This is a genomic window from Pseudoalteromonas sp. SR44-8, from assembly GCF_014163635.1.
Taxonomy (GTDB): Bacteria; Pseudomonadota; Gammaproteobacteria; order Enterobacterales; family Alteromonadaceae; genus Pseudoalteromonas; species Pseudoalteromonas rhizosphaerae.
Map to the genome: position 1 here is coordinate 1 of NZ_JACJDS010000010.1, position 57,671 is coordinate 57,671.

Consider the following 57,671-nt stretch of genomic DNA (forward strand, 5'->3'; position numbering starts at 1 on the left):
TGAGGAAAAATGCAGCTAGGGCGCACCCCAAACGCGATCGAAAAACAGGAGTATTTCAGTATGGGGTAGAGCCAAATTTTTAAGGCTGTACTTAATATTTTTCTTAAGTACCTACCTATGACATTGATGTAAGTAAAGGGCGTGAGCAAGACGCCGTAACCTTGCTCGATTTTTACTTATTCTTACATGGATGTAAGCTAGTTGAATAACCTAGGAGCAGTTATCGATCCCGCTCGATTACAAATCTCGCGCCGCGATTAAATTGCCCCTAGATTGAACAAATTTTAATTCTGAAAGTTCTATACGCCCTTAATAATTTAGCTCTATTTTAGTTTTTCTGGTGGAAAACCACTTAAAATTGTTGCAACGGCTTCTTGTACTGCTTTGTTACGCTCTTCAGGTGTTTGTTTCTTCTGAAGGCGACCTTCACGAGCACCACGCCAAACAAGCTGGTTAGAGGCACGGTCAACAACATCAATCACTAAAGTGCCCACATCATATTCATGGGTTGTTGTTTGCGTGTTATAACCCATGCCCCAGTAGTTCCAACGTGCACCGTAACCTACATTAAATGTATCAACGTCAACTTTAGTATCAACAGAGGCATGATAGTTAATTAATACATCTGCTGATGCTTCATCCGCAGGTGTCATACCGTTTGCTTGTAATTGTGCATTTACCGCTTCACGCACACGTTTTTCCATCAATGGACTGATTTGATAGTTACCAGCGTCAGCCAAGGTCGCTTGTGGAAACCAAGCAAATGTTTTGTAGTTACCAAAGTCCACAGATTTGTCGTAGTCAATATCAGGCGTTTTTGCACACGCTGCTAGTAGTAATACAGCAGCTGCAATTAGTATATTTTTCATGGAGTTTGCTCCTTGGCAAATTTAATTACTATTCGTTTGATAACATAACATAGAATTAATTCAAGGAAATGTTATTTTTTACCTGTAATTTGTGTACAAAGTAGATGTTGATCAGTCTAGTCGTCCTTGACTGAATGATGCATTAATTTACACAAACGTGGTTATTGTCTTATTCATGCTCTACTTCTATCCAATCCTTTTCATCTACCCAGTTCTGGGCGCCGTCTTTAACGGAGCGAATTGGCACAATATAATCACAGCTAATTTGTGGTTTCACCGATGCAAATATTGGCACAAAGCCAAAACTCAGGGCGGTTTCTATAATTGCTTTTTGATTTTGCGGATCGATATCGGCCGCTTCATCAATATAAATCGGGATGCGGTATAAGTTTTGCTCTTGGTCGCTTAATAAGTAGCGGATAAACAACATGCCGCATAATAATTTTATGGTGATACGCGTACCGTTTGAGCCAGCCGAATCAATTTTTTCAAAATGCTCGGTTTCGCCTGCACGGTTTACTACTTCAAAGCGAATATCAAATAAGTCAGTAAGGGTTAAACCGGCTTTATCAGAGGCAAGTTTAATTAAGTGATCTTTTGCTTCGTTGACAGCACTTTCACTGTAGGGTTCTTGGCTGAGTAAATCCAGCGTATCACCTTGTTCAAACTGATTTGAGGTACTGATGATGGTATCAATACTATCAACCAACATTTTGCGTGGTATCACGTTAATTTTAAATGCTTGCAAGTTTGAAATACGATGCTGACTAATGCCTTTATTGAAGCTGTTCATTTCACGGCGCAGTCTGTCTAAATCTTCACGCAGTCCCTTAATCGTCGCGGCTACTTCTGTGAGTGCAACCCGGGCTTGGCGTTCAACCGCATCACGTTCGTTATCAATATTATGGAACGCGCCAATCAATTTCTGGTATTTACTAAACTCGTCGTTTTCGTTATCAAATTTGGTAATACCAGCATTGTAAATATGCAAATAGGTATTACGAACGTTGATATCAAAATTACGCAGCTCTTGGCAATCTTTATTAAAGTGATGAACTAAGTCACTGAGATTATCGAAATCAATTTGCACATCAATCATATACGGGGTGACTTTACCGCTATATAAATCCAGCGTGTGGTCAATTCGTTCAGATTTCACTTGGCGTAGGCGCTCGGCTTGGCGTGAAATTAAATCTTTTTTCGATTTAATAATCGAGCGTCGATCACTAATTGAACCGCTGTTATTTTGAATATCTTGTAAGTAGCTATCAACTTGCTCGCGTTCAGCCAATAATTGCTCTTTTAAGAGTGTTTGTGCATCAATAGATTGCAGCATAACCTGGAATTGTTCAAAGCGTTTAAGTGCGCTTTCTGCTGCCATGAGTTCATCGTATAAGGCATCTTTTTCTTTTTGTTTGTCGGCCACATTTGCGGCCACATCACGCTGTTGCTTAAATTCATTGAGTGACTGTTCAAGGGCGTTGAGTTGCGCAGTAAGTTGCTCTTTATTTTCACCGCTTTGCATCTGCACCGGTGAGAGTTTTTTCAGCTTGATGGTCGCGCCTGGCAGGGTGAGCACGCCGCCTTTCACGTTATCTGATAATTGCTCTAAAAATGCACCAAAGGCATCTTCGTCAGTGATATCTATATCACCATTACTGGTGGTGGCAAATGACAGAATGTCAGGGTTTAGAATACGCGAGATCTCTTCAACTTCTTTAAGTGATAAATCCTCGCGCATACGGGTAAATAAATTAAACTCAAGATTTTTAAGCTGTAGCTTTAAGCTTTTGATCTGCTTTTGTGTTTCACTAATACGGTAATCAAGAGTATGCAGGCTTTGCCCTTGTGCACTGTTGATAGAATGCGATAGTGACTCGTAATCTTGCTTTAATTGACCAAGGCTTACTTTTAAGGTTGCCATGTTAACCAATTCAAATTCAGATTTTAGAGCACCAAATTCTAAAAACCATTGCTCTATTTGTGTTTGCCTGCGTTCAATATCGCGCGATTGTTGTACATAAAGTTGTTGTTTTTGTTCAAACTCGTGCTTTTCGTGTTCAATGTCTTCAAGGGCAACATTAAGCTCGCTCAATTGCGCCTCTTGGTAGCTATCAAAATCGATTAATGCTTGGTCAATTTTGGGGGCGTATGCGGCTAATTTACCTTTGAGTACGGTTTGGTTTTCAAGCATAGATTCAAGGGCGCTGATAGGCTCTTGCATCGACTCGAGTGCTTTTAGCTCACGTTTTGCGCGGTTTACTTTATCAAAGGAGCGACGCCATACTTCATAAAAATCGACCTTTGAGTTTGACATGTGGCGTTCAAATACGCGTAACATAAAGCGCTTTACGTCGGCAGCGCCTAATTTATGCAGGTTCAAAATACGGCGGAAAATTTCTTTATAAATTGCCGAATCTTGCACGTTGTTAAGCGGGATCATCTTTAAGTTAATGTCGCCATCAAATGGCGTGGCACCACCCGTTAATAGTGCGTTGAGCTCTTGCGCTTTAAGCTCGATAGGGTTAAAGCCTTGCTCTTTTAAATGATTAAACAGCTTAGTGAACTTAATAATGGTTTTACCTTGAGTATACTGCTCAAGATCAAGCTTGCCTTGGTAACAAAAAAACTGATGTGCGTAACCGGCAATTTTACCAAGCCCAGCTACACCAATCACCACCGGGCCATGGGGCAGGTCGGCTTCGAGTAAAATATAGGATTGATCTGACGAAAAATAAAATTTACGAGTTTCGTCTAAATCATGACCGTCCCATTCTGTTAGGCGTAAATCATTAATAAGCGGAAATTGCAGAGCATTGATCACCGAGCTTTTACCGGTGTTATTTGGTGCACAAATTGAGCTGCTTTTATCAAGCGGGATCACACATTTGGCATAACCGGCGGTGTTTAATAATGCCAGCTTACTGAGGCCGTATAGGTTTTTCATTATTCGTCCTCTCCAATATAGGTTTCTTCGTTTACTTCCATTAAGGCATCAATATAACGGTAGATAGGTGCTTGCAGCATAAAGCCGCCTTCTACTTCACGGGCAAGGCCAAGTCGTATCATGCGTAAGTACACGTCTTTACGTAGGTCTGATCCTGAAAAAATTTCGAGTTGATCAAATAAGTGCTTGTTCATTTGCACTAAAGTTTGCATCAGTTCTAAATCATTCACTTCATCAAATAAGGCACGCATTGGGTCTTTACCTGAGTTTGCATAGTGCTCAATTAAGATATAAATGGTTAAGGCAATCGCGCGGGAAATTTTCCCCATATTGGGTGTACTTTCATCACTGGCAAAGTAATAAAAACCACGGCTGTCATGTTGTAAATCGTGGCCAAGGGCGCTGAATAATGCGCGGTAATGATCAATTTGTTGATCAAGCTCTTGCCACATTACGGTGTCTTGTTCGCTAATGTGATAGCCGGTGACTAATTTTTTATTAATTGCTTGTAGATGACTAAGTTCATCTAAATTTATCTGTGTCATAACGGTTACTCATCCACTGTTGGTGTTCGCTGAGAGTCAACAGGCTTAGAATTAAAAGGGAAAAGAGAAAAATGTTGCCCGGCAATTTTCACGCGCATTTTTTCATCGCTTTGATTGATTTCAATATCGGTGTCACTTACCAGCTTTTGATATAAAAACAGCATTTCATCGGCTTCAAGGTCGGGGTAGCTTTGCTCTAAAAAGGTCAATAATGGTTGTGGCTTTTTACGTTTAGCATTGAAGCGTTTTTTAAAGTTTGCTTTAACATTATTGTAATCTGGAATATTGGGCGTAACAAAAGCAGGCACATCTTGTTGATCAGGAAGTTCGTATTCACTGTGTTCAAACTCAACAAGTGCAGCCATATAAGCGACCATATGGCGCTGTTGCCCCAATGAGAACCGCTGCGTGTCAGAGACAAAATGTGGTTGTACGGCGCTGAGCATATTATCAACGCCATTTTTACGTACTAAACCAAGTACTTTAGCTGCTTGACGAGTGATCATATTATTACGGCGCAACTCTTCACGCAGTGGCATTAGCATATCGGCACTTTTACGCAGGCTTTCGCGACCAACTAAATGCATTTCTAAAATTCGGGTACGTAATCGTTCAAGCATGCGTTTATCTTGATAAGCTTTACCGCTGCGTTCAATATATTCGATTTGCGTACTGATTTTTGTTTCGATGGTATTAAAACAAGCATGAAAATCGCCACGAATATCAACCATTTCAAGCATTGGTTCAATGTATTCATCAAACGCTTCAATCACCGCTTGATAACGCTTTTGTAATGATTGCACCGCATTATTAGCTTTTGCTTGTTCTACAATATTTAAAATGGCATTTTCGTTGTGGGCAAATAATTTCATTATTTTACGCACCCGATCATCCATAATGCGGCTAAAACGGCGCATCTCGTCGTAGTCTTCAATACTACCGGCATTGTCTAAACGGTTACCCAAACGGGCTAAATCTTCAACCAGCACGCTAATTTCTTGCGCCAAGCCTAAATGTTCTTCCTGCAATAAAAAAGTGGCAAAATCTGCAATTGCACGGTTAATTTCAAGTTGTGACGATTTAGCCAAGGGAATAATAATATCTTGGTTTAAAAGGCGGTTGGTTTCTTTGTAAATGCGCTCATTTGACCACGTAGGTTGTTTTTGTTTGATCGCATTTTGCACGTCTTTTAGGCTGAAATCAGCCATTTTAAAACGTTTAAATAGCAGCTCTAACATTCCCCAGTGCTCTGTTAGGGTATTTAGCAACTTTTTAGCTGGGATCATAAAACTCCAAAAATCCTAATTTATCTTGTAAAGCCGGCTTGTTAGGCCTCAGCGATTAGTCGTAGAAAAGCAAATTGACAATAGTTTTACACATTCTTTGGTGCTAGACTGCGCGCCGTGTCGTCCTGCGGCTCATAACATACAATTTTTACATTTTTATAAAGGTTGTTCAAACACCATGGTAACTGCAATTATCCTAACCCTGATAACGCTAGCATTCGTGCTCATCGTTATAGAGGATATTATCCATGTAAACAAGGCCAAAACCACGCTTTTCTTTGGTACTTTATGCTGGATTATCTTATTTATCTCGCCGCTTCACGGGCAAAGCCCCGAAAACGTACAACATCAACTTGACCACAATATTTTAGAGATTGCCACACTCTGGTTGTTTTTAATGGCTGCAATGACCTTTGTAGCCTATTTGAACTCCAAAGGTTTTATCCAAAATATTGTGCATAAGATAATGCCCAGTGCTATTAGCGAACGCAAACTGATGTTTTTGATTGGCGGGTTCTCCTTCTTATTTTCGTCGATTTCAGACAATATCACAGCCACATTAATTTCCCTTGCGGTGGTGATGTCGTTAAAACTCGATCCGAAAAAGCTAATTAAATACGCTACGCTTATCATCTTTAGTGTGAACTCGGGCGGAGTGTCGTTAATTACCGGTGATGTTACTACCTTGATGATTTTCCTTGATGACAAAGTTACCATTGGTCACTTGCTATTGTTGGTTGTGCCTGCGTTATTTAGCGTGGCGCTATTGGCCATTATGCTGTCATTTGGACTCAACGGCCAAGTTGAGTTTACCAAACAAGAGGACCGTCGCATTGAGAAAACAGATATCACTATTGCAGTGATTTTCTTATCAACGATTGTCGGGACATTAACGTTAAGCGTGCTTTATCATGTGCCGCCTTTGTTAACTTTCTTATTTGGTTTGTCGTTGATGTTTTTAGTAGCGCAATTTTTAATGCGCAAAAAAGATGTGAATAAAAAAATCATCGATTATATTCGCGAAATAGAATACGACACCTTACTGTTCTTCGTTGGCGTATTATTACTTGTAGGCGCTCTGAAAGAAGTCGGTATGCTCAGTAAGTTCACTCATCTTTACGAGTTAATGCCAGCACAATACGCTAATTATTTAATGGGTATATTATCAGCTGCGGTTGACAACGTACCACTAACGGCTGCGTTACTTAAAGCTGAAATAGTGATGAGTCCACAACAATGGTTGTCGTTTACGTATGCAACTGGAGTGGGTGGGTCCATGCTTATTATTGGCTCGGCTGCCGGTATTATCGCTATGAGTAAAGTAAAAGCGCTTACCTTCATGAGTTATTTACGTATGTCGGTGTATTTATTAATCGCTTATACAATTGGTTATATGGGATCGTATTTAGCAGGTAGTTTTATTTAATTGCTTTTATTATTTAAAACAACTTGACAGCTAGACGTCTAAACGATAACTTTCAAAGCCCGCTTAATAGCGGGTTTTGTTATTTAATTGCTAATAATTTACGTAATTAATCTAACATTCAGAAGAGGTGCGGTACTTAGGTACTTAATGTTAGGCGACGTATGCCTGTAATCATTAAGGAGGGAAGTACTCGCCGAGGAAAGCAACTGGACGTCACAGTGGTTTTTCGGTTTATGGGGCTGAATCCTCAAAACTGTCACCAATTAGGTGGAGAGCTTCTGGCAGTGGACTTTTCTTATCGAGCACCCCCTTGCCAAGTTCTTCTTGTTTTATCGTGGTATGAATGCCACAAAAGGAGACGACATGAATACCCAATTAGCTGCAACTAACTTGCAACAGTCAGCACAAAATCAAAAATCAGACTACGTAGTCGCAAAGTTCGGTGGCACCAGTGTGGCTAACTTTGAAGCGATGAGCCGTTGCAGTGAAATTATTGTAGCCGATAACAACGTACGAGTAGTGGCCGTCAGTGCCAGCGCAGGAGTGACTAATCACCTTGTGACCTTATGTAAAAAAGATTTATCAGCAGATGAGCGCAATGAGAACATTGCTGGCGTTATTGCTATTCAAGAAGCTATTTTAAATGAGCTGTCATTGGATGCTGATTTAGCTCATGGCTTTGATGAAACCATTAAAGCTTTTAAGTCACTTGCCAGTGAGCCACTAAAATCAAAGCAACAACATGATGAGTTATTGAGCTTTGGTGAGCGTTTATCATCCTATTTATTTACTCAGGTACTGCGTTTAAATGGCTTAAATGCGGTGCGTTTTGATGTGCGACAGGTATTAAAAACCGACAGCCAGTTTTCTAAAGCAACCCCAGATGTAGCTGCAACAGCAATGGCCGCAAAAGAGCATTTAATTCCGTTATTAGCTGAACAGGTTATTGTAACTCAAGGCTTTATAGGCAGCGACGCACATGGTCAAACTACCACACTTGGTCGTGGTGGTTCAGATTACAGTGCGGCATTACTGGCCGAAGCTATAAACGCTAAGAGCGTGCACATTTGGACTGATGTCGTGGGCATTTTTAGCACTGATCCGCGCTTATGTGCTAAGGCTACGCCGATTGCGCGTTTAAGTTTTGATGAAGCGGCCGAAATGGCTACCTTTGGGGCGAAAGTATTACATCCGGCAACTATCTTACCTGCGAGCCGCAGCCATATTAGTGTGTTTGTTGGTTCTAGCCGTGAGCCTGAACGTGGTGGTACCTGGATCGAACGTGAGAAATCACAAATCCCCGGAATTCGTGCTGTCACGCAGCGTAAAAATCAAATATTGTTAACCTTAAAAAGCCCCGAAATGCTTTTGGCTAGTGGCTTTTTAGCTCACGTGTTTACAATTTTAAGTGAGTTTAATATCTCGGTTGATTTGGTAACTACCTCTGAGATAAGTGTTGCAATTACTTTAGATAATGCGCCAAATGCCTCGCGTCCTGAGCTTGATCAAGAATGCCTTGATAAGTTAGCGGAGTTTTGCCACGTGTCGGTTGAGAACAACTTAACCTTAGTGGCATTAATTGGTTCACAAATTCAATTACGTCAGCAAGAAATTAACTTAATGAATGTATTAAGCGATTTTAATATTCGCTTAATTTGTCATGGCGCAAGTAAACATAACCTGTGCTTTTTAGTGGAGCAGAGCGAGTCAGACTTTGTTGTGCAAGCGATCCACAGCCGTTTATTAGAAGTTCAAAACGCCGCGTAATTTGGCGGTAGAATTTACCACAGAGCACTGCCAGTCAGTGCTCTTGTCACTTACCACACTGATATCAAACTCATGATATTGACAACTCAGCGCTGTTAAATTTGCTCGCTCAAGTTCAGTAAATACATTGGGGCTGAGTAATTTTGCAATTGGTTGGCTGGTGGCTTTGGCAAGTGCTTCTTTTAAGGTCCATATTCTAAAAAATCGTTCTGCACTTTGCTGATCTTGCGTTATTAAATTTACCTCATCAAGATGATAAAAATGCTTAGCGAGCTTTGCAAATGGACGCTTCAGGTTTATTTTTTCAATATCAAAACCAAATTCAATTCGTTCTACATTTAATGCAGCACCCACAAAACCATTAGAGTGGGATAAACAACTACGCAATACAGTGTCACTGTCCGTTATATGTAGCAGTAATTTACTGCTTTGCTGGTCAAATTCAGAGCTAATATGGTTATTTGCTAGCTCACGAAATTGTGGCATCGTTTGTTTTACTAAATACTTAAGCAGTAGCCGAGTGGCTAAATATTCTTGCTTGGCTTTGTAACTTTTTCTACGGGTGATCACCGTCAGTTCAAATGGGCTTAATAGTGCGTTTAAATCGAATTTATCGACATTTAACTGCTGGGCATCAAATAATAAAATAGTTTTCGCATTAAACGGCTGCACGCTGTGTTTGGTGATAACGAGTTGCTGTTGAAAAAATAACGCAGGCATAAAATCCACAATTAAAGTGATAAAAGAACAAACATGTTTATATTTTGTGCGGTTGTGCGCTGGTTAATTAAGCCAAGGCAAATTTATTACTCTGTGAGAGTTAAATATGGTTTAATTCACAATAATGAAAAATAATAACAGATTTGTAGATGTATGGCACAATTGCGTGATGGTTTTCAAAGCCGCCTTGGCTTTGTTTTAGCAGCTTCTGGCGCTGCAGTTGGATTAGGTAATATTTGGGGATTTCCCACGCAAGCGGCAAATCATGGCGGCGGCGCGTTTTTACTAGTCTATTTTATAGTTATCTTTTTTTTAGCCTTGCCAGCTTTATACACTGAGTTGTATTTAGGCCATAAAGCGCAAGCTAATCCGGTTAAAGCACTTAGACAAGCATGGCAAGAGCAAGCACCGCAAGTAGGCGCTGCTGCTGGTTATTTAGGTTTAGCCGGTGCGATTGTGATGCTGAGCTTTTACTCAATTGTTGCAGGTTGGATGCTTGCTTATGCCCTTGAACCCATTGCTAGCTTTTTTGGATTTACCACCGTCAGTACGTTTTTACACACGGATTCGATGGCGCGTAATTTTGTATTTACACCACTGATGCTGATCCTCACTGCGAGTATTATTCTCAAAGGTGTTAAATCTGGCATAGAAACATGGTCGCGACGGTTAATGCCGATGCTATTGGTGTTACTCGTTGTGCTAATTGCTTATATAGCCACGCTTGATGGCGCAAGTGAAGGCTTTGCTGCGTATTTAGTGCCAGACTTTAGCCAAATACTCGACCCAGGTTTAATTATTGCGGCAATGGGGCAGGCGTTCTTTTCACTGTCACTGGGTGTCGGTTGTATGATGATTTATGGCTCGTACTTGCAGCCTGATGCTAATTTGCCGCGGTTAACCGCGTCGGTAGCGTTACTTGATACAGGGGTTGCCTTTTTAGCAGGTTTATTAATTATTCCTGCAATTTACGTGGCGCAGCACAATGGCGTGCAAGTATTTAGTGATGGAAAATTAGTGGGAGAAGGGCAACTAATTTTCGCAATTCTACCGCAGTTATTTAATACTATGGGCGAAATTGGCTTATTGGTTGGTTTACTGTTTTTTGTACTTATGTCGATTGCATCACTCACATCGACTATTTCATCAACTGAAATTCCAGTGGCTTTTTTAGTTGAAAACCATCAAGTAGAGCGTAAAAAAGCGACGTTTTTAGTGAGCTTAACGGTTTTAGCCGCGTCATCGTTGATTATTTTCAATTTTGATTGGTTATTTGGTTTAGTGATCATGGTACTGACTCAGTATCAATTACCGCTTATGGGCTTATTTTACTTTATCACTGTAGGGTGGTTGTGGCGCCGTGGTAATCAATTAAATGAGGCTGCAAGTGGCATGCGTTATTGGTTTGCTCAGTACATACGTTATGTGTGTCCGATACTGATGACCGCCGTGTTCGCTAATGTCGCGTTTGGTTGATAATTTAGCTGTCAGTTTTTTAGTTTTAATTGTTAATACATAGTGTTATACCAATCGTTTTAAGCTACTGACCATTTAGCTCGCTAGAATGGTTAAATATTTAAGTCGATTGGTATTATATCCAAGGAGGAATTATGAACATAGATGTTAAAGTACCCACGCTTCCAGACTCAATACACACAGCAGATATCGCTAAACTTTATGTTAGTGAAGGCCAACTCGTTTATGCCGGTGATGTGTTATTTGATGTTGAAACTGAAAAAGTCGTTTTAGAAGTCATGGCCGACTGCAGTGGCATTATTGAGAATATAACGATTGCAAATGGCGACCATGTTAATCCTGAACAGGTTGTAATGACTTTGCAGCAGCTTGCAGACAGCGAACTGCCAGCAAGACCAACAGCTCAACAGCCTCAACCACGAGTAAGCGACTCAGAAAATGACGTTATTGTTTCTCCTTGGTTGAGTAAACTAAATAAAAGTTTAATTATTGCTCTAGCAGTCTGCGCTTTAGCCATCCTTTTTGTGCTGGGTAAATAGCTAAAATGACCAATTATGTAAACCACCCAAGATATGGCAGCGAGCCAATCCTCTCTGGAAATAGTTACCCAAAACAAGAAATCGAGAATGCCTTTTGGCGATATTCAAGTGTTCGCTACTTTTCTGAGACGGCAATCCCCGCAGTTATCGAAAAACAATGTGACAGTTTATATCCAAGGCAACTGTATGTTGATATAGAAGAGCAATGTGTCGATTGTCATAGAGCGTTTATATTTTTTGCTAAAGAGCAGCAATACTGGTTTGAAGAATTAAAGTTTTGGATTGATGCACATGCGATCAAGTGCTTTGAATGCAGAAAGAAAACCCGTGCAATAAACCGGCTGCAAATTACCTATGCAAACTTAATCATTAAAGAGCATATAACGTTTGAGGAAACTCAATTGCTCAAGTCCAGCACGCAGCAACTTTTTGAGTCAGGAGTGATCAAAAAGATTAATAAAATAAATGCTATCCGTAAAATGTAAGTGCCAGTGTTTAAGATACTTATATGTATAAGCTTGTTTGTCAGATTCGATTAACAGGACTCAACCAAGTCTGACTGTCACAGATGTGCTATGAGCGTTAAGGCAGTAAGTCTGAAGTCAAGATGTTACTCCTCAGCCTTTAAGGTTACTCCTATACACTTCTTATCCACACCCTGATTTACTTTTGGCAAAGTTCATTAGTATTAATAGCAAACGTTCATGTTTTATTAAATCTCCCCATGACATTTAGAGAAGGCTCTTCCACTACCGCAATAGCAATCATCAAAAGATTCTTTTAATCCATGTTTTTTAATAAGCTCTAATTGGCGTGATTTAATATGATCTTTTTGTTTTTTTTCAATAAACGATGCAATTTTTTCGTCTAGATATACTTCTGGAGTCCAGTTATCTAGAAGCTTGGGTATAAAAAAAGAATCAATAGCAGAGGCTGTTATACCTAATGGAGTGTTAAATAAGCCGATAACAGTAGGGTATAAAAACCTTACAGCACTTGCTTTTATAGATTTATTCTTCTTTTTCAATAAAGCGGAAACTAACTTGTCTTTATCAAAGTCATTTGATTTTAACCACTTTCTAAAGATACTAGCTTGGCCTGAATCTCTGATCTTTATCAGATCGTCAACACTTAAAATATTTCGTTTAAACAAATAAAAAAGGTCTGGAATCCCTTTTTTTTGCAATAAGTATTCAAATCCTTCAGTTTTTGTTACTAAATTTGAATTTAAAATAATTTTTTGTTTTAAATAAGATTCTGAAATAGAGTCTTGTATTATTGATTCAGCATTACACTTATTTTGTAAAACAAAACCTTGAGCTACCTCACAAACCCTAAGTTTAATTGATTTTTCAACAAAGTTAGGAGTATTATCTTCAACACCAAGAGCAGTTCGAAATTTTTTAGAATTAAAATCTCTTATAGTTTCACTAATTATTTTTTCTTCATCTGAGTATTCCGCATCTTGATCTATCAGAATCTTTTTTGAGTCAACTAATTGCCTTAGTTTTGACTGATCTTTACTGCTTTTGCATTTTATATTGGTATATCCATAAAAAATGTCTTTAATTGGCTTTAACTTTCCTAGTACACTTAACTTTAAATCGCCATCTCTCTCTAAATATGCAAAGTCACGCTGATCATATAAGACTGTTAAAGCATCTTCTTGCATCAAAGTCATAATATTTCGAGAGCCTAATAGCTCAATACATCTAATAAAATCATCGTATCTTAAAATCACCTTATCATGCATTAGCAAACCAAGAAATAATTGCTTAAGAGAATTATCAAGCGCAGCATCATATTCCATTTTGCTAAATGCGAACCCAGAAAATCCTTTGGGTATCTCTTCGAAACTTTGTTTATCGTTACTATATATTGAAAAACTACCTAAAGCTTTGGGAAATGAATTAATTAATACATTTGACAAGTTGATCCCTTCTTATGACTGATATTTAAAGTGTTTGCTCACTATAAAACAAATATATATGTGAATACTATCTATACAGAATTATCTTCAAAATCGTAATAAAAACACAGCTGCATATTAATTACTTAGTTAAGATGTGAGCAATGTAATAAAAAATCGTTTGGAATAATCCTAATCACTGTGTAGTGGCCACCCATTAATAAACAAATATATACTTTTTGATATACCAGTGAACGCTTGTAACGCTAAGCTAACAGGCAAAATTAAAGTAGCTAAAATTGATCGACGGGACAAGATTATTTAAATTTGCCTAGTTTAGCTTTTTGTTAGTTATCTAATTTTCCTCTGTTATGTAGAGGTACTCTATATTGATATTTTTTATATCTTCATATTTGAGTATAAGCCTATCACCCTTTATTTCATAGAAGCGCTGGGAACCAGAATTCTGCAAATCATCAGTTGACATTTCATCTGACTCAATTGGTCGTCTCATTGCGTCTACTAAAACAACCCTGTCTAATTGTCCATTAGAATCAAGGTAAAAATCCTCTAATAATCCATAATATAGAAATGCTGTATTTTTAGACTCAACTAAGCAAGACAGCTTTATGATTTGAGCATCTTGTGTGTCTGAAAGCTTACCTTTAAGTTCATAATACCATGGAGTATCAAACGATAATTTAGACGATTTATATGGGTTAAGCTTAAAAATCCCCCATTGAACAAACTTACCAAAGATGTAAGCAAGTAAAAAAGATAAAGCAAAATATATTAAGACGCGAGGGATACTGCGGTTAATAACCCCAAGCTCTGTCTCACTCAAAGTTTTAGAGCCAGTTAATAGTTTGATACAAAGCTCGAAATTAACTTCACTGCCCGATAAAGGAACTAATACGTAGATTAAGAAACAATGTAAAATTAATGCATAAAAAAAAGCCAACGATGAGGAAACATCAAATGGCTTTTTTTCTATACTGGTATTTTCAACTTTTTCGTAAGAGTTTTGGAAAATAAAACCTGGAATAATCAGTATTAAAATAAAAAAAGCAGGAAAAGCTATATTCATGTCACGACATTATCTTTAGGAGAATGCGTAGAGATTCTATATTTTTTACCATTTGATAATGTTATTACTGTAGATTCTTTTGAGCTGCTTGAAATGAACTCCCTTAGTTGTCTATTTCCGGAAGGATCTCCTTTAACTATTTTTGCTAAATTGCCTAATAATGCTTTCATAAAAACTCCCAAGAAAATTAATTGGAACGATTATAGCTTACCTTAACCATAAAATGTACACCACTAATGTTTAGGGCCACTCCAGCTTATGCAACTAAACAGGCTTAAGCCAAGCTAACTTGGTTGATTTTTTGTACCTTGATTTTTAAACTTTGACCTAGCACCTAGCACCTAGCACCTAGCACCTAAAGCAACCCCTTATTTAACTTCATTACTTAGTGGTTGGTTATTGGCGAACTCAAGTGCATTATTTACGGTGATTTGCGCAATTTCACTTAATGCTTCTTTGGTAAAAAAGCCTTGGTGGCCGGTGACCAGTACGTTTGGAAAACTTACCAAACGCGAAAACACATCGTCTTGCATAATTTCATCACTGCGGTCTTTAAAGAATAGTTCTGACTCTTGTTCGTACACATCTAGCCCTAAATAACCCAATTTTTTAGTTTTAAGTGCGCCAATACAGGCTTTGCTATCAACTAATGCGCCGCGGGAAGTGTTTATAAGCATCACCCCTTGCTTCATTTTGGCAAAAGCGTGTTCGTTGATCATATGATGAGTTTGCTCGGTTAACGGGCAGTGTAAAGAGATCACATCGCTTTGACTTAATAAAGTGTCTAGATCACAAATTGTATAATTGCCTGGTACTGCATAAGGGTCGCAAACCAATACATTTGCACCAAAGCCATTGAGTATATTTACTAAAGCCAAGCCAATTTTTCCACAGCCAATGATACCAATGGTTTTCTTGAATAAGTTAAAGCCAAGCAAGCCATTTAAATCAAAATTATCTTCACGGATACGGTTATAGGCTTTGTGAGTTTTGCGATTGAGGGTAAGCATTAATGCTACACAGTGCTCTGCAACTGCCTCAGGGCTGTAAGCGGGTACTCGGCATACTTCGATGTTATGGGCATGTGCCGCAGCTAGGTCAACGTTATTAAAGCCAGCACAGCGTAATAAAATACATTTCACGCCGAATTGAGCAAGCTGATCAATAACCGTTTTATCAACGATATCGTTTACAAATACGCATACAGCATCAAAGCCTTGGCTAAGTATGGCACTTTTCGCATCAAGAGATTGTTCAAAACGGGTTAATTTGATGCGTGTTTGATTGTTTAAACAGGCATCAAAAGATGCATGTTCATATTTTTGCGAACTGAAAAGCGCTACCGTTAGTTGCATCATTAATATTACTCTCTATGACCTGTTTCAAGGTGTCGGGTTTAGTGCGCGGTGCATAACGTACCGCCAATTGTCCCTCAGAGTTTATTAGAAACTTGGTGAAATTCCATTTTATAGCACGATTTTGTGCAATTCCTCGGGTATGTGCTTTTAAATAGTTAAATAACGGATGAGCATCAGGGCCGTTGACCATTACTTTACTAAACACAGGAAAACTAACATTAAACTGTTGTTGATAAAAGTCTTTAATATCAATGTTGTCTATTGGCTCATTGTAGTCAAATTGATTACACGGAAATGCTAACACAATAAACCCTTGTGCTTTATATTGCTGATATAGTTTTTCGAGTGCGCTTAACTGCACCGAAAAGTTACACTTACTGGCGGTATTGACGATTAAAATCGTTTTGCCTTTTAACTGACTTAAGGCAAAATTTTCGCCGTTATAAAGCGGGGCACTGAATTGATATATGCTATCCATAGGTTACCTATTTTGTCTCGTCCATGAAGAAATTTAATGAAGACTTTTTCATTCGCTTTTTTACTGTTCGGTTGAGATAATCAAATTATCTTTTTAAGTTACCACTGAAATAGGTCAATTTTATGTCAATGAAAGTCGCATTTATCGGTTTAGGTGTAATGGGTTATCCAATGGCGGGTCATTTAGCAACTGCCGGTCATCAAGTAACCGTGTATAACCGTACCACAGCAAAAGCACAGCAATGGGCAGAAAAATACGCAGGTCAGGTGGCATTAACGCCAGCAAAAGCCGCAGAACATGCAGATATCGTATTTATGTGTGTAGGTAACGATGATGATTTACGCTCAGTCGTTTATGGTGCTGACGGGGTGATTAAAGGTATGCAAGCAGGCACTATTTTAGTCGATCACACTACGACTTCAGCCGAAGTTGCGCGCGAAGTATCCGCTAATGCGGCACTAAAAGATATTGCGTTTATTGATGCGCCAGTATCGGGTGGTCAAGCTGGTGCTGAAAATGGTGTATTAACAGTCATGGCTGGTGGCGACGCAGCAGTGTTTGCAAAAGTACAACCAGTTATGGCGGCATTTAGCCGTTTTAGCCAGTTACTTGGCGAAGTTGGCTCTGGGCAGTTGTGTAAGATGGTTAATCAAATTTGTATCGCGGGCGTTGTACAAGGCTTGGCCGAGGGCTTACATTTTGCCAAACAAGCAGGCCTTGATGGCGAAAAAGTCATTGAGACGATTGCAAAAGGTGCGGCTGGTTCATGGCAAATGGAAAACCGTTACAAAACCATGTGGGCAGGTGAGTACGAATTTGGTTTTGCTGTTGATTGGATGCGTAAAGATTTAGGTATTGCGTTAGATGAAGCAAAAAATAATGGTGCCACTTTACCAATGACCGCGACGGTCGATCAGTACTACGCTGACGTACAAGCACTTGGTGGTGGGCGTTTTGACACATCAAGCTTATTGGCGCGCATCGAAGCGTTACATAAAAAATAGATAATCAGAGCGTCGGATAATAAGTCTATCTCCAGCAAGTAAATTAAACGCTAACTGTCTTAAATTTACTTGCATAAGCCCGCAATTAGCGGGTAGATGTGGCTTATTATTCCTGAAATCTCCAGTTACGTAATCACTGACCCAAACATTGTTTGGGTTTTTTTATAAAAATTAATTTTTCTTAAGGTTTATTTAAGTTTTGCTCGTTAGATTTTACCCATAGTCTAAAAAGAGCGAACACTATGCAATCACTTCAAGTTACTAACTTGCCTGTTACCAACACACATGATTATGTGTGTGCAAATGCAAACATGCCATTTCGTGTGCAATTAGAGCAAGTCGTTAAAGCGAGTTTTGCCAGAGCTTACGGCGCCAATATTAAGCAGTTTATGCCGGTGTTATGCCAATTAAGTATTGCCGCTGATTCTTGCACGCTGGGACTTAGAGCTGCTACTCAATCACTTTTTATCGAGCAATACTTACCAGAGCCGATTGAATACTTTGTTGATGTACCGAGGGAAGATATTTATGAGCTTGGTAATTTATGCTCAACAAATCGCAAAGCGACTCTCGCTCATTTTGTACTAATGAATGAAGCACTTTATCAAATTGGCGCAAAACGTTTGGTATTTTGTGCCACTGCAAAGGTTAGAGCATTATTAAAAATGCTCGGAGTTAATTGCACTGAAATAGCATTAGCCAATAGTCAGGCACTTGATAACCCAGCAGATTGGGGGACTTATTATGAAAATAAACCAACACTGTGTGTGGTTGATTTAGCGGCTGCTCATGATTGCGTAATAAACACACCTCATTTGTTTAATATTAAACAGCACTATCATCAAGCGAGTTGCCAATTAGCATCGCAATTGGAGGCATAATGGGGTTTTTATCGCAACTACCACACGCAGCGCTTGATACTGTGATTGTTGATCATCATGACCAACAAATGCAGCCGATCAGTAAACAGACGCTGATGCAAGAAGTGGCCGAGTTAATTATCGACTTTAAAGCGCTTGATATGTCAGCCGTGGCGTTTGTAATGGACAATACGCCTGCTTGGTTAATTGTTGACTTTGCATTGATTGAGTTACAACAAGTAAGCATTCCGCTGCCGACCTTTTTTAGCCCACAACAGCTAACTAATAGCGTGAATAAAAGCGGCGTTTCGCATTTTATCAGCGACACCCCCTGTGAACTTGACGGGTTAGAATGTATTGCGACCTTGAGCGTGTTAACCCGCTACCCGCTTTATATCTATAAAGTAAGCGCTTCGAGCCCTACAACATTTTTTACAGATACCCAAAAAGTGACGTTTACTTCAGGCTCTACCGGTGAGCCAAAGGGAGTGTGCTTATCTTTACAAAGTCAATTACAAGTGGCGACCTCATTGCATAAAAAAATAGCGATAAAACAGCCAAAACATCTGTGTTTATTACCTTTGCCAGTATTACTTGAAAACATTGCAGGGGTTTTTGCACCGTTATTAGCCGCAGGTGAAGTGCATGTTATGACACTACCAGAATTAGGCTTCTCTGGGGCAAAATTAAATGATGCCAGTCAACTGATCAATGCCATTGATCGTGTGCAACCGAATACGCTTATTTTGGTGCCGGAATTATTGACCTGTTTAGTCTGGTTTGCCAAGCAGGGATGGACAGTACCAAAGAGCCTGAAATTTATTGCCGTTGGTGGCGCTGTGGTCAGCAGTGAATTGATCACTGTGGCGCGTAGTTTAGGGTTACCAGTTTATCAAGGTTATGGCTTATCTGAAGCTTCATCAGTGGTGAGCTTAAACACGCCAAATGATGATGACATAGAGTGTGCAGGGCGGGTGTTAAATCACTTGCAAAGCAAACTGGTAGACGGGCAGCTATTTATTAAAGGACCCTTATTTTTAGGCTATTTAGGTCAACAACCCCATGATCAAACGAGTTGGTATGCAACCGGTGATTTGGTTGATCAACAACAAGGTCGGTTAACTATTAAGGGGCGTTTAAAAAACCAAATTATTACTAGTTTTGGGCGCAACATCAGCGCTGAGTGGCCTGAATCTTTGCTACTCAGTAACAGTGAAGTACAACAAGCTGTTGTCTTTGGTGAAGGTAAAGCGCATTTAGTAGCACTTATTTATGCATCAGTAAATATGACTGATGAGGTATTAGTCGAGCATTGTAGAGGTATTAACGCACAATTACCTGAATATGCCCAAATTAAAACATTTCATCGCTTAGCTGAACCACTTACTGCAGAGCGGGGATTATTAACCAGTAATAACCGCCCTAAACGCCAAGCAATAGCAAACTATTATCATGCACAACTAACAGCACTGTACAGTGAGGCAATATTATGAGCAATTTTTTCGAGACATTAAAATCACAAACCCAAGCAGAACGCGAGTATTTACTGGCTGCACCGATCATTGCTCGAGTATTCAAGGGGCAAGTAAGCACAACTGAGTATGCTTCATTTTTAGCTCAAGCCTATCATCACGTTAAACATACGGTGCCATTAATGATGGCCGTGGGCGCGAAATTATCGACTGAACAAGAGTGGATCCGCGAGGCTGTTGCGGAATATATAGAAGAAGAAATAGGTCATCAAGAGTGGGTGCTCAATGATATTGCAGCCTGTAGTTTTGATAAACAACAAGTACGTCAAAGTGCTCCCAAATTTGCCACCGAGTTAATGGTTGCTTATGCCTACGATACAATTAATCGTGGTAATCCATTGGCATTTTTTGGCATGGTGCATGTACTCGAAGGTACTTCAATTGCGTTAGCCGATAATGCGGCAAGTAATATAGCCAATATGACCGGATTACCTAAAAAGGCATTTAGTTATTTAACATCTCATGGGGCTTTGGATATTGAGCATGTGAAGTTTTTTGAAGATCTGATGAATAAAATAGAGTCTCCTGCAGATCAACAAGCGATTGTGCATGCCGCTAAATGTTTTTATAAGTTATATGGCAATATTTTTCGTGAATTAGATACAGATCCACAGTTTGCAAGTAGCGACTTGGAGCAAACTGCATGAACCGTCCACTTTGCGTGTTAACAGGTGCGACAGGCGGAATTGGTCAAGCCGTGGCATTAAAGTTGATTCAGCATGGCTGGCGTTTACTGTTAGTTGGTCGTCAACAAGCACAACTAGAGGCATTACAGGTTAAGTGTGGCCAAGACTGTGAGATATTTATTGGTGATTTAACATCAGCACAGACTCGCCAAAAATTACTTGAACATGCTAAATCACTTGGCGGTGCAACAATGCTTATCAATAACGCTGGCATTAATGTGATGCAAGGTTTTAGTGAAATGACGGAGCAGCAAATAGATGACTTACTGATAGTTAATCTGTCGGTGCCAATTAAGTTATGCCAACTATTTTTACCACAAATTTTAGCTAAAAAAGGCTCAATTGTTAATGTGGGATCATCGTTTGGTAGTATTGGTTACCCTTATCAAACCTTATATTGCGCAAGTAAATTTGGATTACGAGGAATGACCGAAGCGCTGGCCCGCGAACTCAGTCACTGTGATGTAAAAATATTATATTTAGCACCTAGAGCAACTGATACAAATATCAATTCAGTGCAAGTACGCGCGATGAATAAAGCTTTAGGCAATACAATGGATCCACCTGATAAAGTGGCAGATGCGCTTATTTCATTATTGAAATCTGGAAATTCACGCAGTTACATTGGCTTTCCAGAACGCTTATTTGTCAAACTAAATGGTGCTTTTCCATCCTTAGTAGATAACGCAATTGCAAAACAACTTCCTAAAATTAAAAGTTTTTTTGCAGATAAAATTGATAAAGGTGAATGACTATGACTAAACTACTTTATACTAGCTGCTTGTTAACTGGGATTTTTTTAACCAGCGCAGCGCATGCCGATCTTGCTAGCGAATTAACTCAGGTGCAAACAAGTTGGGCAACTGTGAATTATGAATTAGTAGATAAAGCGCAGCTCAATGCATTTGAAAAGTTATCAGAGCAGGCCGCTGGGTTTGCAAAGACCTATGATGATCAGGCACAAAGCCATATTTGGTATGGTATTGTGCTATCAAGTTATGCTGGGGCAAAAGGCGGCTTAGGTGCGTTAGGGTTAGCAAAAGATGCTAAAGCACAGTTAGAGCAAGCCATAGAAATTGATGGCAATGCGTTATCAGGCTCTGCTTACACCAGTTTAGCGACCCTTTACAGTAAAGTACCGGGTTGGCCAATTGGATTTGGTGATGATGACAAAGCGAATGCATTATTTAACCAAGCGCTTGCTATTAATCCAAACGGTATCGATAGTAATTACTTATACGCGGCATTTTTGTACGACGAAAGGGAATACAAAAAGGCAAAAACACATTTACTTGCCGCTCAACAGGCACCGGCACGCCCTGATAGACCAAAAGCGGATTTATACCGCCAGCAAGAGATCACCCAGTTGTTGGCAAAAGTAGATAAAAAACTTAAGAGATAATATGCATTTACTACTGGTTGAAGATGATAAGTTAGTGGCTGAAGGATTATGTCGTTCACTTCGCCAACAAGGTTACAGTGTAGAGCACTGTGCTAGTATAAAATCAGCCATGCAATGGCTCGAAAATGACGAGATCGAATTACTTGTGCTTGATTTAGGACTACCTGATGGCGATGGCATTGATGTATTAAAACACGTCAAAAAGCATCGCCCTAACTTACCTGTAGTGATCTTAACGGCACGCGGTAGTATTGATGATAAAGTACAAGGGCTAGATTTAGGTGCTGATGATTATTTAGCTAAGCCATTTGATCCTGCTGAATTATTTGCCCGTTTAAGAGTCGCTAGTCGGCGCGTAACTCATGCGCAATCAAGTACTATTAATGTAGCAAATGTAGAAATGGATACCTCCGCTTTTACAGTCACACTTGATCAGCAACCAGTAAACCTGCCGCGTAAAGAGTTTATGTTGCTAAAGGCTTTTTTTGAAAACCAAGGGCGCGTATTGTCCAAACAACAATTAGAAAGCAAACTATATGAATGGGGCGAAGAAGTCGGTTCAAATACCATTGAGGTGCATATCCATCATTTGCGCAAAAAGCTCCCTAAAGATCTAATTAAAACCTTACGAGGTATAGGTTATGTGGTAGGTAAACGTTAGTGTCAATTAAACGCAGACTAACGCTGATTATTTTATCAACGGTGATCCTGACTTGCTTTTTGGCATTCAGCAAAGGCTACCGCGAAAGTATGAGCCAGGCCCAGCTGCTACTTGATAACGAATTGCAAACCATTGCTCATGTACTGATCGAGCAACCTATACACAGCGACAAGCCAGTGTTAAGAAGTGATCTAAATCGATTACTTTTTCAAATTTGGCAAGATAACAATTTACTCAGCGCGTCTAAATCATTAGCTGAGCTGGCGCAAAACCCAAGGGTTAACGGATTTAGTGTCGAAAACTTAGCCGGACAGCGAATGCGCGTATTTCATTTAACCGAAGGCACTAAACAAGTGCTGGTGGCAGAGCCGCTGAGTAAACGTTATGAACTTAGCGAGACCATGATTTTGTCAGCAATGACACCTTTGCTTTGGAGTGTGCCACTGCTTGCGGTGTTGATCAGTCTATTTGTCAAACAAGGATTGAGGCCATTAACACGCCTTTCAACATTATTAAAAACGCGACAAGCCAATGACTTTACTGCCATTAATTGGCAAGTGAATGAATACGAAATTAAACCGGTGATCTCACGTTTAAATGATCTGTTTAAACGTGTAGAAAGTGCCTACTTAAGAGAGCGCTTTTTTGCCTCAGATGCTGCCCATGAATTACGCACCCCGCTAAGTAGCCTAAAAATAAATGTTCATAATCTACGCGCACAAGGTGATGGTTGCTTGGAGCTTGATGCAATGGCGCAAGGTATCGATAAACTAAGTAATATTGTTGAGCAAATGTTGATTTTGGGACGCACCTATCCAGAGCAATGGCAGGCACAATTTAGCTCAATTTCAGTGCTAGAGGTCAGTCAACAAGTGGTTGCACAGCTATACGAACGACTTGATGAAAAACAACATATGATCAGTATTGAAGGCGATGATTATGTTATTAATGGTGACCAATTTACCTTGGCAACTTTATTTAGTAATTTATTAAGTAATGCCATAAAGTACACGCCCAGTGGTGGTAACATAGTGATCCGCTTAAACAATCAACAAGGTGCGTATGGTTGGCAGATTGATGACTCAGGTCCTGGCATTGATGATGCCCATAAAGCACGAATTTTTAATCGCTTTTACCGTGTTGGAGGTGATAAACATCCTTCCGGAGAGCAAGGTGCCGGATTAGGTATGGCGATAGTTGAACATATAGTAACAATTTATGGTGCAAGTATTTCTTTAGCCGACAGTGAATTAGGCGGCTTACGAGTGCGAGTTGAATTTATGCAAGGAGCAGAGAGTGAATAACTGGTTAGGGTTTATCAGCCTGCTGCTATTTAGCGTATTACCGTTTTCGTGTTTTGCTAAAGAATATAAATTAATTTTAAAAGATCACCTTTTTTATCCAGCGGAGATCATCGTTCCGGCCAATACTAAACTAAAACTTTTAATTGAAAATCAAGATAGTACGCCAGAAGAGTTTGACAGCTTTGATTTAAATCGAGAGAAAGTGCTGTATCCAAATCGTAGTAGTGTGATTTATATCGGGCCACTGAGCCCTGGGCGTTATGAGTTTTTTGGTGAGTTTTCACCTAACACAGCCCGTGGTGCAGTATTAGTAGAAGGAAAGACTGATGCTGATAACTAGTTTATTGATGAGTATAAATCAGCTGTTACCGGTTGTAATTTTGCTCGTGCTGCTACAGTCATTGCTAAAACTAAACCAGCGCGTGCTGATAGTGACCGCCTTTGTTGGGCTACTTTGTAGTATTATTTATGTACAAAGTGCCGCTTGGTTGAGCCAGTTATTTGATCATCGCGGTCTAGAGTTTAGTCAAATGTTGTTGTGCGTCATTGTGTATGTTGCGTCACTAGTAAGTTGTAAACAGCGGCGTTTATTCGCATTGCTTGCAATAGTTGCGGTTATGGCGCTGTATTTGAGTCACTATTTTATTTATCTGGTTGGTTTTTGGCATAACACCGACACATCAAAACCCTTGCTTATAGGGACATCCTTGGGAATAGGGATCTGTGGTAGTTTTGGTGTGTTGCTATTATTTTTACTGCACAGTGTTAGAGCACGATTTGGTGTGTATCCGCTGATGTTGTTATTGGCTTTTAATGTCTCGGCAAAACTACTCATAGTGTTAGATCTGGCCAGCCAAATTGACTTGATCAATATTACGTCCAACTACTTTGATTGGCGTGCAGTGTTAGTCGAAAACTCAGAGTTAGGCCGTGTCCTCAAAGCCTTAGTCGGCTATGAGGCAACGCCAAGCAAAACTGCATTATGGCTATATCTAGTTGCGGTTTTAGCCTTTATTGGCACCAGCATAGTATTTACTCGGCAATTTTCTCAAAAGGAGCCATCATGAGATTTATTCTCGCGTGGTGCTTAACTTCGATTTTGTTCATGGCATCGTTTAATGTGCGTGCCGATGGAATAGTTGTAGATAAAGTTTACCACCCTTATGTATTACCATTTGAGCGCGAATTTGAATGGCGTCTGATCTCTCATCAAACAGATAAGGGCAATATTTTAGCCCAACGAGTTGGCTTAGGTGGCTCGTTTAACGATACCATGAGTTTGGAAGGTTATGCGGTTGGAGAACGCGATGACAACGGTAATTTTGGCTTCTCAGCCTACGAATTAGAATTACGTTGGCAGTTGGTTGAGCAAGGGCGGCTGTGGGCTGACTGGGGCGCCTTATTTGAACTTGAAATGCAAGAAGGCAAAGATAGTTATGAAGCCACAACTGGCTTTTTATGGGAAAAAGAATTTGGCCGGACTAGTCTCACCATGAATGCATTTTTAGTCTACGAGTGGGGCGGTGATATTAAAAACGAATGGGAAACTGAGTTTCGCGCACAGTATCGCTATCGCCTTCGCTCTGAGTTTCAGCCTGCATTAGAGCTATACGCCGGAGAAGACTTCTTTGGTATTGGTCCAGGTTTTATTGGGCTACATCGATTTTCAGCGAAGCGACAACTAAAGTGGGAAGCAGGATTTGTGACAGAGCTGAGCCAACAAGGTAAAGATCACAGTTTTCGCCTTGCCCTAGAGTTTGAATTTTAAAGTAAAAAGCCGCGAATAACTCTGCTCGCGGCTTTAAATCTCTGCAAACTACATACTTTGCGCGTAGTTATAAAGCGCTTTTAGAATAGTCAGATTTTTTTCATTATCGTCATGTTCATGGGCGAGATTTTCTAGCGTAACCATAAAATCTTGTGCGCTGATCGATGGTTGATCTTCACCATGCATTAATTTGTTTTGGCAATATTGACGCCACTGATCAAGTTCATCTTGATTAAGCGATTGCGGCCAATTACGGGCACGGTATTTAAACAATAAGTTATCAAACTTTTTATCTTCAAAATCCAACTTCATACCCGCTAATTGCTCTGGGCTGGCATCACGGATAATGGCAAATTTAGCTTTATCTGCATGGCTAGTAAAGCCGTCGTATAACATGTAATCAGTATTGGTGGTTTTACCGTAATCGGGCTTATCGTTAAATACTTCAGTGACTTTATCGCGAAGACTTGGGTTGGCTTTTAAAATCGCAAGATTTTTTAAACACTGCTCGCGGTCAATGCCTAAGCGGGCGGCGTTTTCAGGTAATAAGGTTTTAGCAGGCGCTAAAATAGGGCATTTATTTAAATGTACCAGTTTTAAACCAACAGGCAGTTCATCATCGGCAAGCTCACTGCGCTTGGTATAAAGGCGGGTGCGCAATTCTTCGATTGATAAATCGAGTAATACCTGTGGGTCTTCGGTTAAGTTAAAACACACTACTGCATTTTTATTAGTCGGATGAAAGCTCATTGGGGCAATCCAACTGGTACAGCCTTGGGTAGCAGGAATACGTGATGAAGTATGCACCAGCGGCGTCATATTAAATACATCAACTAACTCAGCTAAGGCTTTTTTACCGCGCAAACTAAAAAAGAAGTTATACAGTTTTGGCTGTTTTTCTTTTATTAGTTTAGCCAAAGCAATCGTCGCGGTTACATCGCTTAGTGCATCATGTGCCGCAGCGTGTTCAATGCCATTGGCAACAGTTAAATGTTCCAACTTAAAGCTTGGGCTGCCATCTTCTTTTAACGGCCATTCAATACCTTCAGGGCGCAGTGCATAACAAGCACGCACTAAATCTATAATATCCCAGCGGCTGTTATTGTTTTTGTATTCGCGTTCGTAAGGGTCGTAAAAGTTACGGTAAAAGCTATAACGGCTTACTTCATCATCAAAACGAATGCTGTTATAACCGGCCACGCAGGTATTCGGCACACTAAATTCAGCATGAATTTTGGCAATAAAGTCAGCCTCAACTAAACCTTTTTGCATCGCCACTTGCGGAGTAATACCGGTGATCAAACATGCCTCAGGATGCGGTAAATAATCAGCTACAGGTTTGCAATATTCAATCAGCGGCTCACCAATAATGTTTAAATCAAGATCAGTACGAACACCCGCGAACTGGCTCGGCTTATCCTTTTGCGGACTCGCCCCCCAGGTCTCATAATCGTGCCAGTAGATTGTTGCTTGATTTTGCTCTTGATAAGCCATTTAAAAACCCTTTAAGTTAGCTTGAAGCGGTTGCAATACCGCCAAGTTACTAAATTCATGAATTATTTAGATTATGGCATACAGGCGAGGGAGTTTATAGGTTTGGATGATGAAATGATGGTAATCATACTTTCGCAGGTAGCTTAGCTAGAGTGTTGCGAAACTTAATCATTCATTAAAAGAAAAGCCTGCTTAAAAACTCATAACTATGAATGCATTCAATTGTAGGTTGAGTTTTAGCCCGAAAAAATTTTACTGCGAGCTACAAGAGCATTATCGTAGGCGTTAAGCTTGCTGGCGCGTTTTTTAGTCGAGAAAACAAGGGCGAGTATCAGCGTTAAAGTTTTTATAAATCAGTGATCTAAATTAAAAGCAATATTTAAATTGTTGTTGAGCTTTTTGGCCCTATAAGTAGGTGTGCGCTTTAGCCATGAATGTTTTTTACCTTTTCATCATGTTCTACACTTTAAAGCTTTCCTATTGCTCAGATGGAATTCATCATCAATTGCTTATTTTCAGGTTGTTACGACGAGAAAGAGCTTAAAAGCATATTTGCAGCTAATTTATATAATTAAGTTGCTGAAACTAATTATAAAGTTCACAACTAGTATTGTATTCAATACTAATAGCGATTACGTACAAATCCAGTAATATTTCATTGTCAGGCGTATATGAACAATTTAATGCCGTTAATAAATAGAATATCAGTTCGTTTATTAGACTAAAGTCTATAAGTTAATTTTCTTCACCTATCGGATTTAGTTTTATCGTTTGTCGAAATTGAGCCAACACTCTAAAGTTCAGTTGTCGGCAACAGATACGACTCAAACCAAATAGGAATATAATCATGAAACGTTCACTAATCAAAACCATCGCACTTGGCTCATTATTTACTTGCTCAGCGGCTGTTATGGCTGATCAAAGTGATTACAAATTAATGATTATTGATAATGCGGCAGCGTCTCAGCCAGTTGAACAATCATTTAATAACTGCGCATTAAATGTGAAATCAAAAAATTATGCACAAGCAGATGAAATTTGTACCAAAGCAATTGCATTACTAAAGCAAAGTAATGGTCCACGTATGAAAGTTCGCGAGCTAACGTCATTTGCATTAAGCAACCGTGGTGTGTCACGTATGATGGCAAACAATGATACGGCTGGTCTTTCTGATTTATACGAAGCGGCACAAATCGCTGATAGCGAAATGGTTTCTCATAACCTGACGCGCGCTAAAGAGTACCTTTCTCTATAATAGTTTTTATAAACGATTAAAGACAAAACCACGTTAGGCTAAGCCAACGTGGTTTTTTGTTTTTTTAAAGTGTTTCTCTTCTGAGCCAACCGTAAAATTCACTTATTTATTTACGTATTTACTGGCCTCAGTTTAGCTGTACTAAATATATTAAATTTTAAGTTGTAGAGTAGGGCTTTATCTAAACTAGTAAAAAATAAAAACACTTCAGAGGGCGCTGAAGTGCTTTGTACAAGGGGAGTAATGTTATTTTACTGTGCAGTAGCGACTAGTTTAACCCAGTCATAACTGACTATCCCTAGTAACCCGATTTGTAACGATTGACCAGCGTTAACAGCTAAAGTACAGCTTTCGTTGCTGCCGGGATTTTTTGACTGGCAATCATACTTTGTTTGCGTGACTGCACCATCTGCATTTACATATAGGCTTATATCTCCTTGGCTGCCTGCTGTACTTATTGTTACAGATGTTTTTCCTGTAGGAACCAGATAGCTGTATCGTTGCCAAAAACCGGGAAATCCATAGGCGCGAGAGGTAATAATTGTGCTATCTCCCGTCGGTGGTGTACTGTTTTTATAATCAGCCATGATAGTGACATTATTGTAGCTGCTATAGGCTTTGAGCATAATATAATAGCGACCCTCTCCTAGGTTAACTGTACAGATTTCCTCGTTACCATTTTTAAAGGGCCGACAGTCATAGTCTGAAGTGGTGGGCTTAGCGCCTTTCTTAACGTATAGGTCTGCATCGCCGTTACCACCTGATATGCTCATCATAATATTATTGGCATCAGCTGGCACATCAATAAAATAGATACTTTCTTGGTTTCTTGTTGCATTAAGACCTGGTAATGCTTGGCCTTTATTTAACTCAATGTCAGATGACGTACCATCAGAAACACTGACTAGCTGAGCTAGTGTGTTGGTGTTGTTATTGCTATCTTGAACGGTTACAGAAACGTTGTAGTTTCCAGTAGAAGTGAAGGTGTGCTGTACAGTTGCGCCACTGTCTATTTGATTATCGCCAAAATCCCAGCTGTAATTAGTTATTGTGCCCGAAGAGCTGGAACCAGTAGCATCAAAGTTACATTGCAATTGATCACAATTGTATTCAAAACGGGCCGTAGGCGCAGGAGGGGTATTACCATCATTATCGCCAATGGGCACAGTACCGTTAAAATAGCTGGCTACTTGAGGCCAAATTTTACTTATTTTAGCTCCTTTGTTGTAGCAGCCACCTAGATGATGCAATGCAATAACACGATTGCTTGATGCAGCTACAACAGGCGAACCAGATGAGCCACCAATGGTATCGCAATAATATCCTATATCTGTGTTGTTGCCACGGCCATTTGTTGAAGGAGCATTAACTTGGCATAAACCATCATTGTCTTGATCTGACTCTATTGCAAGTTCTTTGGGGTTACCGGATCCATGTTGTGGAATATATATGCGTTCACTTTGTTGCGCGTTTCGTACATCTAGCCCTAAATAACCAAATTGCTCGATAGTGCTAAAATCATTAACACTGAACAAAGTATAATCGAGCGTGTAATCGGTTTTAAAAAACTCATTCCCCGTGACTTTTACGACAGTTTCTTTAGTTGAGCCATTACAGCTTTTATTTTGATAATTAAACCATACTTCCGTTGAGGCAAGTTCTGATGCGGTCTCAATACAATGATTATTAGTAAATAATTTATTATCACTCCCAACGCGCCAGCCCGTGCATAAACTGCGCCCACCGATCACTAAGCGCGCAATAGGTCGGCTTCGGTCAAACTCTATTGGATGGGAATCAGCCCAGCATTGCACATCTTTTCGTTCATTAACGCCACAGGTTGATAATAGCGCTGGTTCATTGCCATTATTTAACTCTGTATTCGTATTTATATCACTTTCGGTGCCATAAAAATAACTATCAATAATGCCAAACTGGGTTTGTTGTTTACTGAGTGTAGGGTCGGGGTAATATTCAATGATAACGCTGTCATTAGAGACCGACATAGCTGAAAACGAATGCACCCCGTCATCACCTTTAACATCATCAATTGTTGCAGCATTCATGTTGTCACTACTATATTCGTATCGTTCAGTGTTATCTTGGTTTCTGACGACTAGTTTTGCATTACCACTGAGTTGCACCCGACTAAAATGTACTTTTATATAATCAGCACCGGGATGACTGATTGTATGGCTGATTACTTGGCTTTGAATATTTACAAATTGCTTAGAGAGTTTTAAATGAGTATCGGCTTGTGCACCGATTGTCGTTTTTTTTGCTGCTTGATTGGTATGTTGCATAATAGTCAGTTCATCGACTTCAGCAATACTGTGTTGGCCATAGATGGCAATGGCAATTAATGCTGCATATTTACATTTTTTCATCTTTATTTCCTACCATAGGTAATTTACCGACTGTTTGATGTAAAACTAATGATTAATTGCATGTTTGATTCATAAAAATCTTGGCAAATAATCAGTACCCAATTGCTAAAGCAAAATCTAGAGTGAATTTTAATCAATGCCAATAAATTGCGTGAAATATTTAGAACCCCCAATAAGTGCAATAAAGTCAATAAAAAAACTTGTTTGTTATCCAGTTGAAAACAAAAATGTGATGGTTAACAACAAATGAGCTGGTTACACGTGCATGTTTAATATTTTTATTTTGTAAATTTAATGTAAATATAAGTGTGCGTTTTTATGTTTTTAAACACGTTTAGTGAGCTAAATATAACTAAACGTGTTTTTTACTGAAGGTTTTTTAACGATTAATAGTCCAGCCAAAGAGTTTCACCTCAAGGTAATAAAAGTTATTAGAAGTCTATTTGGTCGTCGTAATGATATTTTTAGTGAGTACTATTTATATAGTGTTGGTTGTGATTAATCTTAATTAACATAGGCTAATGTATTGATTTAATATTTAAAACTTTGGACATAAAGCGTGATCAAAGCCTTTTTCAGTTAATAAAAAAGTCGCGCTTGGGGTAGCAAAAATATAGCCTTCGTAGTTAAGAAACGCAATTGTGCCTTTAACTGATTCGATTTGCTCTGCTGATGCACTTTCTATAATAGCTTTCGGATCTAAATTGACTGGTGTTGGAAACTGCTGATAAAGCTGCTTAAAAATTAAGGTGGCGATAGTTTTAAAGGTGTCGTTATTTTTCATTTTTTTGCTCCTTGGTGTTTATGTGTGCTGCGAATGCATTATTGTAACTCTTTCTATTTAAAGAGTAACTGCCACACTTACCTGTTGATCCTAAAATAATACGCGGTTAAATAGCGATAGAGTTGCAGGTAACCCATCGCTATATCATGAGCTGGTGCTGTATTACTTGTTATTTACAAGGTTCAGGAATGCGTTTTGGGGTAACAATTCGTGGCATTAATAAGCCGATGATCACAACAATAATGCCAATTAATTGTAGTTCTGTAATTGGTTGGCCCATCAAAAATGCTGTTAACATGGCAAATACCGGAACGAAGTTAAAAAATAACGACGCATTCGCTGAGCCAAGTTGGCGTATGCCATTAAGCCACAGAAGATAGCCGGCAACAGTTCCAAATAAGCCAATATAAATAACATCGATAATACCTACCATTGAGCTATTACTGAGTTCGCTAAGCGGGTGTACATTGGCGGTCACTAAACACATTAAGCCAATGATTGTTGCACCACTTAGCATACTAACAAAAGTATAAGGCAATACAGGCATGTACTGATTGATACCTTGGCTAAAGTAAGTGTATGAACTCCAAGCTAACATACCTAAAAAGATCATTTTGTCGCCGGCATTGATTTGCATATTCAAAAGCACGGCTAAGTCGCCATTGGTGATAACTAATAATACACCTGATAGGCTAACGATTAAGCTAAAACATTGTGCTGCAGTAGGCATTGAGCGCTTTGCAACTGAGCTTATTAACGAGGTTGCAAGTGGGCTCAGCGCCATTATTAACGAGCCGTTTGCGGCACTGGTATGTTCCAGCCCGGTAAATAAACCGAGGTTTAAGCCACCTACGCCAACAGCACTAACAATAATCACCCAAGCCCATTGGTTGAACGTTAAACTTGGTTTTGTACTGTTAATTATTTTTAAGTAGATAGCCAAGCAGATTGCGGCAATACTAAAGCGCCAAAATACTAAAGTCAGTGCGTGTACTTGATTTAATGCATGTTTACCAATAGGAAAACAACTTCCCCAAAAAAATGCACATAATAACAGGAGTAAAATAGCTTTTGTGTTGGCTGAGAAGTTCATCAGCAATCCAGAGATGTTGAAAAGTTGCGGCAAGTGTATTACTTTCCATAATGTGGATAAACAAGCAAAAATAAGAGAGTAGATTCCAAAAATGAAATATAGATATTCACTAGACGATTTACGCTATTTTTGTATTGTTGCTCATTTAAAAAGTTTTAAAGATGCTGCACTGGCTTTATCAGTGCCTTTATCAACATTGAGCCGTCGTATTCGACAACTTGAAGATGATTTACAGCTTAGATTGTTAAACCGTGATGCTCATCGCGTATCGCTGACCCATATGGGGGAGCTGTATTACCAACGTTCGAGTGCATTGTTTGCTGAGTTAGATGGAATTAATGATGATCTTCATATCGAGAAGAATCAACCGAAAGGTAAGATCATAATCAGTGCACCTATTAATGCCGGCTCGCAATTTTTAAGGGATATTTTTTATGATTTTTTACTGCAATATCCTGAGATCCAACTAGATATTAGGCTCTCGAATACTTTAATTGATATTGAAGCGCAAGCAATGGATGTGGTGTTTAGGGTGGGTAATACGGTGGTTGATAATTGGATTGCGAGGCCACTTAAAGATATTCACTTTATTTTGTGCAGTAATTCGCAGACGGTGGCCGACAGTGTTAAGCATCCCACTGATTTATGTGCAAAAAGCGCTGTGATTTGCCAGCCGATGTCTATTTGGCAATTAGTAAATAAACAAAATGATGACGCTTATGATTTTCAACCCAGTAAGGGCATTCGTTTAGAGCTTGATGAAATTCAAATGCTCACACACGCGGTTAAAAAAGGCTTGGGGATTGGTTATATTCCTGACTATTATGCATTACCAATGATAGCTCAAGGTGAGCTTCAGCATGTTTTGCCTGATTGGCAAAGCAAGGCACGCACTTTATTTATGTTATATCGGGATCGTGACCATTTACCATTGCGCGTCAGATTATTCATCGAATATGTGCTAGCTAGATTTGAGCAAGGTTAGTATGCTTTTTTATTATTTTTCTGAACTGTTGGGCAAGTGAAATACAGCCTGTTTAGTTATTAATAGCGCCGGACTACAAATTTTAGTGCCTGTATATTAAAAGGAGATATTAAATATGCAAACCAATCTAGTGGTTGAACGGTTTAAGCAGCAGGGTTTTGTACAAATTAAACAAGTACTTAAACCAAGTGTAATCTCAAAACTGCAGCACCTTTGTGATGAGTTGGTTGCTCAAGCACAGTCACGCTATGTAGCCGGTTTACCATTTGATAATATTGCTGTTATGCAAACTGCAGATGAGCCTTTTGTTTATCGCGTTAATGAGCTTTTTCAATTTCAGCCACAATTTGCTCAACTGCTAGCGCAAACCGAACTAATGAGTTACGTTGAAGCGATTATCGGCGAAGCTGTTTTACCTAGCTATGAGTCACTTGTGATAAAAAATTCATTAGATGCACGCGGATTTGATTGGCACCGCGATATGGCGGTGAGAACTCAAGAGCCTATTTTTACCGTGGGGGTGTATTTAGATGATGCAATAGCGCAGCAAGGGGCGTTAACAGTGATCCCGCAGTCTCATTGTAGCCAAGCAAGTGTGTGTGATTTAAAGCGCCAGCTATCCATTGCACAATTACAAAGTGTGGATATTACGGCCAATGCAGGTGATGTGGTAATTCACCATGTAAACACGGTTCATGCATCAGGAAGACAGAAAGGTTCAGCTATACGTAGAACGATCTATTTTGAGTTCAGAGCAGTATCACATTTTATTGATAATCCGTGCTTTCCTAGTGAGTGGGTCGAAAAGCGGCAAGCGTTAATGGCTAACCTCAACGCGCTTAATTCAGCTGATATGCCTAATAATGTGCAGCTACCCAATGATTTGTATGTAACTCAAGTACGAATAGAGCCGGCGGAATATTGTATTGAGTTTGCCAGTTAACAGTATCAACATAGATATTTACATGTGTGTAAAGCCAGCCTAAATATATAAATTTGCTCTGAACTAATACAGCCAATACAAGTTAAGCGACTACGATACAATTACGACCTTGTGCTTTTGCCTCATAGAGTGCTTTATCTGCGCGATTAAAAATAACTGAACTCGAGTCATCTGCCTGATAACATGTTACCCCAAAGCTTGCGGTCACTTTAGGTAAGCTCACTTCATCTAATTCGCTAATATACACTCGTAATCGCTCTGCAAGTTGGTGGGCGTGTTGCTTATCTTGAATAGGAGAGATAATAGCAAACTCTTCGCCACCGATACGAAACAGCATATCCATGGCATGTATTTGTTGCTGTAATTGTGTAGCTAGATGTTTTAATAACTTATCACCTATTTGGTGGCCATATTGGTCATTAACTTGTTTAAAGTGATCAATATCCAATATTATTAAAGCAAATAGATATTCGCTTCGTGCTGCCATATTGATCTGGTTTTCTATTTGTTCTTCCCACTTGTGTCGGTTAAATACACCTGTTAAGCGATCTTGGGTTGCTAATATTATTAATTGTTTTTCAATTTCCTCACGGCTAGTCATTTCCTGATTCAAACGAGATATAACAATTTTTATATCGTGTTCTAATGCTGCAAGCTCATCTTTAGTTTTGATCTTTTTCTGAAGTTCCAAAGGTAACTCATGGTGTTCAACAGAAGAGTTTAATGTTTCGATATTAGATTGGATGCGTTGAATACGACGTAAAATAATTTGAATAATAAAGGTCGTTAACAGCAAGCCGAGGATGATGGCGCATATACCGAGTAAGCTGCTGACAAATAGAAAGTCTTTTTCGTGCTGATCTGTGTAATACGCATCATCAGAGGTTAATTTATTTAATTGCGCTATTATTTGTTTTTCTGCACTTTCTAGCTCAGTTGCCATTGTTTCGACTTGCAACCGCGCTTGCTCAGTAAGTTGATTCTGTTGGTAAACATTTTCTAAATAGTTTTCGAACTCGTCACTTTTTTGCGTATAGTTTTCAATTGTGGTGGCCACTTTTTGATGTGCTTCAGGCTGTAATATGACTTCTTTTAATGCTAATGAGTGATTAATCATTGCTACCGCTTTATCGAGCAATTGTTTTATTTTTTGTTTTTCAAAAGCAAATTGTTGATGTGGGTTGAGCGGCTTATCACCCATTTGGTTTTTTAGTTGAAATTGCTCAAATTGCAGGTGTTGTTCAAGCTCTATGAACTCCACTTGTTGCATTAACTGACTTAACGGAATATCCAGAAAAGCCACTACACGCATTTCACGTTCTATTTGATTTACTTTATAGGCCGAAAAAACAATAACACAAAACAAAAACGTTAATAAAAAAACAAATAATCCACCAATTTTTTGCTTTATTGACGCATTGTACCAGTTGAATACCGACATAAAGTTCCTCACTGCTTAATAGTCCCTCAAGTATAGTTTAAAAAGTGCGTAATCTAGCTTATTAAGTCTGACCACAGCAAGCATTAATTGACTAACCTTAGGACAGATTAATCAAAGTTATTAGATACTTTATTTAATAGAGATGATGTGCAGTTGATCAACCGTGTACTTACTTGACGATTGAGTTCGTAATATTGCAGGCGTGCCTTGTGAGGGAATACTAGCACTAAATGAGTAGAACGTTTGTCAGTAGCTAAAGTCGGTCATCTTTGCATCACATTTAGCTTTTGTGTATTTAGTCACGTAACTTGAAGACCCCGATAAGACTCATACAGGAAATGCTGAAAATAGCTCAAGTAGGTAAAGTGAATTTACTAATAAAGCTAATTATTGCCTTAAATCAATCATCGCTTTTTGGTTAATTATTTTTTAACAAAACGTAATGTTTTGTAATATTTCTATAGGGTTTGATCAAGTAACATGAGCCTTAGCATAGAGGTTAATTAATAAATACGCCTTTAGGATGGTTTTTGGTATTAACTTGTAAATTATTAGCTTTATTAATGTTGGTCTAGTTTTTTTGTACTACTCTCATGGTCGCAATATTAATTATTTTTATCACAGTAACTTTATTTATTGGTATTTATATACCAAATTTTAAATGAAAGTTATTGCAAAATTAAGGTGCAGTTGATTAGCGCAGCTGGTGGTTTTAGCGGTTAGTTTACCTTTAAGTTTCAATACGTTATTTATATTGTGCGGATTACAATATGTGCAATCGTTAAATAATGTTATGAATCTATGTAATTGATTATATTTCAATTTTAGTGGTTCATACACTGAGGCAACCAAGCTGTAGAAGTGCAGAGCTTTATTTTGGCTTTGGTGTTGCAGTGAGCCGCAAACCAAAATAGGTCATGGAATGAATATAAATTTAGCGGCTAGGTTAGTTAAATTAGCTAACACGCGTGGTAGTGATACTGCATATCAATATTTTTATGACGATCAGCAACCTTGTAAAACACTCACTTATGCACAGTTAGATGAACGTGCTAAGCAAATTGCTCGGCACTTGCAGGAGCATTTTTCGCAAGGGGATAGGGCGCTATTGCTATTTAATTCTGGTTTTGAATTTGTGGAGGCATTTTTTGCGTGTCTGTACGCTGGCATTGTTGCTGTTCCTGTCTATCCTCCCAAAAAGAATCAAAATATTGACCGTTTAAGAACTATTGTTGTTGATGCTGGTGCTAAAGGTGCACTGACCACAGAAAAAATTAATGAAATAGCACGTCCATTATTTGAAGCTGAACCTTTATTGGCTGATTTAGCTATTTTTACCACTGACGCTGAACCCACTTATCAAATTGACACTATAGATTTTCAGCACTGCGAAGTAGCAGCTGACGAATTAGCCTTTCTACAATATACATCTGGCTCAACGGGTGAGCCAAAAGGGGTAATGGTTAGCCAAGCCAATATTCTCGATAATCAAGAAATGATGAAGCAAGCCTTTGGTCATGATCACAGCACCGGTATTGTCAGCTGGTTACCGCACTTTCATGATATGGGTCTTATTTTTGGTATTTTGCATCCGATCTATATTGGTGCACCAGCGGCTTTGATGAATCCGACTTACTTTTTACAAAAGCCGTATCGCTGGCTCAAACTGTTAAGTGATACTAAAGCTGTAACCTCTAGTGCGCCTAACTTTGCTTATGATTTATGTGTCGATACGGTTAAAGATACTGATTTAAAAAACCTCGATTTATCACATTGGCGCTCTGCATTAAATGGTGCGGAGCCCGTTCGAGCGACGACGTTGGAGCGCTTTGTAGAGAAATTTAAAGGGTGTGGTTTTCGCCGTGACAGTATTTCTCCTTGTTATGGTATGGCGGAAACAACTTTATTTGCAAGCGGTGGTAAATTATCACACTCGCCAACTGTGTTACGTCTTATCACTGCAGAATTACAGACAGGTAAAGTAACAAACGTAACGCATGGCGATGATGATTCATTTTGTGATTTACACACATCATCCGATAACTCGCCTTATTATGCGGTGTCGTGTGGCATTACGTGGCACAACCATACAATGGCCATTGTTAATACTGACACTAATAAACGCTGTGCTGATGGCGAAACCGGCGAAATTTGGATCAAAGGTGCAAGTGTTGCACAAGGTTATTGGGGAAAAGCCGCATTAACAAAAGAAATATTTCAGGCCTATGTTGATGATAACGATGGCCCATACTTACGCACTGGCGACTTAGGCTTTGTATATCGCGATGAGTTGTTCGTCACTGGGCGCTCTAAAGATGTATTAATTTTTCGCGGTAAAAATTATTACCCACAAGATATTGAATTGACGGTAAGTAACGCAAATGCTGCACTTGATAATAACGGTGGTGCGGCATTTTCAATAATGTGCGAACAGCAAGAGCGACTTGTCATTGTGCAACAAGTAAAACGTACTGCGGTTCGTAAACTTGATCCTGAAGCGATATGTAAAGATGTGATCCAAGCGATTACAGAGCAGCATGGTATTACGCCCTATGATGTTGTACTGATAAAACCTGGGCGAGTATTAAAAACATCTAGCGGAAAAATTCAACGTCAAGAAAACAAACGTCATTACTTAGCGCAGCAGCTAACGCCACTTTATCAATTGCGTGGTTCTTTTGAGAGCGAAACGTTTGAGCCACAATCAGCAGATATATTCAGTAGCCACTGTGCACTTGAAGATGAACAACATGCAAATTTACTTAGCTTGTTGCAAAGCGTCGTTGCACAGGAAGTTGATGTGGACCCGCAATCACTTGCTGTTGATGCTTCATTTCAATCTTTAGGGGTTGATTCAATGAAGGCGGTGCGTATTTCGGGTGAGTTAATGGAATTGCATGATATTGAGTTAGAGCCGACAGTTTTATATGACTATCCATCTATTTCAAAGCTTGCTAATTATTTATGGCAATTTGCTGCGATCCGAACCGCTGCTATATCATCAAATACAGTCACTATGCCCGCGGCTATACCCACACTAAATGAAGCTGCTCAATCTCTAAGGGACTGCACGGACAAAGACATTGCCATTATAGGGATGGCATGTCGTTACCCTGAAGCTGAAAGTATAGAGGCGTTTTGGCAGCTATTATGTAACCAACAAGATGCAATTGGACTGCCAAACGAAAGTCGCGGCATGTTATGCCCACATTTGGATAATACCCGTTTAGGTGGTTACATCAGTGGCATTGAACAATTTGATGCAAATTTATTTGGTATTTCTCCAACCGAAGCTAAGCATATAGATCCTCAGCATCGATTGTTGCTAGAAACCAGTTACCATGCCATTGAAGCCGCAGGTTATGCGCCGCTGCAATTATCGGGTGCAAAAGTAGGGGTTTATATTGGTATCTCGCAAAATGATTACTTCTTACTTTCTCAGCAATATGAAAAGCAAAATGCTTATTTAGGTACTGGTACTGCGCTGAGTATTGCGGCTAATCGGTTATCGTATTATTACAACTTCAGCGGGCCAAGTGTTGCAGTTGATACAGCATGCTCATCTTCGTTAGTTGCATTGCATTTAGCCATGCAAAGTATTCACAGTGGTGAAATAGCCCAAGCTCTGGTGGGCGGGGTGAATTTGATCCTCAGTGATGAGGTAACGAACGCCTGTGAAAACGCGCAAATGCTTGCAAAAGATGGCCGTTGTAAAACGTTTTCAGACTCTGCAGATGGCTATGTACGAAGTGAAGGGGTGGGATGTTTATTATTAAAGTCGTTAGCGCAGGCAGTACAGGATAACGACCCTATTTACGGGGTACTAAAAGGCAGTGCAGTCAATCAAGATGGCCGCAGTAATGGCATTACAGCACCTAATGGCTTGTCACAGCAAAGTGTTATTAAGTCGGCGTTAGTTAATGCACAAATTGCAGCAGATGACGTGCAATATGTTGAAGCCCATGGCACTGGTACAGAGCTTGGTGATCCAATAGAAGTATCGGCGCTGAGTAAAGTCTATAGGCCACAAACAAGCTTAGCTGAGCCACTTACTGTGGGCGCTGTGAAAGCGAATATTGGCCATTTGGAATCGGGTGCAGGCATTGCTGGTGTGATCAAAACCATGTTATGCATGCAGCATAAAAAAATACCCGGCCAAGCTCATGCTAAAGAGCTTAACAAACACATTGCTTGGCATAAAATTGCGTTAAAAATTAATCGTGATTTACAGCCGTGGCCTGTTGGTTCAGACAATGGTTGTATTGCTGGTGTTAGCTCGTTTGGTTTTGGTGGCACCAATGCACATATTATCTGTGCGAGTGCACCTCAACGTGCGGTCGATACCATTGATTTAGCCTCGCAAACGGGATTTTATCTGTTACCGTTATCAGCTAAAACTCCAGATGCGTTAGCCAATTTACTGACGCGTTATGAAACGAGATTAAAGAGTTTATCTGATAATGAATTTGATGCGCTGATCTACACAGCAGCACATCTGACTAAGTTTAAAGAAGCAAAACGTGCCGTATGCGGCGAAGATCGTGCAGGTTTATTACGTGCGATGCGTGGCTTAAATACAACCTCGCATTTAAGTGCGGCTGAAAATGATAAAGCTGCGACAAATTATGAGTTAGTAATGCTATTTACTGGTCAGGGCTCGCAATATCCTGCAATGGCAAAACAATTGTATGATACGCAAATTGTATTTAAAAACGCGATTGATGAATGTGCTCATTTACTTGGCGATAGACTCGGCGAGTCATTGCTAACGGTTCTGTATCAGCAAAGCCATAAACAGTTTTTAGAACAAACTAACTGGACTCAAGTCGGCTTATTTGCGGTTGAGTATGCTACGGCCAAATTAATGATCCACTTTGGCGCCACTCCTAAGCTGTTATTAGGTCACAGTGTTGGGGAGTATGCAGCCGCATGCATTGCTCAGGTGTTTTCGTTAGCTGATGCTATTTTATTGATAGCTGCGCGTGGCCAACTCATGCATGAACTTGCTGATAATGGGGGCATGTTTGCAGTGCGTTGTAGTGAGCAAGTTGCCCAGCAAGTCATTACAAAATGCCATGATAATGGCAAGACTCAAATTGCAATTTCAGCCTATCATGGTGCTTCTGGCGTGGTGTTCTCGGGCGAAAACTCAGCGCTTGAGATTGCCATTGAGTTATTAAAAGAACAAAATCTGACGATTAAACAGCTCAACACAGCACGTGCTTTTCATTCACCACTTATGGATCCGATGCTTGATGATTTTGCTGCTATAGCAGCGCAAGTAAACTATAGAAAACCTTGTTATCCCTTGTTGTCGTCGGTGACTGGCCAGCTAGAAACTGACGCCTTAGCAACACCTCAATACTGGATCGAGCAGATCACTAAACCTGTTCGCATTGATTTATGCGTGAGCGAGTTAGATAAACGTGAGCATTTGTGCGCGGTAGAAGTTGGACCAAAACCTGTTTTGATGGTGTTATTGCAAGAAAACTTGCCCCATTTAGATGCTGAATATTTACCTATATTGCACAGTCAAGGTGCTGATAAAGCACGTTTAGCAACCAGTTTAGGGCGTATTTTTGAACTAGGCATTGAGCTAAATTGGGCGCATATTTATCCACAAATAAATATTCAAAAACAGCCGTTACCCGCTTATCCGTTTGCAAAAAATGCACATTGGATAGTGCCAACAGCAAAGCAACCAGCGCTAAAAAGTATTGCAATGCAGGAAAATATGCAGGCCAATAAATCGATAACAAACATAAACCAAGTTGTTGCACGAACTGAGCTTATTCGTGACATCGTACTCTCTAATCTTGCAAATTTATTATCATTACCAGTTGATGCTATAAAAACGAATGTTCCTTTACTTGAAATGGGGGTTGATTCATTAATGATAATGCAAGCCGTACGCACCTATGAAAGAGAATTTGGCTTAGAGTTTAGCGTACGCCAGTTTTACGAAGAACTAAGCACAGTGGATAGTTTATTGGATTTTATTGCGCAACATAGTGACTTTTACCCACACACTGAAGATGCCCAGTTAACCTCGGATATTGCAATTGTAGAGCAGAATACCCCTTCGTACTCTGATACAACAACTTCTTCAGCCAATATAGGGTTTGATCAACAGACTATCATGACAATTTGCCAGCAGCAGCTGCAAGCTGCCGCGAGTGTAACTAATGATTTTGGCCGTCAAAGCATTGCCGCGGTGACAGCGCAACAATTACGTTTTCTACAGGGCAGTGCTATAACCTCCACGGCAAGTGTAACGCCAGACAATATGCCTCAGCAGCAAGTAAAAACAGTTGCAATGCCCGTAAATAAACGCGCCACAGAACTTCCTGCATCGCAAAGTAGACAATTACACATGCAGCATCAGTCACCCGCTATGCAGCAGCATTTTGAACAACTAAAAGCTGATTATTGCGCAAAAACCAGCGCATCGAAAAAGCTGGTTGCTCAACATCGTGGCAACTTAGCTGATTGCAGAGCCTCAGCGGGGTTTAGGTTATCAAGCAAGGAAATGCTTTATCCGATTTATGCAGACCACTGCGAGCAAGCCAGATTATGGGATATAGACGGCAATGAATACATTGATATTACAATGGATTTTGGAGTTAATTTATTTGGCCATAAAGCCGAATTTGTGACTGATGCCTTAGCGCAACAAGTAGATCAAGGTATTCAATTAGGCTTAGCCAGTCCTTTAGCGTGTGAAGTGGCTGCTTTGATCAGCGAATTAACTGGTTTGGCGCGTGTGACGTTTTGTAATTCAGGCACCGAGGCGGTCATGACCGCACTGCGCTTAGCACGCAATTATACAAAACGTGACAAAATTGTGCAGTTTAGTGGGGCATACCATGGTCATTATGATGGTACTTTGGCGCACTCTGTGGGCCAAGGAGACATCGAGCCTATGTGCGCAGGTGTTCGCCAAGGCGCAGTTAATGACAACTTAGTATTAGATTACGGTAGCGCGCAGGCGCTGGAAATTATTCGTGCAAATGCACATACAATTGCTGCGGTATTGGTTGAACCGGTTCAAAGCAGATACCCAGAAATACAACCGTGGGAATTTTTAAAAGAGCTCAGAGCAATAACCGCAGAGCATGGAATAGCACTGATTTTTGATGAGATGATCACCGGCTTTCGTGCTCACCCAGGCGGCGTACAGGGATTAGTGGGGATCCAAGCTGATATGGCAACCTATGGCAAAATTGTTGGTGGAGGGTTACCAATCGGGGTTGTTGCCGGCAGTGCCGATTACTTAGACGGTATTGATGGTGGTGTATGGCAATATGGTGATCAGTCTTATCCACAAGCAGATACGACTTTTTTTGCTGGAACATTTTGTAAACACCCAATGGCAATGGCCAGTGCAAAAGCGGTTTTAAGCGAAATTAAACGCCAAGGGCCACAGTTACAACAAAGGCTAAGTGATAAAACCAGTTATCTGAAAACAACCCTTAATCGCTTTTTCGCTGATGCAATGATCCCAATTCAAATTGAAGCTTTTAGCTCTTTATTTCGTTTTAGATTTAGCCAAAATCTAGATATGTTTTTTTATGAAATGCTTAATCGTGGCATCTTTATTTGGGAAGGACGTAACTGCTTTTTATCAGCAGCACATACAGATGCAGATATAGAGATCATTATTACCGCAGTTAAAGACAGTGCCTTGAGCTTAAAGGCGGCAGGTTATTTTGGTAGTGAGCGTGATGATAAGATGAGCTTGGCCACCTTAGCGGCGACATTTCCATTGACCGAGGCGCAGCAGCAATTACTTGCCTTAGCGTCAAAGTCACCTGAGGGGGCTTTTGCGTATCACTTACAAGCCGTACTTAAATTAACAGGTCAGTTAGATATAAGTCGCTTAGTTACCGCAGTTGATAAAACAGTACGCGAGTGCACTATTTTACAGTATGCAATTGATAGCGATACGTTTTGCCATAGGTTAGTGGCTGAGCATCGTCCTCAATTGTTAGTTATTAATCTACAACACTCAGATAATAATATCGCTGTAGCAACTCAGTTGCAGGAGTTACGTTACCATGCTTTTGATTTTAATAATGAAGTTGCATGTCGCTTTGCGCTACTAAGAGAAAATGATAATACTGCTTACTTAAGTGTGGTTACGCATCATTTACTCTGTGATGGCGTATCGTTGCAGATTATTTTGAGTAAAGTTGCCCAACACTATAACAACACCACAACAGAGGCGTTGGCAGCACCGGTAGACTTTAGTGCATATGTTAAAGCACTTGACCACTATAAAGAGTCTGCTAATTACCAGCAAGATAAGGCATTTTGGTTGGCACAACTAGCGCCAAGTATGCCGTTGCAACTACCAACAAACACTGCGATTGCAACGACAACGAACTATGCAGTATCGGTATTGACTGTTGAGCTTAATGAGCACACCAAAGGAAATATTGCTGATCTGGCTAAACAGCAGGGCTGCGGTCAATTTGCCACTTTATTGGGGTTATATATAGCGTGGTTAAGTAAGCTTAGCCAGCAGTCAATGATCACCGTTGGGATCCCTTGCTCTGATCGACAATTACTCCCTCAAGCTGATAGCGCAGAATCTTCCGATAGCGAATTAGTCGGGTATTGCACGAATATTTTACCAATTTGCATTGATGTTACAAACATCAGCAGTGTTCGAGAGTTAATCAAAACAGTGCAATCTGAATTATTAACTGCATTTGAACATCAACATTTCCCTTATTCAGCGTTAGCAAATGAATCGCTTAATTTACCTAATACTTTATTTAATTTAGATAAAGTTACTGCCTTACCGGCATTTACTGAATTGCAATTAAATACCATGCCAAGCAACACCTGTTATAGCCAATTCCAATTAAGTTGTAACTTAACTCAGTTTGCTAACAGTTGGTCACTCACCCTTGAATATCAACAAGATAAATTTACATATGAACAGGTAAATCATTGGTTATCTGGGTTGATAGGGTTGTTTAGCAACGTTGTTGGGACAGACGAACTAAACAGTGCGAACTGTTCATTGTTAGATGATTTACAAATAGCGACACTGGTTACTGAACAATGTGAGCGAGTTGATAAACAACTTTGTGTCGATTCTTGTATCGTTTCATTTGAATATGCTGCGACTCAATACCCTGACAATATTGCTATTACCTGTGATGGCCAAAGCCTTAACTATTCACAGTTAAATCAACGAGTAAATACCTTTGCCCATTATCTTATTGAGCAAGGTATTGGGGTCGGCAGCTTAGTCGCAATTGCACTACCAAGGCGTGCGGAGCTGATTATTAGCTTATTAGCGGTATTAAAAACGGGGGCTGCATTTTTGCCACTCGATATTACTTTTCCGCAAGCACGCATTGAATATATTCTGGCTGATGCACAAGCTGATTTACTGTTGTGTGACAGTTTTAGTGATAGTAGCCCAATTATTGCGAGCAACAAATTGCCCGTATTAGATATTGATACTGTGGTACTTACAGGCTTGCAAAGCAGTAATCCAGATCGCGTTATTGCTCCTTTATCAAGCGCTTATGTTATATATACATCGGGCTCAACGGGGCAACCTAAAGGTGTGGAAATTAATCACCAAGGGCTACAAAACCTGTTGGTCGCTATGACGGTACAGCCAGGAATAGAGCCAACCGATTGCTTGTTAGCAGTTACCACTATTGCATTTGATATCGCGATGTTAGAGCTGTTTTCGCCCTTAATTGTTGGGGCTAATGTACTGCTTGCGAGTGAGCAAACATGCAGTGACCCATATGCAATTACCGATCTAATAGCACATTTCCCAGTGTCTATTATGCAAGCGACTCCGACGTTATGGCGATTAATAATAAATGCAGCACCTGATTGTTTAGCTGGTATCAAGGTCTTGTGTGGTGGCGAACCGCTTGATCCAGCACTTGCTCAGGCGGTGCTGTCGCAGCAGGGGGATTTATGGAATATGTATGGTCCAACCGAAACCACCATTTGGTCTGCAATTAGCCATATTCAGCACAGTGATGATATTACGATAGGTTCAGCAATTGCTAATACGAGCTTGTATGTTATGGCTGAGGATGCACAAAGTCCATGTTTACCTCTACCTATTGGCGTGTGGGGGGAGTTATGGATCGGTGGTTTAGGATTAGCGACTGGCTACTTACAGCAACCAGCACTCACAGCTGAACGTTTTGTTAGTCATGTTTTTAATGGTCAATCGCATCAGCGTTTGTATAAAACTGGCGACCGTGCAAGGCGTTTACTCGATGGCCGTATTGAACTACAAGGGCGGTTAGATCAACAAGTTAAACTAAACGGGCATCGTATTGAATTAAGTGAAATTGAACACCACCTGCGCTTGTTATTTGCGAACCAAGATGTACGTGTTTTTATCAAACCAAACAATCACGACCAGCCGAGTTTATGTGCTTATAGCCTTGAGGACGACAGTTTGGAAAGTGTTTGGAGTGTGAGTGAATTACGTCGTGTGCTATTACAATCATTGCCAAGTTATATGGTGCCAGAATCAATCTGTTGGTTAACGCAGTGGCCAACCACACCAAATGGAAAATTAGACACGAAAGCATTACCGCTTCCGACTGCGGCTATGCAATCGGCAATAGTACGTATTGCCCCCAGCTGCGCGACTGAAACGAGCTTACTGCAACATTATTTAGCATTACTTAAGGTTGCAGTGTTAGGTACCCAAGAAAGTTTCTTTGATTGTGGTGGTAACTCTGTACTCGCTATGCAGCTTGTGTCACGAATTAATCTGCAATTTAAAGTACGGGTGACGGTAGGCGATATTTTTGACTACCCTAGCGTGGCGCAATTAGCGCTACGAATTGACGATTTATTATCAGCGCGAGCAGCAAGTACCGAGCAAAGTCAGCCTCAGGTTACTGTTGTGAGCGATATAGTGAGCGGCCGTGATATTAGTAAAGCCCTTGATGATAGCAGCATGACTGAAATGGACTTGTAACATGGATAATGTAGCAATTAAAACTTTACTGGCCGAATTGGACGCACAAGGTATCTTCGTTTATTTGCAAGATGGGCGGTTAAAGTTACGAAGTAAGTTAACGACAGTCCCAGCACCAGAACTGGCAAAGATCAAAGCATGTAAGGATGAGCTGATTGCCTATATGCAACGTCATCATCTGCAACAAGGGGATTTATCAAGTGCGCAACAACGTATTTGGTTTATTGATCAATATGAACAGCAGTCAACTGCATACAATATGTGTGGTCTGTTGCAGCTGTCAGATTCATTGACAATAAATGAACTACAGCGGGCATTTGACACATTGTTGGCTCGCCATCAAATATTAACAACGCAATTTTTTAACACTGATCAAGGTGTTGTGCAGCGAGTTAATAGCCAGTTGCGCTTAGCATTGAATGCACTTGAGATAGCACGGCATGAAACACCCACACAAATAGTTGAAAAATTACACGATGAATTAAGTTACCGCTTTGATCTGGAAAATGATTTACTGATACGTGCAACGTTAATTGGCCACTCAGGTGAGGGTAAATGGTTATACATTGCGATGCATCATATTATTGCCGATGGTTGGTCTGTACGGCTTTTGGTGCAAGAATTATTGGCGATACTGACAAATAATAATAATACCGTTAATAATGCGGCTGCATATAAACCTTTACAGTATTTAGATTATGTACATTGGCAAGGTCAGTTTAAACAATCACCTATATATCAACAGCAGCTAAGTTATTGGCAACAAGCGCTAACAGGGATGGAGTTATTTGAGCTGCCAACGAGTTATCCTCGTGATAAACAAAAAACCTATCAAGGCAAGAGCCAGCACAGTGTTATCGAGACACGGCTGGTTACCGAATTTGACAGTTGCTGTCAGCAATTAAGTGCTACTCGGTTTGTCGGGTTGTTAAGTGTGTTTTATGTACTATTACAGCGCTATAGCCAAAAACAGGATATTACGGTGGCGGTGCCTGTATTGAATCGTGAACAGCCCGAATTTGAGAATGTTATAGGGTGTTTTATCAATACCTTACCTATGCGACAAATGGTGTCACCGCAGAGCTCTTTTGCACAATTAATAGCGCAAACTAAAGTGTTAGTGGCGCAAGGGCTAGCAAATCAAAGTGTGGCAGTTGAAGATATTATCGAAACACTTGGCTTAGCTAAATCGTCAGCACATTCAGCATTGTTTCAAATACTGTTTAATTATAACGGTGTAGATACCGGTACTGTGGAAACCGCAACATTGTCGGCTAAATTATTGCCATTAGATAACGGTACTGCAAAATTTGATTTAACCTTGAATGTAAGTGAATCAGAGCAGGGCTTAGATATTAGTTTTGATTATTGCAGTGCGCTATTTGATGACCATGTTATTCAGCAAATGAGCAATGATTTTAATGAATTAGTTATATCTCTTGGCAATAACGCAGCACAAACTATTGCAACCGTTGAGTTACCCTCTGCGTGTTATGCCAGCCAGTTGTTAGGGCGTAAAAAAGATCATGAAAAAGTCAGCAGTGATGTGATTGCATTACCTGTACAGGTGATAAAGCAGGCTGAGCTTAGTGCTGAAAAAACAGCTTGTATTGAAGCTGACCAACATGGAAAAACCGCACGAAGTTTGAGTTATCAACAATTAGTGCAACAAAGCGCAGCACTCGCCAGCCATATTTTAGCTTTGCAAACTCATCATCAACAAACAACTGCAGCACCCATTGCATTATTGGTATCTCGCTCAATCGATGCCTTATTAACGATGTTTGCACTATTGCAAACAGGCCGTGCTTACTTACCGATTGAGCAAGGCACTCCAGTGGCGCGTATTGCGGAAATTTTACAGCAGGCAGGCTGTGAATATTTAGTAACATTTGATGATACAGCGCTCGAAAAGCAAGCAGTTACGGTATTAAATGAGCAACACATTACATTATGGCCTTTTGCGCAGCTGTCAAAAGCGGCGGTTAATTTAACTGGCTTACCCAATTTAAACCTTAATGACAGCGCGTACGTGATATTTACCTCCGGTTCAACAGGCGCGCCAAAAGGGGTTGAAATTAATCATGCTGCATTAGCGCACTATGTTCAAAGTATTACTAAGCGACTTGAATTGAATAATGATACCAAGTCAGCTGTGGTTACAGGGCTTGCGACCGATCTTTGTTTAACTGGGATATATCCGGTATGGGCGAGTGGCGGCACTGTGGTATTAATTTCACCACATGTAAAAAGTGATCCTGTTGCGATTGTCGATACGTTCAGTGAGCAAGCAATTAACTTTTTAAAGATCACTCCCAGCTTTGCTGCTGAACTATTAGCCACTATTGCTGCGAGTCAAGTACCTCGCGCACCTCTTCAACAGTGGGTGTTAGGGGGGGAATCATTAACAGCGCAATTAGTAGCGCAAATTCGGGCGCTCTATCCAAGCGCTAAATTAATCAATCATTATGGGCCGACAGAAACCTGCATTGGGGTGGCTACCTATGAAATTGAGGATCATCAAACTGCTGAGCAGATGAGTTATCCTATTGGTAGTGCGCTTGCGCATGTTGAACTTGCCATACTAGATGCACACCACGAACCCGTTGCCATGGGCATGCCTGGACAGCTTTATATTGGTGGTGAGAGTTTAGCAACAGGCTATATTCGTGCAACGGATCAGACTGCGAAAAGTTTTGTTGTGATTAACACGACCAAGGGACAACAACGCTATTATTGCTCTGGTGATAATGTTCGTTTGCGCAAAGACGGTGCGCTGGAATATTTAGGGCGTTTAGATAAGCAACCTAAGATCAGAGGCTTTAGAGTTGACTTACTTGATATCGAGGCAAAGTTAACGGCTTTATCAGTGGTTAAAAATAGTGCTGTGATTTGTCGCGAAATTGCTTCTGCAGATACTTTAGTTGCGTACTATGTGGCATCTAATGAAGGCCAGCAATTAACTGCTGAGGCCTTACAACAACGGATCAAAACGGACTTAAAGTGTGTATTACCAGAGCCTATGATCCCCAGTTTCTTTGTGCTGAAAGAGCAATTACCTTATCTTGAAAATGGCAAAGTTGATCGTAAATTCTTACAACAACAAATGGTACGCAGCAGCGATACTTTTGTAGCGCCAAAAACGCTAATGCAGCAGCAAGTAGCGGCGTTATTTGCACAGTTAACAGGCTTTGCTAGGGTTGGTCTAGAAGATGACTTTTTTGCAATCGGTGGGCATTCCTTACTAGCAATTAGATTACTTAACCAAATTCGTCAGCAGTTTGGCGTTTCATTGTCACTTAAAGACATCTTCAATCATGCAACCGTTGAGGAGTTAGCCCAGTATTTAACCTGTAGTGAACAAGCTAGCTCAAAGGTGCAATTAACACATATTGATTTAGCTGGGGAACACCCGTTGTCATTTTCTCAGCGGCGTATTTGGTTTGTTGATCAGCTGCAAGGACACAGCCGTCAATATAATTTACAGGGCGTGTTTACGCTGCGCGGTGATGTTGATGTGGCGGCATTGCAGCAGGCATTTAAAGATATCATTAAGCGCCATACGATCCTAAGTTATAACTATAAAAGTACAGCTGATGCGCAGCCATGCCAATATTTTAACGGCCATTTAGCTTTTTCATTGCAACAGATAGACCTTTGCACACAAGCAGATCAACAGCAGCTGTTACAGAAGATGATAGTGGAAGATTATAATCAGTCATTTGATTTAACCTCACAGCTGATGTTACGGGCAAGCTTGATTAAAATAGCCGATCACCATTATCAGTTACTTGTTACTGTTCATCATATTGTTGCCGATGGCTGGTCTATTGGCTTGATATGCCGTGAACTCGCTAGCAATTATAATCAGCATATTGGTATGACAAACGCCACTGATTTGCAAACTCTAGAGCATAATTATATTGATTTTGTACATTGGCAGCATCGTATGCAAGCTGATCCTCAGTGGCAAATAAGTATTGACTACTGGCGTCAACAGTTAGCGCAATTACCTACAGTGCATGAGTTACCTACACAGTACGAGCGAGGTAACGATGTGCTCAGCGGCGGCGGTTTATATAAAACCGTGTTGTCGCCTGCATTAACTGAACAATTAAGATTGTTTATTGCAAACCAAGGTGACACTTTGTTTGTAACCTTACAAACTGTATTTACTTTGTGGTTTAGTCGAGTTTCTGGGCAATCAGATTGTGTGCTAGGTACGCCAGTTGCAGGGCGAGTTGCCGCAGAGCTTGAACCTATTATTGGCAACTTTGTTAACACGCTGGTGTTACGTAATACGGTGTCAGCGGATACATGCTTTAACCAAGCATTAGCTGATGTAAAAGCAACGTTGAGTGAAGCACTGCTTCATCAACAGGTCCCATTTGATCTCTTAGTGGATGAATTAGCCACCGAACGCAGTTTAGCAATTCCGCCATTAGTACAAGTCATCTTTAGAGTAAACAATACGATAAATGAAAATTTACAGCTAGCAGGGCTATCAATTAAAGCCTCACAGAGCAAGGTGCGTAGCGCTAAACTTGACTTAGAAGTCTCAGTTATAGATACCGGTGACGTGCTAGAAATTGAGTGGTTATACGATACCGCACTATGGCATCAAGCGAATATAGAGACATTCTTTGCTCAATTTAGTTATGTGTTGCAGCAATGCTTGGCTGATCAAAGCGTCAAGCTCGCAGAGTTAATGCTGTGGAGCCCGAGCCAGCACGTAGCGGCATTATCTCATAGTGACTCAATTGATATACAAAATACCCAACCATCGCCTTTACATGTGTGTTTTTCGCATTTTGCAAAGCAGCACCCGCAACACCCCGCAGTAAGATGTAATGGCCAAACCTATAGTTACCTCGCGCTTGAACAACGTGCTAATCAGCTTGCGCATTGTTTACTCGAAATGGATTTTGCTGCGCAAAGTCGAATTGCCATTTTGCTGCCATCAGGTGCCGCTATGGTGGTGGCGATACTCGCTATTTTAAAGGCACGTCATGTATACGTGCCGATACACCAAGATACACCAATAAAAACGTTAAGTTATATTGTTGAAGATGCTGAGTTGATGATGATTTTAGCATTGAGTGAGAATGCCGACACGCTGATCAACAGTGGCGCAGATTTTTTGCTCGTTGATGATCTTCTTGATGACGATTCTAACTTCGACGGCTACCCGGTGGAGCAGCCAGATGAACAACTCAGCCTCAATGTCAAAGATGATGATTTGAGTTACATTATTTATACTTCTGGTTCGACCGGACGGCCGAAAGGGGTGATGATAAATCATGCTAATTTAGCGGCTTATTTACAGCATGCGGTTGCGCATTATATGCCCGATAATTCAGCCCTTTGTAGCAGCGTATTGAGTACGCCTTTGGCGTTTGATGCAACGGTCACGGCTTTATATCCAGCCTTGATGCAAGGTGGCGTGGTGGAAATTATTGCGCAAGGGGGTGAACAGTTAACCCAGCTGACGGAACTACTCTTTACAGCAAGAGACGCTAAACTGTTTAAGCTCACGCCAGCTCATTTACGTGCCATTTTGGCATTATCGCAGCACTATTGTGTAAGCAATGTTACCCATACATTGGTGATCGGTGGTGAAGCACTCACAACTGAATTGTTGTTGGCGATCCGTGCAAAGTTACCACTGTGTCGTTGGATTAACGAATATGGACCAACAGAAACTACAGTCGGTTCAAGTACTTTTGTAATTGATCACAGTACCAGTGATGAGGTTTTACTGCGTCATAATGATGTCCCAATTGGTTTAGCTAACGATAATGTAACGCTGTTAGTGGTTGACCAATTTGATCAGCCAGCAGCAGTGAATATGCGTGGTGAATTACTTATTGCAGGACCTGTTGTCAGCCCAGGTTACATTAATCAGACTGAGCTTAATAATACCAGCTTTATTACTTTGCAGCTGCCTAGCCAACAGGGTGGAAAAGTGACCAAGCGTTTTTATAGAACAGGCGACATAGCGTTATGGCAAGCTGATGAAACAGGTGCTGCTTGTTATTTAAGATACTGTGGACGTAAGGATCAACAGATCAAGCTGCGCGGTTTTCGAGTTGATTTAGCCGCGATTGAGCAGCTGATCCTGGAACTCCCTGAAGTGGCTGATTGTGCGGTGACGGTTGATAGCAAGCAGCAAACGTTAGCGGCACATATTGTTTACCATCAACATGAAAAGCCATTAGCCGTTAACACCATTAAATCGCATTTATCGCATTACTTAGCGCCGTATATGATCCCCGCACACTGTTATGCTATTACTGTGATGCCACTGACGAAAAACGGCAAGATTGATAAAGCCACATTGATAGCTGACGCACTTAATTGTTTACAGCCAACTAGCACAACACACAGCAAGCACGCGCAAACACCATTACAGCAATATTTGTTACAGCTGTTTAGTGAGATTTTACTCACTACACATATTGGTTTAGACGATAACTTTTTTGATTTAGGGGGGCACTCGTTATTAGCAATCCGCTTGATTGGTAAGATTCGTGAAGGTAAGCAGCTCGACATAACATTACCGCAATTATTTAAAACTCCAACGATTGCAGCGTTAGCGCAAGCATTACAAAACTGTGAAAAAATTCAGCCACACCAAGAGATTGTGAAAATATCTCGCCAGCAAGCGCTACCTCTTTCCTATGCACAGCAACGATTATGGCTTATTGATCAAGTACATAATGAAAGTGTGCAATATCATATGCCAGCTAGCTTTGTGTTTTCGGGGAAGTTGGAGCTGACTGCATTGTCGGGCGCGTTATATGCACTTATTGAACGCCATGAAGTGCTGCGTACCGTTATTATTACACGCGACCAAGGCTCAGCGCCTGAGCAATGTATTAATGAACACTTTGAGATCCCACTTGAGCTGCACGATTTAAGTATGCTTAATCGTGAACAGCAAGATCACCAATGGCAATCACTGTCGTCTCATGCAAGTAGTAAAGCGTTTGATTTGGCAAGCGACGTTTTACTGCGTGTGGTGGTTGCTAAAATTAGCAATGAGCAAAGTTTTGTACATTTTAATATGCATCATATTGCAAGCGATGGCTGGTCAATGGCAATTTTAGTTCGCGAGTTTATTGCTTTTTACCGAGCTGCAAGTGCTGAACCGCGATTTGTTTTACCTGCATTATTACAGCAACCATTAGCTATCCAATATGCCGATTTCGCTTATTGGCAGCGTTTAGTATGCAGTGAAAGTGCCTTGCATGAATCACTTTCTTATTGGCGTACTCAGTTAACAGGTGCCCCTTTTGTTCATCAATTACCAATAGAGCAGCCTCGAGCAATCCAACAGCAGTTGCAAGGGCAATGTTTTAACCAGCATTTGTCCGCTGCAACGACTAAAGCTATCCACCAACAATGTGCCACACACGGTGTTACTTTATATATGTGGTTACACACAACCTTTTCCTTGTTAATGATGCGATTGAGTGAAGCGACGGATATTTTAGTTGGCTCTCCAGTTGCTGGTCGTGAACAGCCACAAATAGCTAATCTAATTGGTTTTTTTGTTAATACCTTAGTGATCCGCACCCGCAGTGAAGGACAGCAAAACTTCACGCAGTTATTAATGCAGCAAAAACAGGTGATTTTAGATGCTTTTAAACATCAACAAGTGCCATTTGAACAATTAGTTGAAGTACTGCAGCCTGAGCGAAACTTAGCACATCATCCTTTATTTCAAATTTTATTTGCACTGCAAAACAATGAAACGAGTGATTTTTCACTGCCAGGTTTACATATTGAAATGCAGCCACACGCAGCACCAAAAATGAAATTTGATTTAGAGGTCAATGCAATTGAGCAAGGCGATGGCATTGAGCTGCAGTGGAATTTTAGTGAGATATTATTTAATGCCAGTAGTATTACTGAATATGCAGCAGCATTCGAGGTATTGATTGATGCGATACTAAGTGACCCTCTTATGAAGTTGCAGCTATTACCTGTAGTGTCAGCAACCAAAGAAAATGTGCTGCTTAATTTATCTTCGCCACCCTATGCAAGGCAAACTCAGCCACTTAACCTTGTCACGCAAATCGCACGTCAAGCTGAACAATATCCAACACGTAATGCGGTCGTTGGCCCTGATGGTGAAGTGTTGAGTTATGTTGAATTACAGACTCAGTCACAGCTGTTAGCCAATTATTTACAAGAACAAGGGATAACCGCCGGAAGTAAAGTTGCTTTATGTGTTAGCGCAACGGCACAAATGCTGGTCGCCATGTTAGCGATTTTAAAAACCGGCAGTGCCTATGTGCCGATTGATCCAAAATTACCAGTATCCAGAGTGCAATTTATTATCGATGACAGTAAAGCACAGTGTTTGATCACACAGTCAGCGTTTGCTAAACAGCATCTAACGGATGAGCTCGGGAGTCTTATTGCGCCATTATGTGTATTGCTTGATGAGCCAAACAGTTGGCAGTATGGCTCACTCAATGGTTCGAAAAGTGCACTGCCTGCGTCATATTCGGCGGATGATCTTGCATATATTATTTATACATCAGGAACCACAGGCACCCCAAAAGGGGTGATGATCAGCCATGGTAATTTAGCTTGTTACTTAGCACATGCGCAGTGTGAGTATCTATCAGCTGCGTTAACAACCAGTGTGGTGAGTACGCCATTGGCATTTGATGCTACGGTCACTTCGTTGTGGGCACCATTACTAATGGGTATCAATATTACACTACTTGCTGATGATGAGCAGATGCTTGAGCAGCTTGCAAAGCAGATATTCAGCTCTCAAGCCTGCTTATTTAAAGTTACTCCTGCCCATTTACAAGGCTTACTTGCGTTTGCTCCAGCTGCTGCAGTAGCAACTGCACATGTGGTTGTCATTGGTGGTGAAGCATTACCCACTCAGTTGCTCAAATCGTTAACTCAGTATTTGCCTAATTGCCAGTGGGTGAATGAGTACGGCCCAACTGAAGCGACGGTAGGTTGCAGTGTTTATCATTGCGAGCTTAAGCAAATTAGCGAGCTTGAACGGCGTAAAATGGCCCAAGTGCCAATTGGTCGGGCGATTGCAGATAGTCAGTTGGTGATATTAGATGAACATCAGCAATTAACCGCAATGGGTGCCATTGGCGAGCTTTATATTGCTGGTGACAATGTTGCTCAAGGGTATTTAAATCAAGCGAGTTTAACGGCGCAAAGTTTTGTGTGGTTACCTTTTGGGCATCAGCAAACTGTGCAGCGATTTTATCGTACTGGGGATAAAGTGCGTTGGTTGCTTGATAAACATGGCCAACCAGAACATCTGCTATTTTGTGCACGAGTCGATGAACAAATTAAGTTGCGCGGTTATCGCATTGAGCCGGGCGAAATTACAGCACAGTTAGTCCAGCATAAAGAGATTAGTGAGGCATGTGTAATATTAAATAAAGACACTGAAAACCTTGAGGCTTACTTAGTGCTTACGCCAAATAACTCATTGATTAAAGCGTTTGGGCAAGAGCAGCAAATAACACTCTTAGGCGCACAGCAACAGGCTATGCTTAGCAACTACCTTACGAACTATTTACCTGCTTATATGATGCCAACAAAATGGCATGCGATAAGTGCTATTCCCCTGACATCTAACGCAAAAGTTGACAGTAAACAACTGCTTCAATGGGGACAATCAGTCGCAGTAGCAACTGAAAATGTGCCGCCGCGTAATGACTTTGAGGCAGCCTTGGTCGATATCTTTGCAGAGCAGTTACAAGTTGACTCTGTTGGCATCACCGATAACTTTTTTGCGCTCGGGGGGCATTCATTATTGGCAACACAATGTATGGCGTTGCTCAAGGCGCGGTTACAGGCTGATATTCCAGTGAGAGTTCTGTTTGAAAGGCCGACAATTGCGGCTATTGCTAGCTGGTACGCCATTCATCAAGCCGCTAATAACGCCATGAGTGAAAATGATAACTCAGAAGAGATGTTTTTGTGATGGAAAATCAACTGCTAGAAATTGAAGAGTTAATCGCAGATGCTTTACGAGCAGGTGTTACTTTGTATGAAAAACAAGGTGCTTTAGCATTTAAACAAAGTAACGGTTTTCCAAGTGAACTTAAAGCTCGGATCATTGAGCATAAAGCGGCGATTATCCGCTATTTTCAGCAACAACAGTCAGTGGTTACGTTGCAAAGTAATATGGACGTAATTGCCATCGCTGAGCGAGATAGGTGTTTGCCTTTGAGCTTTGCTCAACAAGGCTTATGGTTTATTGAGCAGTTACAAGGCAGCCAACAATATTATATGCCTGCTGAGTTTACTCTAAAAGGCCATATAGATGTGCCGTTGTTACGCGCGGCAATCAAACACATTGTTGGTCGCCATGAAATATTACGCAGTCAGTTTATAACTGATCCGCAAGGTATACCGTATGTGCAAGTAACAGACACCTTTATAACGCCTTTTCAGTGGCTGGATGCATCAACATTCCCAGTTACACAGCGACAAAGCCAAATAAAAGCGGCGCTGATACAACATCAAGCTCAGCCATTTGATTTGAGTCGAGATGTATTAATACGAGTGCTATTGGTATCCGATAATGAGCAACATTATTTAGCATTTAATATGCATCATATTGTTAGTGATGGCGCGTCAATGCAAATATTTGCTCAAGAATTACAAACCATTTATACGCAACTAC

The 57,671-nt window shown here is 40.4% G+C and carries 37 protein-coding genes and 1 riboswitch (1 of these 38 running past the window's edge); of the genes, 22 read left to right on the forward strand and 15 right to left on the reverse strand.

Annotated features, from left to right (window positions below; all coding sequences use genetic code 11):
• Positions 1-323: 323 nt before the first annotated feature.
• From H5183_RS06505 to H5183_RS06520, 4 genes are all read right to left on the reverse strand, one after another.
• The gene (locus tag H5183_RS06505; protein ID WP_145242267.1) at positions 324-869 is read right to left on the reverse strand and encodes a DUF4136 domain-containing protein; all 546 of its coding nucleotides are present in this window, start codon (positions 867-869) and stop codon (positions 324-326) included.
• Between the two features lie 169 nt (positions 870-1,038).
• Positions 1,039-3,816 (reverse strand): ATPase, encoded by a 2,778-nt coding sequence (locus H5183_RS06510; RefSeq protein WP_182731244.1) that lies wholly within the window; start codon positions 3,814-3,816, stop codon positions 1,039-1,041.
• Entirely contained in the window at positions 3,816-4,361 is a 546-nt protein-coding gene (locus tag H5183_RS06515; RefSeq protein WP_149982697.1) for a condensin complex protein MksE, read from the reverse strand. The genes H5183_RS06510 and H5183_RS06515 overlap by 1 nt, the downstream gene beginning before the upstream one ends.
• A 5-nt stretch (positions 4,362-4,366) precedes the next feature.
• Positions 4,367-5,647 carry a hypothetical protein gene (locus H5183_RS06520; protein ID WP_182731245.1) on the reverse strand — a complete coding sequence of 427 codons (1,281 nt, stop codon included), beginning with the start codon at positions 5,645-5,647 and terminating at the stop codon, positions 4,367-4,369.
• 178 nt (positions 5,648-5,825) lie between these two features.
• Here H5183_RS06520 and nhaD point away from each other — a divergent pair, with 178 nt between their 5' ends.
• Positions 5,826-7,073 (forward strand): sodium:proton antiporter NhaD, encoded by a 1,248-nt coding sequence (gene nhaD, locus H5183_RS06525; protein WP_145242276.1) that lies wholly within the window; start codon positions 5,826-5,828, stop codon positions 7,071-7,073.
• Positions 7,074-7,187: 114 nt separating this feature from the next.
• A riboswitch (Lysine riboswitch) is annotated at positions 7,188-7,359 on the forward strand.
• Between the two features lie 77 nt (positions 7,360-7,436).
• Positions 7,437-8,840 (forward strand): lysine-sensitive aspartokinase 3, encoded by a 1,404-nt coding sequence (gene lysC, locus H5183_RS06530; protein WP_149982695.1) that lies wholly within the window; start codon positions 7,437-7,439, stop codon positions 8,838-8,840.
• On the opposite strand, the gene H5183_RS06535 is transcribed toward lysC, so the two are convergent.
• Positions 8,817-9,560 carry a 4'-phosphopantetheinyl transferase superfamily protein gene (locus H5183_RS06535; RefSeq protein ID WP_182731246.1) on the reverse strand — a complete coding sequence of 248 codons (744 nt, stop codon included), beginning with the start codon at positions 9,558-9,560 and terminating at the stop codon, positions 8,817-8,819. The two genes, lysC and H5183_RS06535, sit on opposite strands and share 24 nt — an antisense overlap.
• 153 nt (positions 9,561-9,713) lie before the next feature.
• On the opposite strand from H5183_RS06535, the gene H5183_RS06540 reads away from it, so the two are divergent.
• The 3 genes from H5183_RS06540 (at position 9,714) to H5183_RS06550 (ending at position 12,060) form a co-directional block, all read left to right on the forward strand.
• Positions 9,714-11,036 carry a sodium-dependent transporter gene (locus H5183_RS06540; RefSeq protein ID WP_182719136.1) on the forward strand — a complete coding sequence of 441 codons (1,323 nt, stop codon included), beginning with the start codon at positions 9,714-9,716 and terminating at the stop codon, positions 11,034-11,036.
• A 134-nt stretch (positions 11,037-11,170) separates the two neighbouring features.
• A complete protein-coding gene (locus H5183_RS06545; protein WP_182731247.1) occupies positions 11,171-11,575 on the forward strand; it encodes a biotin/lipoyl-containing protein in 405 nt (134 codons plus the stop codon).
• Between the two features lie 5 nt (positions 11,576-11,580).
• Positions 11,581-12,060, forward strand: coding sequence for a zinc-ribbon domain containing protein (locus H5183_RS06550; protein ID WP_182731248.1), 480 nt, complete (start codon positions 11,581-11,583; stop codon positions 12,058-12,060).
• Positions 12,061-12,287: 227 nt separating this feature from the next.
• On the opposite strand, the gene H5183_RS06555 is transcribed toward H5183_RS06550, so the two are convergent.
• The 5 genes from H5183_RS06555 to H5183_RS06575 all read right to left on the reverse strand — a co-directional run bounded on the left by H5183_RS06555 (position 12,288) and on the right by H5183_RS06575 (position 16,407).
• Positions 12,288-13,505 (reverse strand): SEC-C domain-containing protein, encoded by a 1,218-nt coding sequence (locus tag H5183_RS06555; RefSeq protein WP_182731249.1) that lies wholly within the window; start codon positions 13,503-13,505, stop codon positions 12,288-12,290.
• A 334-nt stretch (positions 13,506-13,839) separates the two neighbouring features.
• On the reverse strand, positions 13,840-14,571 hold the full coding sequence (locus H5183_RS06560) for a hypothetical protein (protein WP_182731250.1): 732 nt from the start codon (positions 14,569-14,571) through the stop codon (positions 13,840-13,842).
• Positions 14,568-14,741 (reverse strand): hypothetical protein, encoded by a 174-nt coding sequence (locus H5183_RS06565; RefSeq protein ID WP_182731251.1) that lies wholly within the window; start codon positions 14,739-14,741, stop codon positions 14,568-14,570. The genes H5183_RS06560 and H5183_RS06565 overlap by 4 nt, the downstream gene beginning before the upstream one ends.
• A gap of 198 nt (positions 14,742-14,939) precedes the next feature.
• Positions 14,940-15,926 carry a 2-hydroxyacid dehydrogenase gene (locus tag H5183_RS06570; protein ID WP_182731294.1) on the reverse strand — a complete coding sequence of 329 codons (987 nt, stop codon included), beginning with the start codon at positions 15,924-15,926 and terminating at the stop codon, positions 14,940-14,942.
• On the reverse strand, positions 15,886-16,407 hold the full coding sequence (locus H5183_RS06575; protein ID WP_182731252.1) for a glutathione peroxidase: 522 nt from the start codon (positions 16,405-16,407) through the stop codon (positions 15,886-15,888). Before H5183_RS06575 ends, H5183_RS06570 begins: the two co-directional genes overlap by 41 nt.
• 122 nt (positions 16,408-16,529) lie before the next feature.
• Between H5183_RS06575 and H5183_RS06580 the strand changes: the two genes are divergently transcribed.
• From H5183_RS06580 to H5183_RS06630, 11 genes are all read left to right on the forward strand, one after another.
• Positions 16,530-17,411 (forward strand): NAD(P)-dependent oxidoreductase, encoded by an 882-nt coding sequence (locus H5183_RS06580; protein ID WP_182731253.1) that lies wholly within the window; start codon positions 16,530-16,532, stop codon positions 17,409-17,411.
• 242 nt (positions 17,412-17,653) lie between these two features.
• Positions 17,654-18,292: a thermostable hemolysin gene (locus H5183_RS06585; protein ID WP_182731254.1), complete on the forward strand. Its 639-nt coding sequence runs from the start codon at positions 17,654-17,656 to the stop codon at positions 18,290-18,292.
• On the forward strand, positions 18,292-19,764 hold the full coding sequence (locus H5183_RS06590) for an AMP-binding protein (RefSeq protein WP_182731255.1): 1,473 nt from the start codon (positions 18,292-18,294) through the stop codon (positions 19,762-19,764). Before H5183_RS06585 ends, H5183_RS06590 begins: the two co-directional genes overlap by 1 nt.
• A complete protein-coding gene (locus H5183_RS06595; RefSeq protein ID WP_182731256.1) occupies positions 19,761-20,450 on the forward strand; it encodes a TenA family transcriptional regulator in 690 nt (229 codons plus the stop codon). The genes H5183_RS06590 and H5183_RS06595 overlap by 4 nt, the downstream gene beginning before the upstream one ends.
• A complete protein-coding gene (locus tag H5183_RS06600; protein WP_149980955.1) occupies positions 20,447-21,241 on the forward strand; it encodes an SDR family oxidoreductase in 795 nt (264 codons plus the stop codon). Before H5183_RS06595 ends, H5183_RS06600 begins: the two co-directional genes overlap by 4 nt.
• Positions 21,242-21,243: 2 nt before the next feature.
• Entirely contained in the window at positions 21,244-21,891 is a 648-nt protein-coding gene (locus H5183_RS06605) for a hypothetical protein (RefSeq protein ID WP_182731257.1), read from the forward strand.
• A gap of 1 nt (position 21,892) precedes the next feature.
• On the forward strand, positions 21,893-22,552 hold the full coding sequence (locus H5183_RS06610) for a response regulator transcription factor (RefSeq protein WP_182731258.1): 660 nt from the start codon (positions 21,893-21,895) through the stop codon (positions 22,550-22,552).
• Positions 22,552-23,856 carry an ATP-binding protein gene (locus H5183_RS06615; RefSeq protein ID WP_182731259.1) on the forward strand — a complete coding sequence of 435 codons (1,305 nt, stop codon included), beginning with the start codon at positions 22,552-22,554 and terminating at the stop codon, positions 23,854-23,856. The genes H5183_RS06610 and H5183_RS06615 overlap by 1 nt, the downstream gene beginning before the upstream one ends.
• 13 nt (positions 23,857-23,869) lie before the next feature.
• The gene (locus H5183_RS06620; RefSeq protein ID WP_246175520.1) at positions 23,870-24,196 is read left to right on the forward strand and encodes a cupredoxin domain-containing protein; all 327 of its coding nucleotides are present in this window, start codon (positions 23,870-23,872) and stop codon (positions 24,194-24,196) included.
• A complete protein-coding gene (locus H5183_RS06625; RefSeq protein ID WP_182731260.1) occupies positions 24,183-24,923 on the forward strand; it encodes an iron transporter in 741 nt (246 codons plus the stop codon). Before H5183_RS06620 ends, H5183_RS06625 begins: the two co-directional genes overlap by 14 nt.
• Positions 24,924-24,961: 38 nt before the next feature.
• Positions 24,962-25,624 carry a hypothetical protein gene (locus H5183_RS06630; RefSeq protein WP_259397125.1) on the forward strand — a complete coding sequence of 221 codons (663 nt, stop codon included), beginning with the start codon at positions 24,962-24,964 and terminating at the stop codon, positions 25,622-25,624.
• A gap of 48 nt (positions 25,625-25,672) precedes the next feature.
• Here H5183_RS06630 and sbcB read toward each other — a convergent pair whose 3' ends face one another.
• Positions 25,673-27,118 (reverse strand): exodeoxyribonuclease I, encoded by a 1,446-nt coding sequence (sbcB, locus tag H5183_RS06635; protein WP_182731262.1) that lies wholly within the window; start codon positions 27,116-27,118, stop codon positions 25,673-25,675.
• 847 nt (positions 27,119-27,965) lie between these two features.
• On the opposite strand from sbcB, the gene H5183_RS06640 reads away from it, so the two are divergent.
• The gene (locus H5183_RS06640) at positions 27,966-28,373 is read left to right on the forward strand and encodes a hypothetical protein (RefSeq protein ID WP_149980964.1); all 408 of its coding nucleotides are present in this window, start codon (positions 27,966-27,968) and stop codon (positions 28,371-28,373) included.
• A gap of 251 nt (positions 28,374-28,624) precedes the next feature.
• Here the strand turns inward: H5183_RS06640 and H5183_RS06645 are convergent, their stop codons facing one another.
• The 3 genes from H5183_RS06645 to H5183_RS06655 form a co-directional block, all read right to left on the reverse strand.
• Entirely contained in the window at positions 28,625-30,760 is a 2,136-nt protein-coding gene (locus H5183_RS06645; RefSeq protein WP_182731263.1) for a pre-peptidase C-terminal domain-containing protein, read from the reverse strand.
• Positions 30,761-31,298: 538 nt separating this feature from the next.
• On the reverse strand, positions 31,299-31,544 hold the full coding sequence (locus H5183_RS06650; protein ID WP_145233036.1) for a hypothetical protein: 246 nt from the start codon (positions 31,542-31,544) through the stop codon (positions 31,299-31,301).
• 169 nt (positions 31,545-31,713) lie between these two features.
• Positions 31,714-32,637 carry a DMT family transporter gene (locus H5183_RS06655; protein ID WP_145233037.1) on the reverse strand — a complete coding sequence of 308 codons (924 nt, stop codon included), beginning with the start codon at positions 32,635-32,637 and terminating at the stop codon, positions 31,714-31,716.
• A gap of 91 nt (positions 32,638-32,728) precedes the next feature.
• Between H5183_RS06655 and H5183_RS06660 the strand changes: the two genes are divergently transcribed.
• The gene (locus H5183_RS06660) at positions 32,729-33,622 is read left to right on the forward strand and encodes a LysR family transcriptional regulator (protein WP_145233038.1); all 894 of its coding nucleotides are present in this window, start codon (positions 32,729-32,731) and stop codon (positions 33,620-33,622) included.
• A gap of 115 nt (positions 33,623-33,737) precedes the next feature.
• Positions 33,738-34,565 carry a phytanoyl-CoA dioxygenase family protein gene (locus H5183_RS06665; RefSeq protein WP_182731264.1) on the forward strand — a complete coding sequence of 276 codons (828 nt, stop codon included), beginning with the start codon at positions 33,738-33,740 and terminating at the stop codon, positions 34,563-34,565.
• An 82-nt stretch (positions 34,566-34,647) separates the two neighbouring features.
• Here the strand turns inward: H5183_RS06665 and H5183_RS06670 are convergent, their stop codons facing one another.
• Complete coding sequence (locus H5183_RS06670) at positions 34,648-36,006, reverse strand: GGDEF domain-containing protein (protein ID WP_182731265.1); 1,359 nt, start codon at positions 36,004-36,006, stop codon at positions 34,648-34,650.
• Between the two features lie 922 nt (positions 36,007-36,928).
• Between H5183_RS06670 and H5183_RS06675 the strand changes: the two genes are divergently transcribed.
• The 3 genes in view from H5183_RS06675 to H5183_RS06685 are tightly spaced (at most 1 nt apart) and all read left to right on the forward strand, a layout consistent with a single transcriptional unit that may run on beyond the window.
• On the forward strand, positions 36,929-46,987 hold the full coding sequence (locus H5183_RS06675; protein ID WP_182731266.1) for a non-ribosomal peptide synthetase/type I polyketide synthase: 10,059 nt from the start codon (positions 36,929-36,931) through the stop codon (positions 46,985-46,987).
• 1 nt (position 46,988) lies between these two features.
• Positions 46,989-56,966, forward strand: a complete 9,978-nt coding sequence (locus H5183_RS06680; protein WP_182731267.1) for a non-ribosomal peptide synthetase — start codon at positions 46,989-46,991, stop codon at positions 56,964-56,966.
• A protein-coding gene (locus H5183_RS06685; RefSeq protein WP_182731268.1) for a non-ribosomal peptide synthetase crosses the window boundary here: on the forward strand, positions 56,966-57,671 show its 5' portion. 11,456 nt of this gene lie beyond the right edge of the window; the window shows 706 of its 12,162 coding nt (coding positions 1-706); its start codon is at positions 56,966-56,968; its stop codon lies off the right edge, out of view. The genes H5183_RS06680 and H5183_RS06685 overlap by 1 nt, the downstream gene beginning before the upstream one ends.

Bases quoted from the DNA above. Each gene is read 5' to 3' on its own strand.
- H5183_RS06505 (WP_145242267.1), bottom strand. From the start codon at position 869: ATGAAAAATATACTAATTGCAGCTGCTGTATTACTACTAGCAGCGTGT.
- H5183_RS06510 (WP_182731244.1), bottom strand. From the start codon at position 3,816: ATGAAAAACCTATACGGCCTCAGTAAGCTGGCATTATTAAACACCGCC.
- H5183_RS06515 (WP_149982697.1), bottom strand. From the start codon at position 4,361: ATGACACAGATAAATTTAGATGAACTTAGTCATCTACAAGCAATTAAT.
- H5183_RS06520 (WP_182731245.1), bottom strand. From the start codon at position 5,647: ATGATCCCAGCTAAAAAGTTGCTAAATACCCTAACAGAGCACTGGGGA.
- nhaD (WP_145242276.1), top strand. From the start codon at position 5,826: ATGGTAACTGCAATTATCCTAACCCTGATAACGCTAGCATTCGTGCTC.
- lysC (WP_149982695.1), top strand. From the start codon at position 7,437: ATGAATACCCAATTAGCTGCAACTAACTTGCAACAGTCAGCACAAAAT.
- H5183_RS06535 (WP_182731246.1), bottom strand. From the start codon at position 9,560: ATGCCTGCGTTATTTTTTCAACAGCAACTCGTTATCACCAAACACAGC.
- H5183_RS06540 (WP_182719136.1), top strand. From the start codon at position 9,714: ATGGCACAATTGCGTGATGGTTTTCAAAGCCGCCTTGGCTTTGTTTTA.
- H5183_RS06545 (WP_182731247.1), top strand. From the start codon at position 11,171: ATGAACATAGATGTTAAAGTACCCACGCTTCCAGACTCAATACACACA.
- H5183_RS06550 (WP_182731248.1), top strand. From the start codon at position 11,581: ATGACCAATTATGTAAACCACCCAAGATATGGCAGCGAGCCAATCCTC.
- H5183_RS06560 (WP_182731250.1), bottom strand. From the start codon at position 14,571: ATGAATATAGCTTTTCCTGCTTTTTTTATTTTAATACTGATTATTCCA.
- H5183_RS06565 (WP_182731251.1), bottom strand. From the start codon at position 14,741: ATGAAAGCATTATTAGGCAATTTAGCAAAAATAGTTAAAGGAGATCCT.
- H5183_RS06570 (WP_182731294.1), bottom strand. From the start codon at position 15,926: ATGCAACTAACGGTAGCGCTTTTCAGTTCGCAAAAATATGAACATGCA.
- H5183_RS06575 (WP_182731252.1), bottom strand. From the start codon at position 16,407: ATGGATAGCATATATCAATTCAGTGCCCCGCTTTATAACGGCGAAAAT.
- H5183_RS06580 (WP_182731253.1), top strand. From the start codon at position 16,530: ATGTCAATGAAAGTCGCATTTATCGGTTTAGGTGTAATGGGTTATCCA.
- H5183_RS06585 (WP_182731254.1), top strand. From the start codon at position 17,654: ATGCAATCACTTCAAGTTACTAACTTGCCTGTTACCAACACACATGAT.
- H5183_RS06590 (WP_182731255.1), top strand. From the start codon at position 18,292: ATGGGGTTTTTATCGCAACTACCACACGCAGCGCTTGATACTGTGATT.
- H5183_RS06595 (WP_182731256.1), top strand. From the start codon at position 19,761: ATGAGCAATTTTTTCGAGACATTAAAATCACAAACCCAAGCAGAACGC.
- H5183_RS06600 (WP_149980955.1), top strand. From the start codon at position 20,447: ATGAACCGTCCACTTTGCGTGTTAACAGGTGCGACAGGCGGAATTGGT.
- H5183_RS06605 (WP_182731257.1), top strand. From the start codon at position 21,244: ATGACTAAACTACTTTATACTAGCTGCTTGTTAACTGGGATTTTTTTA.
- H5183_RS06610 (WP_182731258.1), top strand. From the start codon at position 21,893: ATGCATTTACTACTGGTTGAAGATGATAAGTTAGTGGCTGAAGGATTA.
- H5183_RS06625 (WP_182731260.1), top strand. From the start codon at position 24,183: ATGCTGATAACTAGTTTATTGATGAGTATAAATCAGCTGTTACCGGTT.
- H5183_RS06630 (WP_259397125.1), top strand. From the start codon at position 24,962: ATGGCATCGTTTAATGTGCGTGCCGATGGAATAGTTGTAGATAAAGTT.
- sbcB (WP_182731262.1), bottom strand. From the start codon at position 27,118: ATGGCTTATCAAGAGCAAAATCAAGCAACAATCTACTGGCACGATTAT.
- H5183_RS06640 (WP_149980964.1), top strand. From the start codon at position 27,966: ATGAAACGTTCACTAATCAAAACCATCGCACTTGGCTCATTATTTACT.
- H5183_RS06645 (WP_182731263.1), bottom strand. From the start codon at position 30,760: ATGAAAAAATGTAAATATGCAGCATTAATTGCCATTGCCATCTATGGC.
- H5183_RS06650 (WP_145233036.1), bottom strand. From the start codon at position 31,544: ATGAAAAATAACGACACCTTTAAAACTATCGCCACCTTAATTTTTAAG.
- H5183_RS06655 (WP_145233037.1), bottom strand. From the start codon at position 32,637: ATGAACTTCTCAGCCAACACAAAAGCTATTTTACTCCTGTTATTATGT.
- H5183_RS06660 (WP_145233038.1), top strand. From the start codon at position 32,729: ATGAAATATAGATATTCACTAGACGATTTACGCTATTTTTGTATTGTT.
- H5183_RS06665 (WP_182731264.1), top strand. From the start codon at position 33,738: ATGCAAACCAATCTAGTGGTTGAACGGTTTAAGCAGCAGGGTTTTGTA.
- H5183_RS06670 (WP_182731265.1), bottom strand. From the start codon at position 36,006: ATGTCGGTATTCAACTGGTACAATGCGTCAATAAAGCAAAAAATTGGT.
- H5183_RS06675 (WP_182731266.1), top strand. From the start codon at position 36,929: ATGAATATAAATTTAGCGGCTAGGTTAGTTAAATTAGCTAACACGCGT.
- H5183_RS06680 (WP_182731267.1), top strand. From the start codon at position 46,989: ATGGATAATGTAGCAATTAAAACTTTACTGGCCGAATTGGACGCACAA.